We start from the raw sequence: 57,671 nt of genomic DNA on the forward strand, positions 1-57,671 counted from the left end.
AAACTTTCCATGGGAACGTCATGGGGGAAGTATGTTCTTGACTTTCTTTTTTATATAAGAACCATATAAAGAGTACAAAGAGCTTTGAAAAAGTATATCATCTATATTCTGCCACTTGCGCTTCTATTTTCATTTTCTTGTGATTCTGAATCGGGGACTCCCCTTCTATTTGAAACCGTTTGGGAACGAGACATTCAGGCTATTGGCACGCACTCCTCTCCAAGGCCTGTTGATTTAAATAATGACGGTATCAGTGATCTCATTTTAGGTGCCGGCGGCTTGGAAATGGAATCAACATCAATAGGAATATTAGCGGTTAACGGCGCAACCGGCGACACTCTCTGGACCCTTCCCGCAAGAGATCAGGTCTTTGGGTCTCCCACTTTTCTGGATATTACCGGCAATGGAAAAGATGATATACTCATCAATGGCAGAGCTGGGATGTTGTTTGCAGTAGAAGGAGAAACCGGTTCAATTCTCTGGGAATTTCTACCTGATGTAACATTTGAGGAGGCAAGAGATCTCGGTATCTACAATTTTTACAATCCACAACTTATCCCGGACCAGGATGGGGACGGAATCGATGACATTTTAATTGCAAATGGCGGAGATTATACGATCCCCCCGTACGAGGAAAATCGACCGGCTGGAAAACTGATGGTAATCAATTCTTCAAATGGCCATATTATCGCTGAAGCAACCGTACCGGACGGCAAGGAAACCTACATGTCTGCCGTAGTAAGCCAGTTGAGTGAGAGTGATACAACACACAGTGTATTTTTCGGTACGGGCGGAGAAACCATCGGAGGTTCATTGTACGTTACCACTCTCAATGATGTACTTAAAGGTGACCTTTCCTCTTCGCTTCAGCTTGCAGTCGGAGAAAGTAAAGGATTTATTGCTCCTCCCGTTTTGGCTGATATAAATGGTGATGGTTATTTAGATATTATTGCAAATGCCGTTGATGGAAGGACCCTTGCAATTAACGGTGAAGACTTCACCCCGATGTGGGATGTAGAAATTGATAATACAGAAAATTACGGCTCTCTTGCAGTCGGAAGATTTACTGACTCTTCCAGGCTTGACATTTTTACAAGTTACACAATTGGTATCTGGCCAAACCTCAGAGACAATCTGCATCTTCTCATTAATGGCAGAACCGGCGAAGTTTTGAGCCGCGATACACTTGGAGTGTTTCAAACCGCTTCTCCCATTGCTGCTGATTTAACAGGAAATGGCTATGAAGACGCAGTATTAAGTGTCAACATTGGGTACGAACAGTTTGACGGGTCGTACCATTATAACCATATGCTCGTAGGGCAGGATTTTAAAATCGGCCATCAGTTCTCAATCGACGAACTTCGCCCCGGCGCAAACCTATCCTCCACTCCCTGGATCGGGGACCTTGACGGAAACGGATATCTTGATATCGTATATGCTGTATCAACTAATGAAAAGAATATATTTGGCGTAAGCAGCCTGAGCCTGATTCGGTTACAGGCAATATCCCAAAGTGACACTGAAACAAAATGGGGCTCCTACATGGGAAGTGATTTTGATGGTATCTTCGATTAAGATTTTACGAGCTTAAAATATTTTCAATCCCTGAATAAATCTGTTGAACTCAGACTAAACAATGTTCATTCCGAAAGCTACTTACAGCTTTTGCCTTTTTAAATTCTCACTTTTGCCGTTATGGCTTAAACTCCACGACCGTCAGGATCACGGTTCCTTCTTCCCGTTCATCTGCAGGGCGGCTCATAAAATAGATATCGTGATAGTCCTCGTCTGACACTGAGTTTATTGGAATGCTAACAACGTCGTTGAAGAATCCCTGAGGTGACCGTTCATTTGGCCTGGCCACGCCTTCACCTAAAACTTCTCCCTCAGGAGAACCCAGACGAATTTCGAAACGGTATCCATAGTCCAGTGCTTCTTGTGACCCTGCTGTGAGTTTAATTTCACTAACACCTTTCAAGTGAATACCATTAAAGCTGAAGGAACCCTGACCATTAGGAGCCAGCAGAAGTTTCATGCCGCCATACTCCATATCATTATAGTTACTGAGATTTCGCGCAGATTCGGCACCCATCCGGCTGTTTCGCAGCGTAACTGTTGCATTGCCGCTTAAAGGCTTCAGCTGTTCAGTTCCTTCATCGGAATAGGTTGCAGATATCATCAGCACCCCATTCTCCCTGACCTCTTCACCAAGTGATGGATCCAGCGCTCCTTCGGCAGGCAGAGATTCAGTTAGTTCTCCATCTTCAGCCAGTGATTTTATCCAGGCTACGATCTTATTCGCATCTTCTTCAGCCAAATCTGAATGTGCAGGCATGGCTACATCTCCCCAAACCCCGGAGCTTCCGCTGATAATGCGATTTTTGAGGTAGCTGAGGGCATCACTCTCTCCCTTATACCGATCGGCTATCGCTTGGTATGAGGGCCCCACTGAGCTGTTCACCTGGTGATGACATGCCCGGCATCCCAATGATGAAACAAGATTTCTGCCGGACATCACATCCGTGAAGATCAAGTGCCCGTCAGGTCCTTCAGTTTCCTCTGAATCTTCGCTTACCATGATATAATCAGCTGATACAAATAAATTATCGGTATCAAGAGTCGTTGAAACGCCTTCTGGTCCTTTATCCCGTACCTCTATGCCGTACTGTACATCCTTGCCGGGGAAGTAGAAGGATCGGTTACCCTCTAAATTAATTTGTACGACGGGAGCAGCGTTACCGGCGTATAGAGAGATGGATTCAGATGTGGCAGAAAGTCCTTCAGGGTCCTGAGCAGTAACTGAAACCGTGTAGTCACCAATTTCTTCAAATGTATATTGTAATTCTGGTTCCGAGGTCTCAATTTCGTCCCCGGTACTGAGTTCCCAGGTATAGGTCATCGCATCACCCTCCAGATCTTCTGCATCAACAGTAAAAACAACCTCAAAAGGAAGTAAACCAGACGTTCTGTCCGTGTTGACAGAGTGAATAATAGGTGCTCGATTTCCGGGGTTAAAATCTATACGTGATAAACCGGAATCAGAGTTTTTGCTAAACCAGCCTTTCCCATATTCCAACAGATAAAGATGACCATCAGGGCCAAGTTCCATATCCATAATAGCATTAAATGGAGTTTGGTCCATAAATGGCTCCATTTTTGAATACTCACCGTCCGGGTGCATCGTCACCACTCTTATCCAGTCCCGCACCCAGTCATAAACAAACAGTTTACCATCATAATATTCAGGCAGACCGCCTCCGCTGGTGTACAGATCCGAGTAATAAACCGGACCGGCCATCGCATTTCTTCCGCCGCTTCTAACAAGCGGAAAGTCGTTGGATGCCGTATAAGGATACCAGATAAAAGCCGGTTTGGCTGGAGGTAACTCTGTAAGGCCGGTATTATTCGGGGAATCATTAACAGGATTTTGCGGATCAAACATATCACCCGGCGTGCCTGTTGCATAATTGTATTCATTGTAAGGAAAATTATTTCCTACAAAAAACGGCCATCCATAGTGTCCCGGCTCTCTTGCCACGTTAATTTCATCATAGCCAAGTGAGCCGCGAACTCCGATACTATCTGCCCGTGCATCCGGGCCAATATCACCCCAAAAAAGATCCCCCGTTTTGGGATCCACTGAGATCCTGTATGGGTTCCGTGTTCCCTGTACGTAAATCTCCGGCCTTGTATTCTCGGTGCCCTCAGGATAGAGATTTCCGTCAGGGATATCATAGCTGCCATCTTCATTTACTTTGATCCGCAGGATTTTGCCTCTCAAATCATTTGTATTACCTGACGTTCTACGGGCATCGTACTGTTCAAATCCGGGCCGGGCATCCAGCGGGGCATATCCGTCAAGCTGATGTGGCTGATCAGGTTGATTAAATGGAGTTGAATTATCACCGGTTGACAGGAATAAAAATCCGTCACTACTGAATGCGAGTGAACCGCCCGTATGGCAGCAGATATGCCGCTGAGAGTAAAGTTCAAGAACCGTAGTTTCCGACTCCATATCGAGCCGGTCATCAACCAGTGTAAACCTGGATAATCGGTTGACAGACGTGTCAGCGGGAGCATAATAGATATAGACATGATTGTTATCCTGAAAGTTTGGGTCTGCGGTCATCCCAACAACCCCCTCCTCAGCATTCACTCTCTCTGCATCTGTTTCGTGATACACATCCAGCATTCCGGCCTGAAAAAGTGAACCGGTGTCGTTTTTGTACAACAAAATTTCGCCTCTTCGCTGAGCAATTAAAACATCGAGATTTGGAAGAATTGCCATTTCTGTAGGCTCATAAAATTCCCCTTCTGAAAGAAACGTTTTGCTAAACCTGTTCTCTTCCGGTACGCTCTCTGTCCTGGCATTCGAATAATTAAGGCTGTTATCACCTATAGCATATTTAATACCCTGATGAAGATGTTTTAGATAAAGATCTTCATCATAGGACTCTGGTGTATGGCCAAGGCCCGTGTAAAAAGCCCTTCCGCCATCATATTCATGAAACCAGGCAATCGGGTGATACCCCATATCCATTCCACCCTGGTAGCTGTCTTCATCAACAGTCATTAATACATTGATCTCATCATACATCTCCTGATAGCTGTACCATTCGTCCGTGCGCTGCCATCTTTCCGGTAAAAATTCAGTAGCGGGATGGTCAGAATTTACGACCTCTAATATACCTTCCTGTACATTTGGATGAGGGTCGTTGATCCCGGGGTGATCGGAAAAATATCCTCCAACCAGCCGGCCGTACCAGCCCCAATCATACTCAGTATCTGCTGCAGAGTGGACCCCAACAAAGCCGCCACCCGCCTGAATAAATCGTTCGAATTCAGTTTCCTGAAGATGGTTCAGCACGTTACCGGTTGTATTTAAAAATACCACCGCTGCGTATTGTTGCAGATTCTCTTCCGTAAATGCACCTGCATCTGTTGTGGTATCAACCGCGAAGCCTTGTTCGCTCCCCATCTTCTGAATGGCGTTAACGCCATCCGGAATTGAATTGTGGTAAAACCCGGCTGTTTTTGAAAAAACCAGGATTCGGGGTTCATTAAAGCTGTTGCAGGATGTAAAGAAAAGTGTTAGAGCAAAAAGAGTGATAAACAAACGCGCAAGAGAGGTACCGAAATGCATAAAAAATCAAAATGTGTTAACGGTTTTTTTCTGACTCTATTGATACGCAATTAATGCCATAGTTCAAAGTCTATTCAATTAAACAAAATATAGCCCGGAGTTGTGATATCCGGAAATTAAAGCGTTGAGATTTTAGGCGTGAAAAGTGAGAAGTGAGATTTTTGAAATGTGAAAAGTGAGAAGGCAATGAGTCATCGCGCACTTGATGCGCGATCTCCCATCTTTGCCATGGATAAAAGCTTGCCAATAGCCTGAGCCATATCCCAATCAACGTTTGGAGATCCCGGCTCGGGGGCCGGGATGACTAAATGGTCAGACGTAAATCTCAAATCTCACGTCTCATGTCTCAAATCTATCCTCCCCCGCACGTTCCTTTCTCATCTTTCGTTTGCGTACATTATTGCATAACTCAAACCCCTGAAATGCCTCCATCAAACGACGAAAAAAAGCGAAGTGTTAAGTCACTTTTAGATACATTAAGAGACATTTTTGCGCTGAGTAAGCCGTACCGCGTCCGATTTTACCTGGCGACTGTTGCTGTTTTGATTGCCTCAGCCATCTGGCTGACCGTACCGCTGGGGCTACGCGAGCTGATCGATGCAGTCTTTGAAGTTGGAAATCGCAGCCTGCTGAACTGGCTGGCTATCGGGCTGTTTGTACTTTTTATTATGCAGTCTCTTTTTTCATTTCTGGGTAATTATCACCTCGAATGGGTGGGTGAGCGTGTGATTACCGATCTTCGAAAAAAGGTTTATGAACATTTGCATCGTTTGGGGTTCCGCTTCTATGAAAATCGCAGACTCGGCGAAATTACTTCACGGCTGACCAACGATGTGGGCTCAATCCGCACTGCTCTCACCGATTCCCTGCCACAACTTTTCACCATTACTTTTTCACTGATTGGTTCGGTCACGCTGATGGTAATCCTGAACTGGCGTCTCAGTCTCGTAATTTTTGTGACGGTTCCTTTGATCACTATCGCCACCCGTTACTTTGGGCAAAAAATCCGGAGTCTGTCGAAAAACATCCAGGATGACCTGGCTGAGTCCACAGCGGTTGCCGAAGATGCACTCGGGGCTGTTCGCCTGGTGAAAGCGTTTGTGCGGGAAGAGTACGAAGTAGAACGTTACTCAACTGCCGTGGAACAACTGTTCGGAACAGCCCGCCGAAAAATGGTGCTTACCCAGCTCTTTTGGTCAGGCGTGGGCATCATGTTTATGAGCACACTGGTGATAATTTTTTGGTATGGAGGGATTGAAGTACTTGCCGGTAGGCTCACGGCCGGTGACCTTGTGGCCTTTATCATTTACGCCCTCAATATTTCCCGATCGGTCAGCCAGACATCACGCCTCTATGCAGCTGTGAATACAGCGGCCGGGGCATCTGAACGTATTTTTGAGCTTCTTGATGAGGTTCCGGAAATCACTGACTCACCCGATGCAAAAGCTATCAGCCATGTGGATGGATCAATCAGGGCAGTGAACATTCAGTTCAGTTATGATGAGGGTCAGCCGGTTCTCAAAGATATTTCCTTTGATGCAGAAGCCGGAGAAACTATTGCTCTTGTAGGGCCAAGTGGAGCCGGAAAAACCACGCTGCTTAACCTGATTCCCCGTTTTTATGACCCGCAGGAAGGCTCCATTCTTCTCGACGGAACCGACATCAGAGAATACAAAGTGAAATCGCTAAGGAGACAGATTTCTATTGTCCCTCAGGAGGTTCACCTGTTTGGAACATCAGTGAAAGAGAATATTCGTTATGGAAAGCTTGAAGCCACAGATGAGCAGGTTGTTGCAGCTGCAAAGGCAGCAAACGCCCACGATTTTATTTCAGCCATGCCGGAAGGATACGACTCTATGATTGGCGAAAAGGGAGTAAAACTCAGTGGCGGCCAGCGCCAGCGCCTGGCTATTGCGCGGGCCATTCTGAAAGATCCGGCGATTCTTCTGCTTGATGAAGCCACATCATCACTCGATTCTGAATCAGAAGCCCAGGTGCAGGATGCCCTCTACCGGCTGATGCAGGACCGAACCACATTTGTAATCGCGCACCGCCTCTCGACCGTACAGCATGCTGATAGAATCCTCGTGCTCGAAGACGGCCGAATTATTGAAACCGGAACGCACGCAGAGCTGATCGATCAAAATGGACTTTACAGCCATCTTTATGCACTGCAGTTTCGGGATCTTGATGAAGAAGGGAAATTGGTTGATTAGTTGATTTGTTATTTGAGAATTGGGGAATAGGTTATTAATTGCCGTTTTTATTTCTGTATAATGGCCCTGAAAATTATCAATCTAATTTGTAACTGTATGTTATACTCAAGAATTCTTCTGCTTCAGATCGCTTTCGTCTGCACAATGTGTTCAGGGCTGATGGCTCAAGCCAACATGACCGAACCTGATCCCCTTCGATTTGAAGAAGAGATTGACTCGTTTGCCGGCTGGGATGCCAAAAATTCGGCGCCGGACGATGCACTTTTGTTTGTCGGAAGTTCCAGTATCCGGTTTTGGGATACGGCCAAGGCCTTTCCGGACTACCCGGTCATCAACCGCGGATTTGGCGGATCGCACCTTTCAGACGTTCTATACTACTACGATCGTGTGATTGGCCGGTTCGATCCTTCGATGATCCTCCTGTACTGTGGTGAAAATGACATCGCCGCCGGCCTTGATCCCGATAAAGTTTTTGATGACTACACTGAGCTGCTCAGCCGTATCGGTCAGCCATTTCCAGACGCAGACGTTGTTTATATCTCCATCAAACCAAGTGGCAGCCGTCAGGCGTTTACCGATCAGTTCGAGGCTTTTAATGAGCGTGTAAAAAAATTCAACGAAACAACAAACCGTCTTCATTATGTTGATCTGGCTTCTTTGCTTATACATGATAACGGCACGCCTGATGACTCACTTTTTGTAGATGACCGTCTTCATCTGAATGAGAATGGATACCGGCTGTGGAATGAGAAGATGCGGGAGTTTTTGGCAGACATTCGATAATACTGATTGTTTCAATGGTTGATTTGAAACAGATGATTGGATTGTAACTTTACAGATGTCTTTTCTAACGCTAAACGAATCAGACATAAACTATCCCGAGTCAGGCGTATCGAGGTGTTAACATTATCCCCATTCAATTTTCTTTAGATGATAATATTAACTATAGAATCATATTCGCATACAATTGAGTGGGCAGTGAAACGATCGCTTGATAAACGATTGTGATAATTCTCAGAATTTAGTACTGTTGTATAAGCATTACAGCTAACAAATTATACTAATATGCATGATACAACTCTTAAGCAAAAAGTGATAGACAGCATTGAAAAGCTACCTGAAGATGCGTCTTTAGATGAGATCATGGAACGCATCTATTTTATTCATAAAATTGAAGTAGGACTGAAACAGTCTGAGCAAGGAGATGTTATTTCTCATGATGAGGTATTTAAAAAAATTGATAGATGGTAAGTCTTCATTGGACACCTCAAGCCGTTGATGATTTAGAATCCATTTTTCAATATATCAGTCACGATTCGCGTCCCACTGCAAAAATTTTTGTTGAGAAATTTTACTATCGTGTTGATCAACTTCGACATTTCCCTCTGAGCGGCCGAGTTATTCCCGAAATTGAACGGAAAGATATCAGAGAGTTAATTTATAAAAACTATCGAATTGTGTATCAGACTGTGAATAAAGATCATATCCACATTCTTACAGTTTTTCACTCAAGCAAGAACTTAGATGATACTAAATTACCCTGATCTGGTGCATACCATGGTCATCGTTATAAAAGATTAAAAGTCATGCAGTTAGATTCATTTCTTAATGTTTATCAAATCTTTTCCGGAAATGAATTTCGACTTGATATTCCTATCTGTTGGACGTCATCACTAACGGATTAATAAAACAACTTTAAAGAAGCTACTAAACCGCAATCTCACCCGACTGAACTTTCCACAGCTGGTTGTAAATACCGTCCCTGTTGACCAGCTCTTCATGAGTCCCCTCTTCAACAAGCTCGCCGCTGTCGAGTACAAAGATTCTATCGGCATGACGGACGGTTGACAGCCGATGGGCAATAATGATTGTGGTGCGGTCTTTCGAGATTTTAAAGAGTGACCGCTGAATTGCCGCCTCAGTTTCGTTATCAACCGCTGATGTGGCCTCGTCAAGAATCAGGATGGGCGGATCCTTGAGTATCGCCCGGGCAATAGAAATGCGCTGTCGCTGACCGCCTGAGAGTTTCTGGCCCCGTTCTCCTACCACGGTATCATATCCATTATCCAGATTTTGGACGAAGTCGTGTGCTTCAGCAAGTTCAGCCGCTTCGGTAATCTCTTCCTCTGAGGCATCAAACGACCCATAGCGAATATTTTCGGCCACGGTTCCATGAAAAAGAAACACATCCTGGCTGACAAGACCCACCGCCCCGACGAGATCTTCAATTTTATACTCGCGCAAATCTCTTCCATCGAGCAGAATCCGCCCATCGGTCACATCATAAAACCGCATGAGCAGTTTAATGAGACTGCTTTTACCTGCGCCGGTCGCTCCAACAATTCCCACAGTTTCTCCACCCGGTATGGTCATATTCAAACTATTCAGTACCTGGTCTCCCGTTCGATAGCGGAAGGAAACGTTTTCAAATTGATATTCTCCCTCCACCTCGTCAACCGGGAGTGGCACCGTACCATCCTCAAGAGATTCATCTTTTCTGAGCAGGCTCATAACCCGTTTCGTACTCGCCATCGCACGCTGGTAAAGATCAAACGTTTCGCCGAGACGGGTGAGCGGCCAGAGCAGACGCTGGGTGACAAATATCAGCACGCTGTAGAGGCCCACTTCCATGTTGCCTTCCAGCGTTTTGAACCCGGCAAAGATCAAAATGCCGATGAATCCGGCAAGGATCAGCATGCGGATCAGCGGTACAAATGCGGCACTCAGCCGAATCACGCTTTGATTCGCTTTTTTGTAGCGGTCAGACAGCTTTGCGATACGCTCATTTTCGAACTCCTGCGTACCGAATGCTTTAATGGTGGTCATGCCGCCAAGGTTATTCACAAGCTGAGAGCTCGTCTCCCCTGCCCTGTCCCTCATCTTATTGTACCGCGGCGCCAATTTCTTTTGAAACCAAACCGATCCCCAGATGATAAACGGCATTGGCACCAGTGCCATCCAGCCGATTTCAGGGGCGGAAAAAATGAATATCGATCCGATGACCACAACGGTTACAATCACCTGGATGATGTCGTTTGCACCCTTATCAAGAAATCGTTCAAGCTGGTTAATGTCATCATTCAAAATAGTGATCAGGTCACCGGTGGAGCGATCCTCAAAAAACGCCAGTTGCTGATCCTGCATAGTGCTGTAGGCATCTTTTCGGAGATTGTCTTGAGTGAACTGGGCAAGATCGCGCCAGTAGATTTCAAACAGGTACTGAAACACAGATTCAAAGACCCAGACAACCACAGTAATGCCCGCCAGCCAGATGAGCTGCATAAAAGGATCGGTCACGCCCAGGCGGCCAATCACGCTCTGCTCACCCTGAACAACAACGTCAACCGCGGCGCCGATCAGCACGGGCGGTGCGAGATCAAACAGTTTATTGAGTACAGAAAAGAGAGTAGCCAGCCGAACTTTCCCCCGGTATGGCTGCATGTAGCTGAGGAGTTGTTTGAGGGGGTGAATGTTGGGTTTGGGGGTAGAATTCATGACTTGAATATTTTTTTTGGTCAGGTCAGCAGATTTAATATTACAGTATCAGAAAGACGATAGCATGAAAATAGAGTCATTACCCGCACCATACAAACTGAGCATGGATATTTGGATTGATAAAAGATGGGATCTGCAAATGCTACTAAATCTCGAATGTTTATTTGAACCAACCCTCGATTGATTTCTTGGCGTTGATTTGTTTCTCGCCTCGGGACTTTTGACTTATCCGCCTAAGACCTAGGACGTTGCCCCAGGCTGAGATATGTGTCCCTTCCAGGGTCTGATTAATTTGCTGATACAAATATTGAGCTCAATGATCTTTTACAGGCCGTAAAAAATCACTGAGATTAAACGTATGGAGAATATGAAACTGTTGCTTGATTCTTTAAAAAAACGCGAGGGGTGTGAGGGTTAATTCCGGTAAAGCCGGGAAAGTACCCGTGTATCAATTTTATTTCCCGGAATGAACCTGGAGATCATTCACCAGATACCGCTGTAAACAACTGAACCCGGTTGTCTGCCGGCTCAAGCGTGCGCAGGTAGTCATATATAGCTTCAAGATCCTGCTCATTCATTCCGCCATACATTTGCCACGGCATCAGGGTTTGAAACTGCCCAGACCCAACTTTTCGGGGCACATATGAACTATCGGCAAACACTTTAAATCGCATGACAAACTGATCTTTGGTCATATTTTTTATACCCGTCTCGTGTGGCGTCAGATTGGATGACCGAACAACTGACCCATCCGGCAGGCGATACTCATTTCCTCCTGCAAAAGGCTGACCCACGAAGGCCCCGTTTTCCATCCGTGTGTGGCAATCGGTGCAAGCTGCGGCCGTCACCATATATTTGCCGTACTCAACTGTATTATCTGGTGAGGGTCTGGGCTGAAACTCAGCTTTAACAGGCATCGTATTTATCAATAGGCTTACCGGGAAATCTGGCTTTGACGATTCCAATTCGTTTTCAATGGGTTCAAGGTTTCTCAAGTAGGCGATCACAGCATAAATATCATCCTCCGCCAGTTTTGAATAGTGCGGATACGGCATCACCGGAAACAAGGCAGATCCATCGCGCGACACACCTGTGGTTATTGCCCTGAAAATCTCCCCGTCGGTCCAGTCTGCCAGGCCAAACGGCGTCAGGTTGCGTGAGACAAAGCGTCCGGGGAATCCCATGTTTTGATCAAATATATCACCGCCACCACCGTGAGTACCGGGAGTGGGCGGGCCGGCAAAGAGTGAAAAATCACGAACCGCATGGCAGTCCATGCAGAGCATTACGTGATTGGCAAGATATTTACCGCGCTCCACCATTTCAGGCGTAGCCTTAACTTTGATATCAGGTGCCGCTTCAGCATTTGGCAGATAGTAACCCACATAGCTGATGAGAAAACCAAGCGTTAATATGATTATACCAAGCAGGTAGATGAGATAACGAAAGCTTTTTTTCATATGTGTAGAGGTTTAGTGTAGTGTATTGTAGTGAGAAAAGCTTAAACGAATTAAAGTGGAAACTGAACAGACTCTCTATAAAACCGGTGTTTCAAAAAACCCAGTGATCTTTATAATGCGTTCATGCTGAGATATTTACGGAAATAACAAATCATTTACAATCATGTTGATAAAAATATATACAGGCTAAATATGACCATTGTTAGATATACATTTTTCCGCACGGATTTAAATAATTATAAAAGGCAATATTATCGTGACCGAGAATTTATAAAAGCAGCCTCTTCCCTGAAGCCATAATCTCCTGCTAGCGGTTACAGATCCTTCCTCTTCACCCTGGAAAAGGCAGAGATCGCGTCAGGATGATCACGATTGCTGGTCTGAGTGTGGCGACGTCTACGACCTGGGGTTTCAGCCGTCGGTGTCCGTGGGGTTTATTTTTGAAGTGGTGTAATTCGCAATCCTAGTGGTGACGTGATTTTGAGCTCTCCACTCTCCACTGCTTGATAAATATAGATATATGATTAGCTACTGTTATTTTACCGGTGGTTTTATTATTTAGATGGGCAGATGTTCTTGGAGGGAGTAAGGAGTTGATTTATTACCTTTTTTCCGTTTCGAATGTTGTATAAATGCATTTATGCTACCTTATCTTAAAAGTTGACAATATGTACGTAATGGCGTACGTTAATGAAAGAGCATTAATTAATCCATATTCCTATGAAAACACTTACAGCTACTCAAGCTCGCAAACAGATATATCGATTGCTCGATGAGGCGTCTGATACACACAAGCCAATACAAATCACCGGAAAGCGATCAAATGCAGTTTTGATCAGTGAAGATGATTGGCGAGCTATTCAAGAAACACTTTATCTGAGCTCTATTCCCGGAATGCAGGAGTCTATCGTTGAAGGAATGAATACTCCTCTTGAGGAAACCGAAGAAGAACTTGACTGGTGAGTAACTACAAACTCGTTTATACCAAACAGGCTAAAAAAGATGCTAAGAAAGCTGCTTCATCAGGGTTAAAATCAAAGATCGAGGACCTACTTGAAGTTATTAAGGAAGATCCTTTTGCAGATTATCCTCCCTACGAAAAATTAGTTGGAAATTTGGAAGGTGCTTATTCGCGAAGAATTAATATCCAGCATCGCTTAGTGTATCAAGTCTACGAAAAAGAGAAAGTTGTTAAAGTAATCAGAATGTGGACTCATTACGATTAGCCGGTATCATAACCATGGCTTCGTGTTGTCCAGTTACAGCTACAGAGTCGAAATAAAAATTAACAGTCTGGCAGTACAAGCCAAGAGCCGTTAGAAGCCTAAATAAATTATGAGTCAAGAAAGGATTCCCATATATCTCGACAGTAATGTAATAATTGATACATATAATGGAATTGATGATGAGTTACTTGGTTTGATCCTTAGAAGTGTTTTTCAGGGACCGTATTGCTACCCCTTTACTTCTGAACAAGTGGATGAAATCGTAACTGAAAATGATGAAAAACTGAGTTCAAATAGACTGAGTTTTCTAAGTACTATTAGTCAAAATATCTACTTTGAAAGTAGCATGAAAAGAATTGGATTTACTACTAGTTCACCGTTTCAAGTGTTTGACACAATTAATGAAGTATCCTTGGATTTTGATTTGGAAAAAAATTTGGGCGACATTTTAACTTATGAAAATGAACTTTTAGCTAGATCAGAGTTTGGCTTATCAACTAATGAGCTAAATAACCTTTCTCCAAATCAGGCTATAGATACAATAAACTCAGCCTTACAAAGCTACGAATATGAGTTGAATGATGGTCAGATTGAACCGCCTAAATCATTAGATGAGATGATGGATTACATCAAAAAAACAATGGAAGAAAGTTTTTCAGGCATTTGGGAGACATTTAATTCGGACCCAGAAACACAATTATTTAATATAAAGGTAGTAAGTATGTTTACAATGATGGATACTTTGGGATTTTGGCCTGATTCAAGATCCATATACAACAAAGGATCAAGATATGCAGATAGCCGGCATGCAGAAAATGGGAAACATTTTAGTATGGTTGTTTCACGTGATAAGAGGTTTTTAAAGAAAACAGAAGCAGCTTACTTATTCTTTGATATAAATACTAAAACGTTAAATACAGATCAATTTAAGCAAAAACTAAAATCCGAAATGGGCACCTAACCATGGCTTCGTGCTGACCAGTTTTGGTTAAGAAGTCGACAACTAACAAACTGGTTGGCAGCACAAGCCAAGAGCCGTTAACTGTCCTAATACACAAGTATTCGTCAAATAACTTCAAGAGTTGTTGATCGTTGATTGATTATGTACATTTTCTTATTCAACCAGATAAATCATGAGCAAAAATTTATTAAATAGAATTACGAGAAAACCGGATATCTGTCACGGTAAACCCACAATCCGAGGATTACGATATCCCGTTGACACCATGCTGGATTTATTAGCTTCGGATATGAGTATTGATGAAATACTGGCTGATTATCCTGATTTGGAGAGAGAAGATCTGTTGGCTTGCCTTGAATATGCTGCTCAATTATCGCGAACGAAAAAGTCGCAAAAAGTTGTCCAGTGAGAGTTCTTGTTGATGCCTATCTCCCAAAGCGTCTATCTGAGTTCTTGTCGGCTCATGAAATTGAGTCAAAACATACCCGGGATTTACCCAAAATGAATGAAACTCCTGACCCTGAAATCATCCGGATTGCAGATGAGGAAAATCGAATTGTGATTTCAAAAGACAGTGATTTTCTCGATAATTATATTTTAGATGGGAGTCCCAAGAAATTGTTAATTGTTTCGACCGGTAATATCAATAACCGGAATCTGATTCAATTGTTTGAGAAAAACCTGGATACATTAAAATCTCTGTTTGAAGAAAATTCAGTAATCGGAATCAACGAAGAAGACATTCACGTACACTACTGAAACCGGCCAGTTAACCGAGTAGACGGCCGTGAGCAATATGCTCACGGTGTGCCTCTCGCTAGAGGTATTGCATTGCAGCACACCATCTCGAAGTATCAGGATGATTTGTTACTTTGATCTGATGATAGAGTCTCAACTTTGTGATGTAGCCCTTTACATAACCTTAGCAGGTGTAAAAATAATCCACGCAGTTAGCATGAACTGTCAATGAACATTCTAAAAGGCTGGCTTGGCGAGAAAAAGACCGCACTCAGGATGTGGATTTTTCTTAACAATAAGACATATAAACGATTTCATAACATCATCCTTCCGTCACCGAACGGAACCACTCAAATTGATCACCTGATCGTCACGCCTTTCGGCATATTCATCATTGAGACCAAGAATAAAAAGGGCTGGATCTTTGGGTCTGCACACCGGTCAACATGGACGCAAAGCATCTATGGGAACAATTACACATTTCAGAATCCTTTGAAGCAGACCTACCGGCAGACAAAAATCTTGGCCGGATTTCTGGACATCGAAGAGTCGGCAATACATTCCGTCGTTTACTTCGCCGGCGATTGTACGTTTAAAACTAAGCTTCCGTCAAACATCATAAAATCGCGCCTGAGTAGATAAATCAAACAGTTCAACAAACAGATTTTTTCATCTGAGAAAGTGGATCAGATCGTTAAGACGCTTGAACATCACGACTCTGAATCCGAACTAACTAAAAGAGATCACATTCGATCGCTGCGTCAGCGCCATCAATCAAAGATTATTTGTCCCAAATGCGGATCGGAACTCGTAGAGAGAACTGCTAAGAAAGGACCCAGAGCAGGACAAACATTTCTGAGCTGTGAGAATTTTCCGCGATGTAGGTTTACCAGAAATGCCTGATGTTGTTGGAGGTAGTGTAAGATTCAGTTTCAAAAACCTCAGTCAACATAAATCTGTAACGGCAGCAGAGTTGCTATCTGATCAAAATCTTTGTCATTATGCAGCAGTTTCACTTCATGTTCAATACACCAGCTTCCGATGAGCATATCTACAGTTTTTCGAATTGTAACGCCTTTCGACCGAAGAAATCGAAAATTAGATGCCGCTTTTATAGCCAGTGACTTCCCTCCCAGATGAACGCAGTCTAAAGGATCAAGAGCTTGTTTAGCTAATCGAAATTCTTTATCAGTATCAAACCCTTGCAGAATTTCAGTGAGGATAATATCTCCTGCAAGAACTGTCTGCTCCGAAAGAATACGGTCAAGGCTGTCAGTCTGCTTATTCTTAATACCGTTGAAATAGTCAATCCACACGCTGGTATCTACTAAAATCATTTCTCATCAGTCCTCATATCCTCTAAATCGCCTTTCCAGTTCAATTTCCCTCGTAAATCTTTGATACTTTCCTGCTTATTACGCTGTACTAACAATTTCAAGCCTTCTTCAACAGCATCTTTTTTTGTTTTCAACTGACTCACTTTCAAGGCTTCATCCATTAAATCGTCATCAATCACTATATTCGTTCTCATAATTATATCAATTAATTTATGTGTATTTAATTGAAATTTATACACACTGTTTGTTAAATCCTAACGTAATGTACACCTAATCGAACAGACGGCTGTGAGCACAAAGCACACGGTGTGCATATTGTCAATTGCACTGCTTTGCAGCACAGGATCAAATGGACGGATCACATAAAAAGTCACTTCCATCCACCCTTCAACCACCATTTTTATCGTCTTAAATGATTTTTTTTGGTTGATAGCAGAGCCTCGATGTGAATGTGAACACGACTCAGTTTGTTTTTTAGTATAATCCCGCATCATCATTTTGAGATCATTCACCCTGGTATTATGTGGAACCTCAACACTCTCGAGTCCAGTAAAAACCGATTCACCTTTCGCCTGATAGAGAACGGTGAGTCGCTCTCACACCGGCAGTTTCTAACGCTCCTATCCGAAAATGAGGAGTTCATCCGCTGGTACAACCGACTGCTGGCGGATTCTGAATTCGATGCATTTTTCTGGGAGAACAAACCTGTGACTGAACAGAATCTGGATAAAGATTATGAATGTACGCTCGTGGAAAGCGGGCTGCTCTCTCGTGTTTCCCCGGATACCGCCACGTTTGACTCCTACTTTGAGGACGACTCAGATGTGGTTCAATTCCCAAATCTCGGCGACGATGCTCAGCTGATTGTCCCCTGCCCCATTACCGATGATTCTGTCTACACTCAAATCGGCAATTTTGTCCGTGAAGCGCCTGACCACCAGGTTCAGAATCTCTGGAAACAGGTTGGCAAAGAGATGCTCAATTCCGTTCAAAAAGAACCCCGATGGCTCAGCACCTCCGGACTTGGTGTCTACTGGCTGCATGTCCGGATTGATTCCGTGCCGAAGTATTATCAGACTGAGGAGTATAAGACGGTTTGAGTAAGTGAGGGGGTGAAAGAGGGATGGAGGGATGGAGTGAGGGAGTGAGGGAGTGATGGGGTGATGGGGTGATGGGGTGATGGGGTGATGAATGTATTGTAATCCATGAAATGTTCTTTGCCTTGGCAGGTTTCACGAAAAGGCTTTATTTAAGATGGTTCCCAGCGCGAGGAGATTTCGCTAACGCGGGGAAAAGATGAGCTCGGCACCGCCATGCCGACCCATTCCGCACTGGCGGGCGGCTCGGCATGGCGCTCTATTTCGTAACGTTTTGCCCGCCGTTCATAACCGGGTGCCCCTGTCACCGGTAGCGAATGAAACGAGCCGAAGGATCTCCTTTTTATTGGCAGGAGTTGCAAAAAGGCTTTGTTTAAGATAGATCCCAGCACAGGGAGATTTCGCTAACGCGGGGAAAAGATGAGCTCGACTTCGTCACCCTTCACATACGTTCAGGCTTCCTGCGCTCGAGATGACAGGTTCTGCTCCCAAGTATGGGCGGCGTATCAAATTCACATATTTGGAAAACTTCGATTTACGCCGCCTTAGCAGCTCATTTCGCACTGACAGGCAACTCGGCATGTTATACTAATTGATAAATTTTTCACTTTTCCCTTTTCCCTTCTCACTTTTCACTTTTTAATCATTTGGTGAATTAAAAATTAATACAGATCATTATGACGTTATTTATCCGGAACCACTGCTGAATCAAAGCGAATGATCCTGTCTGCCGAATTTTTAATCCTATTACTCGCATTTGCGAAATACAACGGCATCGACCCGTCAGAGCTGTCGGTTGCTATTCGTAATGGTGACCATCAGGCATTTAAAACATTTTATGACGAGCACTACGACGGGCTATACCGCTTTATGGTGAGCCGCGGAATGAGCCATGATGAAGCTGAGGATCTGGTTCAAAAAGCGTTCGTCATGATATGGGAGAAGCGCGACGGCATTGACGAAACCAAATCATTGCGCGCTTACCTTTTCCAGATTGCCTACTCCCGGATGCTGAATCATGTTGATTACCACTCAAAGTTTAATGATGACGATCAGCCAGATGACGATTCTGCGACTCATACCCCGGAAACCGATGTAAACTACAGGGAGCTTCTCCGGATTGTGAAGCAGGCGATCAGGAATATGCCCGAAAAACGCGGTCTTGTGTTTGAATCGTGTTTTATGAATGAGTATACGTATAAGGAAACGGCAGAAGCGATGGATGTGAGCGTTAAAACCGTGGAAAACCATATGACGCTGGCATTTAAGGATCTTCGAGCGTTTCTGTCTGAAAAATATGACGAGGAGATTTTATCAAAATTTATTCCGAAAAATGACTAGGGGTCAGTAGATGACTCAGCTGTATTACAAGTAAACAATCACATTTTTTGATACCGCATTTTGAACAGATTTACTTACATATTGGCTATTTCGGGTTTGCTCATCCTGAGTGCGTGCTCTATTGATGGATTTGAAAACACCTCTGCTCCTATAACAGACGAAGAAACGCAACTTGCCGGGCAGATTATCGGAGAATCTATATCTGAAAACCAGCGTGGAATGCTTTCAACTTTCTCAGAAGCATTTGCCGTGCCCACATCATTCGGCCTTATCACTGGCCCTTCGCTGTTATCAGCAGGGAGTTTCAGAAATCAGGAGAACTACAGCCATTCGTATGATGCAGAGTCCGGCGAACACCAGGTCAGCTACACGGTTCGTCGCGAAACGCCGCTTTTGAATTCAGAAACGAATGTTTCCCTCACCTATATTTTCTACGACAATGACGAAAACTTCATTGAATTTCCCGATCAGAATTCTAACCGGATTGAAGCAGTAGATTTCAATTCAGAGCAGAGCGGTTCCATCACAACCGCTTCTAAGAATTCGGTATTCAGCCGAACAGACCGCATCATTATGTCCGGCCTCACAGATAACTCTGAAACGCTAACGCTTGATGGGTTTCACTCCGGCGAGGGTGTTTTTTCAAGCACAATGAATTCCGGCGACCAGATTCAGCGCGAGTATATCCTGGACATGAACTACCTGGATGTTCGCATCGATAAGTCCGTAGTGCTGGCCAACCGAAATTTCAGAAACGGGGTAAACGGAGCCTTGAGCTATGAATCCACAGTGCGTGACATGGATAGTCAATCCGGTAACACCAAGATTGTGAACGGCACGATTGAGCTGAACGGCGACGGTACGGCCCTTCTTAATTTTCGTGAGCAAATTGAACCGATTCGGCTTCGGCTGGATGACGGTAAAGTCTTTGATGAAGATGAATTTGAAGGCAGAATCATAGAATTGAATCTTGACGAACGGATCTTCACCATTGCCAACGGCCAGCGAATACAAATTGATAACCAGACAGAAATAGACGACGGGGAGTATCAAACCCTGGAAGATGTTGCAGCAGCCATCAGCAATAATCGCCGTATTATTGCTGAAGGGGACTATTTTCACCCCTATGAAAATGTGAACCTTTGGATAGCTACGACGGTAGAGTTTGAGGAAGAATCTAATGAATTTGAAGACCTCGTAGTCTCCGTCAATGAAGCAGATAACTCATTCACCCTTTCTAATGGGGATCAGCTGTTCATTACGAATGACAGCGACATCGAGTTTAATGACGGCCTAAGTTCTCTTCAGGACGTAGCCAATGCAGTAGAGAGTGGCCTGCCGGTTTTAGCTGACGGAGACTTTACGATAGATCCCGGTTCCGGAAACAGGCTTATTGCTGAAGTCGATTTCAAAATGGAGTTTGAAGAATTCGAAGCGATTGTAACCGCAGCTGACAGTGTTGCTAATTCTTTTTCATTAGATAATGGCAGAGATGTGATGTTAACGCCGGAAACCGTGATTGAAGGTGACTTCAGCACAATTTCTGATGTTCAGATAGCTATTGAAAATGGGCTGTCGATTGAGGCTGACGGCGAATATTATCTGGGGGCATCAGGTGAAACCTGGATTGCCGTTCAGGTCAGTTTTGATGAGGATGATAGCGATGGTAATAGTGATGATGATGATAACGGAGATGGCGATGACGATGGTGAGGAGGATTAATTATGAATAGATCAAAGATTTCACGGAATAATGAGAACGACCCCGATAAACAATTATCAGAAGCTTATGGCAATATTCTCGAAAACCGACAAGAATCGTCCGAAATTAATGATCCACTCTATAAAGCTTTACTAAATGCTCGGGATGCAGATCAAAATGAAAAACGAGACATTCCCGTGCGGGGTAAAGAGTCTTCCTGGGACGCCATCATAGATACGATCGGGGACAACGATTCCGCGAGTCAAAACGACAATAAGGCAACGATTATACCCATTCGGTCTCGCAAGACATGGCTGAAAGCAGCTGCTGCAATTATCCTGATTGCGTTCTCGTCTTTACTGCTTATACAGCAATTCAGTGAGCCCGGACCGGTCCAAATGGCTGAAGCCGGATCAACCGTTCAAACTGTAGAACTGGCGGATGGAAGCACCGTGACACTTCGCCCTAATTCATCACTTTACAAACTTCCGGCTGATGAGGGTCGGCGCGCTTACGCACTTTCGGGTGAAGCCCTCTTCGATGTGGTTTCTCTGCCTGATAAACCCTTTTCCGTGGAAGCGGGCTCCGGCCGGGTAATTGTCACCGGCACACGGTTTAACATCGCCGAACGCAATCAAACCGCGAAAGTATTTCTGCTGGAAGGAAGCGTACGATTTGAGACCAAAGACGGAGCCGAGTCGGTCAGCCTTGAGCCGGGACAAGCTTCAGAAATTGACCAGGATATGCAGTTGCGACAGCCGTTTACCTTCGAAGCAGACCTCATAACGAGCTGGACACAAAATCGCCTCACGTTCAGAGACCGACAGGCCGGGTCAATTTTTGATGAACTGGAGTATCACTTCGGTATTCAAATAAACGCTCCGGAATCAGTTGAAAATGAATCACTTGGAGGAACTATCCAGCTCGACAGTGCGGAACAAAGCCTTAGCGATCTTGGTACTGTACTCGGCGGCTCGTTTGTACAGACCGATGATAACGTGTACGAATTCAGACAAGACGCCAACTAACAGACATCAAAACGACTATAGGAAAAACCTCCATTTTGAGATCACTATTTTGCAGCTTTGTGACTGTTCTTTTTCTTGTATTTGTACCGGTGGTGGCGTACGCTAATTTCACGTTCAGTGATACGCCCCTGAAATCTGCATTTGAAGAGATTCAGGAGGAAACCGACTACTTTTTCCTGTTTCGTGAATCGCTGGTGGCAGGTATTTCTGTGACATTTGAGAGCACTGAAGAAGCGATATTTGATGATCTCAAATCGTTGCTCCGCGACTATGATCTCGCGGTTTCGGTTGATCATGGCCGACAGCAGGTACTTATTACAAAACAAATCTCCAGAGACTTCGAGCCGGCTGTTGCCAGGCTGACAGGGCAGGTTGTGGATGCCTCCACCGGTGAGCGCCTGCCACACGCCACGATAATCTGGAAAAGTAACGGAGAGATTACAGGAGTTGCGGCCAACCAAGCCGGACGGTTTGACGTTACCCGGGAGTTTAAATCCGGAGAAATCACACTCACTGCCTCTTTTATTGGCTACGATAGCCGTGATGTCACCCTGGATATGTCAAATACCCGAAGGTTTGATGATCTGACTGTCCGGCTTACACCGCAGGCTGTTCAGGCAAATGAAATCATTATTTCGGGATTCTATGGATTTAATCCAGCCGATACGCTCCTGAGCGGCATGATTGATGCAGGACGATTCAGCCCGCTCGGTGAATCAAATTCAATTCGCGCACTTCATGCTCATCCCGCCGTAACAAATGGCACAGCTTTAAACGACGGAATGAATATTCGCGGCAGTACGCCCGATGGTTTTCTTGTACTGCTCGACGGCATGAGCATTTTTAACCAGAGTCACATTTACGGACTCCTCGACAGTTTTAATGCAGATGCGGTTCAATCGTCCGGTTTCTATTATGGCGTTACGCCTGCAAATATTGATACCCCCACCGGCGGCAGCCTGAACCTGATTACCCGCACCGGGTCGAGAAGTTCGTATCGCGGTACGGCTGGAATCAGCAATACCAGCGTAAACGGAACGCTTGAGGGGCCGCTTGGCAACCGAAGCAGCTGGCTGATCTCGGCTCGCACATCGTATCTTAATTTGGTGAACTGGTTAAATAATTCAGACTTAATTCAATGGGGACTCGACATCAACCGGCCCCGGCGGGTGGCGGGTGATGAAGCCGATTTCACAGATCTTGTGCTGCGTCCCGGCGACTCATCAGCGCGCTTTGTAGACCTTCACACAAAAGTATATACCGAAACGGCGTCTGCAGGACGATTTATCCTTAGCGGGTATTTTGGCGGCAACGATATATCACAGAAAGCGGATCGAAGGACGAGGCTCGCAGGGTCCGGTCGTGAGTTTACGTTTGAAGAGGTCACCACCTCCAACACATGGGGAAATGCACTGCTAAGCATTAGATATGAAAACGAATGGAGCGACCGCTTGTACAGCACCTCATTTGCTGGCGTGAGCGCTTACGAGACGGATTTCGAAAAAGATGATTTTGTCTATTCCCGAATCACAAACTCATCAACTAACGAGGATATTGCAGTATTTACCTACCCATTTCAAAACCGCAGCGTGATGAACGAGTTCAAACTTAAACAAGAACTGGAATGGAAACGCCTCGGTCTTTCGGTGATTGGTGGAGGGTCACTACGTTATTACATCGGTGAATATAGTGAAGCGTCGTTCGATCGTCCCTCCTACACATCCACTACAAATGCCATTCTTGCTGATGGATATCTCCAAACAAGCTGGCAGCCGTTCAGCGGACTTGAGCTGGACGCCGGAAGCCGGATGTACTATTACAGCCCGGATGCCAAATTCCGGTTTGCTCCACGATTACGAGCATCATATTCGCTATTTGATGCAGTTACTCTTACCGCCGGGTATTCCGTTACTTATCAATTCCTCCACAAAGTATCCATTCAAAACAGCACGTCAGCCGACGTTTGGATTCTTTCAACCGAAGATCAGGCGCCTGCTTCGGCTCGGCAGCTCACGGCCGGTATTCAGTTTGCACCTGATCCGCTGTTTTACCTTCGCGCAGACATCTACCGGAAAGAGTACGAAAACGTGCGCTTTCATGAGCTGAACACCCAAACGCTGTCCAACACCTTTTCAGGCACGCCCTGGTTTTATCAAAATGATGGCGATGCGCAGGGACTCGAACTGATTTTACGCAACCGGCTGAGCCGCTTTACTCTGTCTCAGACCTACACCTGGTCGGAGATATCTTACACGAATCCCTTTTTGCTTGATGGAGAATCGTTTTACGCCGACTGGGATCGCACACACTCGTACAATGCCGTACTCGAGACGCAACTTTCAAAAGGCCTTCAGCTATACCTCTCGTGGGTATCGATGAGCGGAGCTCCCAATGCGCTTGCTACATTTGGCAGCGACAACCGGCAGCGGCTTGATGCATACCATCGGTTGGATGCAACCCTCTCCTACGGCCATCGGTTTGCGGATGAATCGTCGCTTGATGTAAGTTTCTCCGTTTTTAACCTGCTCGACCGCGAAAACGTATGGTACCGCACTTACGATTTAAACTTTGACGAAACCCGGACCATCCCCCGCCTGGCCCAGGTACCTGTTGATGTCCTGGATCTTGGGTTTCAGCCATCATTTAAAGTGCAGTACTCGTTTTAGTCATAAGGTGTTGCGATTGCTTTATTTATGTATTTCTGCCCATACACTATTACTCTCATTTAAGTGCAGTCTCGGGATCCTTCCTATCAAGATTTAATAGCAGAAAAGATGAAGATTTTGTTATTCAGATATTTTATCTAACCACGGTATAATGAGTGACTTGAGTCTGTAAATCTGCTTAGAAAGTCACACCTTTTTCATTATAAGAGTCAAAGAAAAGAGAATTTTTATTGTTAACCCAAACTACATTTCCTCAATAATAAGCCCCAAAAATAGCCTTTTCGGAGAGATTCAGAATTAGATTAGGTACGGCCTCTATTTTATAAGAGACCGTACCTATATAATGTGCTCTATTGTTACTTATTTGACTTCAAAAACCTCAGCGAGTCTCGGTATCAATGCATTTTGAGTAGCCCACAATGCACCATCATTGCCAAAGGTTATTGCGGTAAGAATTGGAATGCCTTTAGCCACCTCTGTGCATGATTTTACACTCAGATCACAGGAATTAATTGTCCCTCCAAGATCCTCTGGATTTAATATCTCTACTGCAAACCAACTCTGTTCATCAAGTTCAGCAACATGCAGATTCCCTTCAGAATCAAATGCGAGATCTATAATTGAGGTGAATCCACCGTCGAAAACTTTCTCACATTTCGGACTCGATCCACACATTGCTCCCGAGGCATCAGGCGCTATTTTCCAAATATTTGAAGCACCAGTCGGTGCAGGAAATCCTTTCAGTTCACCTACGTAATAGTAGCCGTCAGGCCCTATTGCTACACTGGTCGGTACCGCTTGTGCAGGTATCATATCTGGAAGAGTACATAACCCGTCTTCCGGTTCAGGAAGACAGTTTAACAGATTCTTAATATTTGCTGTGGAAACCAGCTCATTGGGAAATACGGCGACCACTTCAATGTTTCCCTGATTATCAATCCTTAGCAGATCGTTTCCGCCGGCATCCACTACAAGGGCAGCATCTCCTCCAAGCGATTGAACATCAAAGGGATTGGAGTCTATCAGCTCTGCACCGTCCGGATTGAATGTCTCTTCAAATGCAAAAAGATCGGCAATCACTCTGTTTTTGCCTTTTGTAGCTCTGTACAGTGCCTGGCCGGTATCATCGCCAGGAGCTTCTGTCAGTCCTTTTATGGCCCACAGTGAGCCACGTCCGATTGGACTTATACCTGAAATTCCCGGTAGCGGGATGTCGGTGAATCCATCTTTCGTTGCGATACCGGCACCCGCATCGGCAACAAGAATGTCTCCATTTGGTGCCGTTGCCAAACCAAAGAGCGGACTTGTAAACCCTCCCCCGTTATTCTGTCCCGGATTTGGACGTTTTTTATTGAGACTTGTTAATTTGCCGGACGTGTTACTTCCAAGAATAGAGTGAGGGCTAATCTCATTTGAAGAGATCAGCTCATCATTAGAGGATGCTGTTTCCGGTGTTGTAATGCTTTGATCACTGCACGCCGTAATTGATAATAAGAAGCAGGCGGCAAATAGTAACCAAGCTCCCTTGTTTTTTAGATAACCACAACTATAAACAGTTTTCTGCAAATTTAACGGTTTCATATATCTCCTTGTTTATTTGATTTTTAGATGTATTGCTCTCTAAGCATGCTCTCTGATATTTATTTTGCCAGAGTTTTTACTCACTGTATATAATGGCATATTGAATAAATAACATATTCCTTCACCCACTGCAAATTGTTGCAGAGCAATACATTATTACGTTAATGTTTAAATAGAAACAATATCATAAAAAATCAATTCAGACACATTTGTTAATTAATTTTTGAACACTTTCAGATACTTAGAAATGAATATATCCATATAGATTAGCAGCCTAATAATGTGCTGTTGAAGGTACTATACTGTTAATGAGATTGATGAGAATTTTCCATCCCTCTCCCGGCCTCTCCCTATCCGCCGGCTGGCGGAAAAAACACTCCACAGGGAAAGGGGCTTTAGCAAAATGTTTTAATTCAGCACTATTATGTCTGCCATTGATGTGATCTTGCCAGCTCGGCTCAGCGAGGCGAGGTACGTAGAGCGGCGTCGCTGACCCGCTACCTCTAAGCTTTGAATAAATCCTGATTCCTTTGTAAAGACCCATCACTATTCACTCAGTGGTAGAAAAACACACTAAATCCGTTGAAAACAACTTTCCCTCTCGGCTCAGCGAGCCAAGGTACGTAGAGCGGCGTCGCTGACCCGCTTCCTCTGAGCTTTGAATAAATCCTGATTCCTTTGTAAAGAATTGTCACTATTCACTCAGTGGTAGAAAAACATACTAAATCCGCTGAAGACAAATTTCCCTCTCGGCTCAGCGAGCCGAGGTACGTAGAGCGACGTCGATGACCCGCTACCTCTAAGCTTTGAATAAATCCTGATTCCTGTGTAAAGACCCGATACTATTCACTCAGTGGTAGAAAAAACTAAATCCGTTGAAGACAAATTTCCCTCTCGGCTCAGCGAGCCGAGGTACGTAAAAAACCCACCGGCTACCAACCGGCGGGTTTTCATTACTATTGCTTTGGGGTATTGGACAATTTTTTAGTCATCTTCATCATCATCGTCGTCATCTTCATCATCATCCTCTTCCTCGAAACCTTCAAATGAGTTTTCAATGTTCTCATTTATTTGCTCGAAGTTGTTGCTGACATTTGGATCAAGATCATTTCCGCTTGGGTCCTTGAACCAGCTGTTGATGTCGATGTTTATAACAAGATCTGTACTTTCAGATTCAGACACATCGAGCGGCGGATTCAGCTCCATTTCAATTTCAAAATCTTCCCATGATTTAAAGGTAAATTCCTCTCCCTGGTAAAGTCCTTTTACCACAACCGAATAGGTTCTGTCACCGTCTCGGAAATCGGGATCACTCAAGGTAGCGGTATCTTCCTCGTCATCCGGTCGCTCCACTTCAAGTTCAAACTCATCGTAGAGTCCCGGCAGGATATTCTGTGCAGAAATATTTATAGGTGAGCCATCAAGCGGAAGATTCACAATGAAACCCTCCTCTTCAAAATCCAGAGAGTCATCTGAAACACTCTCAAGTTCCATTTCATCGATATAGAGTTTTACTTCCTGAATTTCATAGCTCATTAGCTTCTGTGATGCCATTAACTGTCCAGCGGTAGATGTTGAACCGGTATTTATTTGCATCTGAACCTGAACTTCGGATCGCCCGGAATCTGATTCGGGATTTATGATATTACAACCCAAAGCTGCGAAGGATGCGAATAAAATGATCACTAACTGCGTTACTAATGGATTTTTCATGAGTTTGGCTGTTGATTATTGAAATTCCGTTTGTGGTAGTAATACAGATGAGATGAAGGTGTCCCCCTAACGGGTTTCTATTTTTTTTGATACGTATATCGAAGCTCCTGCTTCGATTGCTTTGTTTCTTCTTATACATCAATTCTGAGCCACAGGGCCTGATTTCATACGGCGGACCAATGTTTAATTATCAGTCTTTTTCTGACTTTCGGGCCTGTCGAACAGGGACGTTCGACTTACGTAAATCGAAGCTCCTGCTTCGATTATTCGAAAACGGGCAATTAACAGGTTACGAATTGAATTTTTGCTGAAGCCCGTGACCCTATGGATTTCGTATCAATCCCAATCCGTTTCCAGCCATGTCGAACGGGGACGTACGACCTACGTTATCTTAAATATGATTTGTATTCACATTACTGTATTAGTATACTCATACAGTAGAACAAATAAATATATATCTCAGATAAATGACAGTAATCACATAAACTTATAACGAACAGATGATATCCATAAAAAACCTTTCGTTTGCTTTCAAAAAGAATAAACCACTCTTTAAAGACCTTTCTCTCCAGATGGAGACCAGTAAAATTTACGGGCTGTTCGGATTGAATGGCGCAGGTAAAACCACGCTTCTAAATCATATAACGGGTATGCTTTTTCCGGCAGAAGGCGAGTGTACTGTTAATGGAGTTACAGCACGTGAACGGTCGCCACAAATGCTGAGTGATCTTTTCCTGATTCCCGAGCAGTTCGACCTGCCTTCTATGACCGGCACACAATACACAGAGATTCACGCCCCTTTTTATCCGACATTTGATGAGGCCCTGTTTGAGTCTGTGATTGATGAATTCAAGGTTGATATCACATCCAAGCTTCAGGAACTCTCATACGGTCAGCGCAAAAAATTCCTTATTGCGTTCGCCCTGGCTACGAATACCCGCGTGCTTCTAATGGACGAACCCACAAACGGCCTCGACATCCCGGCAAAAAGTCAGTTTCGCCGGATTGTGGCATCACTTGATTACTCAAACCGGTGCATCGTCATTTCAACTCACCAGGTTCGGGATCTCGGTGCGATGATCGACCAGGTTTCGGTTATCAAAAACGGGGAAATCGTCTTCAATCACGGCCTTGATGCCATTCAGAAGAACTTGTCCTTCAAAAAAATACCGGCCGATTCTGAAACTGACTACATCTACGGAGAGGAGGCTCTGGGTAGCGTTCATGCTGTATTCAGAGCCGGAGCTGTCAATGAGCACGCATCCGAAGAATTGGATATGGAGCTACTGTTTAACGCTATCATCAGCCAAACCAACAATATTCAAGAAGAATTTAAAACTGTATCAGTATGAAATCATTACCGATGACAAACGGCTTTTCATTCGAACGATTCAAATGGGTTACTTATCGATTGCTTGTAATCAACAAAAAAGAGTATGCCTTTGGAATTGGAGGCACACTTATCGGACTATACGCTTTTTGGATTCTGATGGGAGTTTTTGGGTCGCAACAAACGCTGCAGGAAAATAGTACGATCGTTCTTGCATTCGGCACCGTGATTTACCAGATCGGTGGCTACGTACTCACCGCTTCGATCTTCAGCGAACTTCAGTCGCCCGGGTCTGCTGCGCAATTTCTCACCCTGCCTGCCAAAACCGGAGAAAAGTTGTTTTCCGGCTGGGTGATCTCTTACGTTCTTTACACACTCGTTGCATTTCTGGGACTTTCATTACTAATTTTAGTCATGTCGCTCACAGGCAATCTATTGTTTGACGGAGAGTTTCAGAACTTATACGATTTGACCAAGATCTACCTGAATAATGTTGTACTTGTCTACCTTGTCTTTAACAGCATATTTTTACTTGGGGCAGCCTACTTCAAAGGGAAAAACTTCTTAAAAACTGCCTTCTCAATTTTTCTCTTTTTTGTGTTCATGGGTATACTCATGATTATTCTATCAAATATTATTTCAAATTTTGCCGGTCCGGTAATGTTTAGCTGGTCAGTTTATCCATTCGCATCTTTTGAAAGTAGCGGCATATTTAAAAAACTGTTCCTTCAATTACTATATGTTCTGCCGCTCACGTTACTATTTCTAACCTTCAGCTACTTTCGTCTCAAAAACAGACAGGTGGCGTAATGGATTTCTCAGAAAACAGGCCTATTTATCTCCAGATTGTCGACCATTTTTGCAGTCAGATTCTGAACAGAAAATGGACGCCTGACGAACGGATTCCATCTGTTCGGGATGTTGCTGTCCAGCTTGAAGTAAACCCCAATACGGCCATACGGGCGTTTCATTATCTTCAGGAAAAAGACGTCCTCTATAACCAGCGCGGCGTTGGTTACTTTGTGGCTGATGACGCCTATGACAAGGTTATTGATCTGAAACGCGAGGAGTTTATCGAATATAAGCTGCCGGTGCTGTTTAGAGATATGAAGCAGCTTGGATTTACATGTGGTGAACTGGAGGACTTGTATGAAGAGCATTATGGGGAATGATTATAAGCAGGAAGTACAAATTAATAGTTATAAGATAAGAGTTTAACTAACAGCAACAGGCTTCTAAAAAAGCATGTTGAATAGTTTTTCCTGTCCTTTTTATTCAATGAATGCATTATACTGACCATCCCTATCAAATCTACTCTGGAGAGGAGAAATGGATTTGAAGACTGCTGTACGCAGATTATCAAACCGAGAGGTTTGTTGGAAAGGTCGAGAGGTATGCTATGGCTTCAGCTTCTATAAATGCCTGCGAAACACACCCCTGATTTTCGAAAGACTTGCTTCGCACGCTTTCTCAATTCTGTCCCCTCTTGCCATAGTTAGGGATCCCTCCGGGGCAAGATGGGATTTATACGTATCCCTTACGACTCATTGCTTACTTATGCCCCCGAATAACCAATTCACAAATCAACAAAAAACTAATCAACTAATCAATCTATGGCGCCCGGTTCGGATAGTCCGTAATGATTCCGTCCACGCCTAGCTCGAGCAGGCGGATCATCTCATCCCTGTCATTTACGGTCCATGGAATTAGTTTCATGCCTAACCGATCTGTTTTATCGACCAGGAGCGGTGTTACAAGATCATAACTCGGGCTCCAGATATCAGGGGTAAACCCAAGAATTTCCGTCATTAACTCTACCGACTGAGATTCGTCGTAAACCAGCATGGCGAGTGTGACGTCAGGATCAAGCTGACGCATTGCAATTAGAGTTAATGGATCAAACGACTGTACTATGGTGCGATCTAATATATCAAGATCTACCAACTGGTCGTAAAGAAGCTGCGCAAACTCATTTGGCAGCGGACTGTATACGCCGTACCAGTCGGGCTGGCTTTTGGTTTCAATATTGTATCTCACAGGTGGATAATTCTGTTCATAAACATACGTCTCAACAGCCAAAATAGCTTCTGCAAGTAGTGGCTTAGTCACATCCATTGCCTGCTGATCCGGAAAATTAGAGTTACCCCGTCGCCCCACATCATAGAGCTGAGTCTCTTCAAAGGTCATTTCAAAAATGTTAAGGCTTCGTTCTACCTCTTGAGTAACGGGGCTGCCATCAGCTCTTGATGTGATGGTATGATTAAACCAGGGCTCATGTGACACGACTACCTGGCGGTCGCTTGTAACAACGACATCAAGTTCCACTGTATCTACACCTTCTTCCACAGCTCGTAAAAATCCTGGTATTGTGTTTTCGGGGAGAAGTCCGCGCGCTCCGCGATGCCCCTGGAGATCGTACTCAAAGGAAGGTTCGTCCAATGAGCAAGCTGAACCTAATACAATTAACAGACAGAGAAGTGTAAGTCTTTTCATATGATCATATTTCACGGAAATGTAGTGAAAACAGTGGTAAATTCATTTACGCATACTGCGTTCCCCAAAAGTTTAACATTTCCTTTAAAATGAGAATTTTACTTTTTTTTATTACCCTGTTCCCGCTTCTTCTGGCTCAATCTCACCTTATCGCCTTTCAGGACAACGATATCACAACATTTATTTTGGTTCGCCATGCTGAAAAGACAAGCGACAGCCGTGATCCTGGGCTGTCACCTGATGGGATTGAACGTGCGGAGTTGCTGGCGCATATGCTTAGTGAAACAGACATTGATGCTGTATACTCTACAAACTTACAGAGAACAACCAGCACCATTCAGCAAATAGCCGATATGAATGAGCTCGAAATACAGTTTTATGATTATGAAAATCCTGAAGAGACAGCTGCCTCTTGGATTGACCAACATCGTGGAGACGTTGTCTTGATATCAGGCCATTCAAATACAACCCCCGAATTTACAAATGCACTGCTGGGCCGGCCTTACTTCCAAAAAATGTTTGATGAATCTGATTATGGTAACCTGCTGATTGTTACAATAACTGATTCAGATTCACCGCAGCTTTTACACCTCAGATATTAAACAGAAACTCATCAAATCTGCAATTTAAAGCATACATTGAGTTAAGTATTTCCACTCAAGGACACTATCTTTAGGCCATTCAATTTTAAATCGAAGATCTACACAAAGAAAAGCGCATGAACTCAGAAAAGCTTCGTGAACTGCAATCCCCTCTAAAATCTAAGTACAAGGAAAATCCGGAAGAAGCAATTGTTACGCTTTCATCAATCGGAAAAATTGGTGACGGAGTCACGTGTAAAGTTGATACCGGTAAAGCAATGGTCGAAGCGGGACTACACCCGGCCACTGGTGGCGACGGCATGGCGGCATGCTCAGGTGACATGCTCCTTGATGCACTGGTTGCCTGCGCCGGTGTAACCCTCAATGCCGTAGCAACTGCTATCGAAGTCGACCTTGGCAGCAACACCGAAATCCGCGCAGAAGGCGATCTTGATTTCCGCGGCACGCTTGGCGTTGACAAAGAAGCGCCTGTTGGGTTTAAAGAGATCCGGCTTACATTTCATCTCGATACTAATGCCAGCGAAGAACAGATTGCATCTCTCATCAAATTAACCGAGCGCTACTGCGTGGTGTTTCAGACGCTGAATACTAAGCCTGGGTTAGTTACGAAGCATGAGGTTGTGGGCTAAGCGACCTGCAAGAGTGACGAACGACAGTGAGTCTCCTGGCAGAGTCGCCACCATTTCCTTCAACTGATCCATCACAAATTTCTACCCCCCCTAACACCGCAACTCTTCCAGGACCTGACGGACTCTTGAAGGTTGATGAATAGCGACCTGCAAGAGTGGCGAGCGACAGCGAGTCTCCTGGCAGAGTCGCCTCGTTTTGCAGCGTCCCCAGGCCAGAAAAATTTTGAAATTGTAAATAAGGTTTCTGCACACTACTTTTCATCAACAAGAAAAAATAAAAGAGAGAGAAAAAAAATGGAACCACTTGAAGAGGGGAACTTTTATCACATATATAACAGAGGAGCTGGCAAAGCTTCAATATTCTTTACTGCCCACGATCATCACTTATTCATTAACAAATATTTCTATTATCTACATGTCTCTTCCGAATCATTTGCGTGGTGTTTACTCAAAAACCATTTCCATTTACTCCTGCGGGTAAGAACGATTGAGGAGCAGATTCAGACATTTAATGACGTAAAATCGAATTTTCCTGAAAATTCTTTTTATGGTGATCATTACAACTCACCAAAACCCTACAAAGTTTCTCAGCAGCTTAGCCACCTCTTTAATAGCTACACAAAAAATATTAATCTAAAAACCAACAGAAGCGGAACATTGATTGAGGGTTCATTCAAGAGAAAGAAAATAATGGATGAGGTTCATTTTCTTCACATTGTATGTTATATCCATCGCAACCCAATTCATCATAGGATTACAGATAATTATTCAGAATATCCATATTCATCATATCAACACATACTTTCAAACAATCATCCTTTTACTGAAACAGGTGAGTTGCTGAATAGATTTGGTGGGGTCAAAAATTATATAGAAGCCCACCATGAGTTCAAGCTTATGTTGGGCGATGAGTTTTATTTGGAGTAAGCCTTTAGCTTAAATCTATATACAGGTGTTGCTCAACTAATCAGCTCCAACACCTCAACTCTTCCAGGACCTAACGGACTCTTGAAGGTTGCTGGCTCAGCGACCTGCAAGAGTGGCGAGCGATAGCGAGTCTCCTGGCAGAGTCGCCACCATTTCTTCAAAAAAACAATCAATCAATAGTTCCTACCCCGACACCGCAACTCTTCCGGACCTTGCGGACTCTTGAAGGTTGCTGAATAGCGACCTGCAAGAGTGGCGAACGACAGTGAGTCTCCTGGCAGAGTCGCCACCATTTCCTTCAATCGGTCAATCGCACACGTTCCCTAACTTAACACCGCAACTCTTCCAGGACCTGACGGACTCTTGAAAGTTGCTTATTTACTCGCTTTCATCTTATCAAATTCACCGATACTGCTCTTAACCATTTCATAGCGATCTTCAGAGATTCCGACGACAATGGCGGGTATCACAAAGAGTGTAAGTATGGTGGCAAACGTCAGTCCGCCGATGACTGATCGCGCAAGCGGACTCCATGTTGCGGAACCGGCGCCAATTTCTAATGCCAACGGTATCATGGAAAAAATTGTGGTTAAAGCGGTAAGCAATATCGGCCGCATTCTGCGCTTACATGCCTGCAGGAACGCAACAAGATATGCGCGCTCCGTACTTGCTGTTTTCCCGGTATAGAAATGAATGTAATCCACGAGCACAATACCGTTGTTTACCACAATTCCAACCAGGATCACAATTCCAATGTAGGCCGGAACACTTAGCGGTGTCCCTGTGATAAACAGAAAGACGAGCGATCCGAAAAACGCAAGCGGCACTGTCATCATGATAATAAACGGGTCTCTGAGGTTTTCAAAGAGGGAAGCCATCACCATATAGGTGAGCAGCAGAGAAAAAAGAAATGCAAACATCATTTCAGTCTGGCTCTGGTCAATATCAGACGTGGAGCCTGTAAAATCGTACCTGAATCCATCAGGCAGCACGATTTCTTCGGTAAGTATCGACTGTATGTTCTCCTTGTATTCATTTGCGTTTCCCCTCACATTAACCGTCAGATCAATATACACTTCACGATCTCTTCTTGAAATCCGGCTCAGCCCCTGGTGAAGCTGAAAGTCACCCACTGCTAAAATCGGGATTCGAACATCATCTGTTTGAAGAACATCGAGAGCAAACAGGTCTTCTCTATTTTGAAACCGGTCTCGGTCATTTCGAACCTGGATGGGAATCTCCCGGCCTTCCTCTCTGAAAAATCCTGCCCTTGATCCGCGGGCCTGCGTTCCAAAAGCGTTTGCCACCTCACCAGCTGAAACACCTATGCGGCTAATTCGCTGACGGTCTAATACGTAGTGCAACTCCGGTGTCGGGCGGTTTCGGTTTGTGGTTACTGATGTGACGTTTTCCTCTTCTGTAAGCCGGTCTTCTATTCGGACGGAGTATTCCTGCAATGTTTCGACATCCGGCCCGATTAGCGTAAGACGTATGCCGCTTCCGCCCCAGCCCCGGCCGGTGGGTATGCCGCCCCCCCCGCTCGCTTCTACCTCAAGATCAACCTCAGGTGAATCGAGCATTTCCTGGGTCAGAGCTACCATATCCTGAGTCGTACGGGTTCGTTCCGATTGGTCCGTCAACAGAACTTTCATTTCACCAAGATTCGACTCACGGCTCCAGCGCTGCCGGCCAATACTCGTGATTACTGTCTGAACCTCTTCCAGTTCCAGAAGCCGGTCTGTATACTCTCTTAGTTCAGTAGCCGTATTATAGAGTTCATTCCCGGCGGGAAACGTGACTCTGACTCTATATTCACCGCTGTCATTTTCGGGGAAAAATTCGGATGGAATGGCCGTAAACAAATATACTGATCCTAAAATGATACCCACAACAAATACCAATACCGTCCATTTTTTATCCAGGATCCAGATCAGTATTCTGCCGTAGTTTTGTTCCAGGGCATTAATTGCCTTAAACATCATGCTTTTCCGATTGAACTCTTCACGCTTCAGAATGAGTGAGGCAAGCACCGGTATCAGTATAATGGACGCAATAAATGAACTCGTGATAGCAATGGAAATCGTAAGAGCGAGATCACGTGTCACTGTTCCCGTAACCCCGCTTACAGCGAGGATCGGTACAAAAACAGCCAGGGTTGTCAATGTCGATCCCAAAAGTGCACCGGTCACTTCATTTGTGCCCTCAAGAGCCGCCTGCATTCTTTTCTGGCCGCTTTCAAGCTTGTTGGCGATGCTTTCCGATACCACAATAGAGTTATCAACAAGCAATCCAATGGCAAGTGCAAGGCCGGTTATGGAAATTATGTTGAGGCTGATATCCAAAAAATACATTGCAGCAAACGTGGCGGTCAGCGATACGGGAATACTCATAGCAACAACAAACGCGATTCGCCATCCTCCCATAAACAGCAGCAAAATCAAGATAACCACGACGAGTGCGATGAGTGCCGACTGCGACAAGTTAGAAACCGAATCCTGGATAAACTCGCCTTCATTACTCAATACCTGCATATTTACCCCGCCCGGAAGACTGCTTCGAAAGCTTTCCATCTGATCCAGAACTGCCTTGGCAACATCAAGCGTATTGGCATCCGACTGCTTCTGGATTTCAATCTTTACGCTGTTTTGACCGTTTACCTCTTCAAGAGATTCAATATCGGCGTACGTATTCTCTACAGTAGCTACATCAGAAACACGGATGGGCACCCCGCTCTCACTTATTTTGATAACGGTTGAGCGTATTTCATCAATCGATTTATAAATGGCTTCTGCACGGATGCTATAACTCACCCGGTCAGACACCAGCGAGCCGATAGGCCGGTTGACATTATTGCTTTGAATTGCACTGACTACTTCATTAGGTAGTACGCGGCTGCGGGCAAGTGCATCAGGATCAAGCGTCACAAAAAAGTTTCGCTCAAGCCCACCTTGTGTATCGGCCGCGGCAACACCCGGAATTCGCTCAAGCCTGGGTTCAACAAAATCAATCGAAAGCTGGCGCAGTTCGTCGAGGCCCATTGACCGAGATTCAATACTGAGCTCAATAATGGGGGACCTGTCCGGATCAAACTGAAAAATGACGGGCTCATTGGCCTCTGCCGGCAGCTGCTGCCTGATGCGGTCCATTGCCTCCCGGATTTTCATTTCCGACTGCTGAATATTGCTGTTAGGATCCATCCTGAGAATAATAAACGCTCCTCCCTGCCGCACATTTGACTCGAGTGACTCGATCCCCTCCACGCCCATAATCGCACCTTCGATAGGTTCCACTACCAGGCGGGACATATCCTCCGGGTTTACATTCTGATAGTTCACCGATACCGCCAGCACTGGGATGTTGAATGCAGGCATCAGCGTCACTTTAAGGTTGGCAAGTGCGAACAGTCCGAACCCAATCACAATCAGTGACATCATGAACACCGTGACCGGGCGTTTCAGAATTTTTTCGGTAAGCGTGATTTTTTTCATAGCGATGGGGTTACGAATCTTGGTTTTTCAGGGGATCTTCTTTGTGGACAGCGTTGAATCCGAATCCTTCAACCCAGCTGTTAACGATATAATACATGCATGGAACCGCAAAAAGCATCAAAAAGGTACTCATAGTCAGCCCGCCAATAACGGTTCGGGCCATCGGGCTCCACGTTTCAGACCCTGCTCCGATCTGCAGCGCCAGCGGAACCATCGCCAGGATTGTAGTGAGTGCGGTCATCAGGATTGGCCGCAATCTGCGTGTTGCCCCATTTGCAATTGCATCCAGCCGCTCATGCCCGCGAGCCTGGAGTATTTTAATGTAGTCAATCATTACGATCCCGTTGTTCACCACAATACCGGTCAGAAGAACCAGGCCAACCATGGCTGTAACGCTCACCGGGGTTGATGTAATCCATAACATCAGCAGTACTCCTGTAAGCGCAAGCGGAATAGTGACGATAATAATCAGCGGTTCCACAAGGCTTTCAAACTGAGAAGCCATTACCATATAGGTAAGAATACCGGCAATCAGGAATGCGATGAGCAGATACTGGAATGATTCTCTTTGATCCTCCGCCGAGCCGGCCACTTCGTACCTGTATCCTTCAGGCCAGTTAATCTCGTCGAGTACGCTGCGAGCCCGCTCAGTTGCGGTTTGAAGATCAAGCCCGGCAAGGTCAGCTTCTATTTCAAGCATCCGTTCCTGGTTGATGCGAAGTATGCTCGACGGACCGGTAAACCGTTCAATACGCGCCAGGTTATCCAGCGGCATCCATGTGCCGGCGGCCGTCTGAATCTGTATTTCTTCCAGTTCATCAGAAGCCGACCTGTCCCTGGGGCTTAGCTGTACCAGCACCTCAAATTCTACTCCCTGATCTACGAATGTTGTTGCCACATCGCCCCGGACAGCATTACTGACGGCCGTTGCTACCTGGGAGGTATTCAGGCCTGCCCGCGAGATACGCTCGCGATCCATCTCAATCCTGAGCTCCGGGCGTCCCTGATCGGCAGTACTGAAAACGCTTGCAATCCCCTCCGTTTCACGCAGGCCATTCGTGGCATAAGAAGCCAATTTCTGCCTAACATCAGGATCATACCCGTAAATTTGAACAATCAAACCGGTTTCGCCATCGGGGCTCAGCGGATCTTCTCTTACTTCTTTAATATTGGCCCCGGGAATAGCCTGCATAGATTCAAGAAGCGATGAGGTAATTTCAAACTGCCCTCGCTCCCGCTCATCCACCGGTACCAGCTCCACGCGAACAACACCCTGATTTCCACCTGGATTATCGGCACCTTCAATCCCGGTTTTGTCGCCGTAGTCTGATACAATCAGGCGGGCTTCAGGAACCTCATTTCTGATCACATTTTCCATCTGGACGATCGTTCGCTGAAGCTCAAATAAATTAACACCCGGCTCACGCTGAACCTCCAAAACAATTTTATTCTCATCTACTTCGGGAAAGAACTCGCCGCCAAGTAACATGTAGATGGGCAACGAGGCTATCAGCAGAATAAAAGATGAAACGACCACCAGCCCGCTTTTTTCGAGTGATTTACTCACTGCCTTGTTGTAGGATTTTTCCAGCCGGTCGAGCTGACGTGTTAAAAAAGGCTCCACATGATTTGAGAATAGATGTGAAACTTTTTCATTCAGCCATCCAAAAATGAAAATCAATGGATAAAGCGGAATGACAACCAAATAGACCGGTATTGACAGAAATATATTTCTAACGGATCGACGGCTCCAATCGACCAGTTTTTTAAAGGTTGATCGGTCATCCGGTTCTTCAAGATCTTTCTGAAACAGTTTGGAGCTCATTACCGGTATGATGGTAAGAGCCACCAGTACCGATACAATCAATGCAAACGATATCGTTAGGGCGAGATCTCTGAATAGCAACCCTGCAATTCCGGGTACGAAAAGCACCGGAAGAAAGACCACAAGTGTTGTAAGCGTACTGACGATAATAGGCGTAGATACTTCCTGGGCACCATTTACAGACGAGCTCGGCCCGTCAGCGCCATCTTCCTTAAACCTGAAAATATTTTCCAACACGACTACTGCATTATCCACCACCAACCCCACGGCAAGAGTTAATCCTGACAGCGATATTATATTCAGGCTGACATCAGCCCAGCTCATAATACTGAACGTGGTGATAATTGATACCGGGATGGAAATGGCTACAATCAGAGACGACCGGCCACTGCGAAGAAACACCAGCAGCATCAGCATCACGAGAACGATGGCCTGGATTGCTGTAATGACCAGATTGCTGATGGACATCTCAATAAAGTCGGCGCGGTTGGTAAGAATATTGAGTTCTACGCCAGCCGGCAAAATCGTTCTCAGGTCGTCAAGTGAGGCCGTCACACCGCCCGCTGCCGTCACAATATTGCTATCGCTCTGTTTGTATACATTGATAATCACGCCGTCATTTCCCTGGACACGAACATTTCCAATCGGCTGTGATATGCCGTCTTCAACGGTTGCTATATCTTTGAGATACACGGGATTTCCATCTTTCACGGCCGCAATACTGTTTCGTATCTCTTCCACATTTGTAAATTCGCCGATCGTCCGCAAGGAATACGATGTTTCCCCTTCAGACAGTTCACCGGCCGGCACCTGTACATTTTCTTGACGAAGTCGACTTGCAACCGCTCCAATATCAATATCGTACATCCGCATCTGTGCATTGCTGAGCTGTACGTTAATTTGCCGGGTCAAACCACCTGCAGTTGCAGCTGAGGCAACACCGGGAATTCGTTCAAGCCGCTGTTCAAGCTGCTGCGTTGAAACCGTTCGAAGCTCCCGCGGACTTCTTGTATCTGATGTTAGCGTAAGGACAATGATCGGTTCATCATTAGGATCATAAGAAAACACGACGGGCTGTTCGGCATCCTGGGGCAAGCCTCTGCGAATTTGATCGAGACGTTTCCGCACTTCCGTTTCTGCAAAAAAGAGATCGGTTCCCCAGCTGAAATTCAGCCTCACGACCGAGGACCCCTGGCTGGAAATAGAGCGGACACGTTCAATACCCGAAATACTACCCACTGATTCTTCAATCGGCCGTGTGATCAGCGTCTCCATATCTTCCGGGGCTACACCTTCGTAAGTTGTGTATACTGTAATGGTTGGAAAGGACACATCGGGATAGAGATTCAGCCTCAGATTAGACAGGCCAAACAGCCCAAATCCGATCAGGATAAGGCTGATCATCAAAGATGTGACCGGGCGGTTAACTGCAATTTTTGAGAGATTCTTCATTGTATTAGTTGCTACCGGTTGATTCTGCACCTGAGTTACTGCCGCTTCCCTGTCCGGATTCTGCTCCGGCATTATCACCACTGCCTGCTCCCTCAGCCGGCTCCATCACATCAATTGTGCCGCCGCGACCGGGTGATGGTGATTCCTGGCCGGCAACACGAATTCGCGCTCCATCCTGAAGGCCCGACTGCCCGGTAACAATGATGTTTTGCCCTTCCTCAAGCCCTTCCAGAATTTCAACACGCTCTCCTTGTTCAAGGCCGAGTGTTAAGTTCTGTCGCACGGCAATTGTATCACCCTGGGCAACAAAAACTGAGTAGTTTCTGCGAAGCTCAACTGTATTTGTCTCAGGCTCTATGTACGTTTCTACGTTTTCAATCATTGCCGTTCTCGGGATCACAACCGTATTCTCTCTTGTTTCTAGCGTAATCCGGGATTCGGCAAGTACGCCTTGTCTTACTCGGGGTGTCACATCAACAAGACTCACAACAACTTCGCCGAGACCCGTTTCAGCATTAAGCTGAGGGCTGATTCGTGAAACCACGCCTCTTGCAATGGATTCACGAGTGTTACTCATTTGCAGATCTACGGGCAAACCAACAGAAACGGCATCCCAATCGTCCATTGGCAGAAACAGACGGGTTTCATATCCCACGAGATTAGCAATTGTAAAGGCAACGGTACCGGTTGTGGCAACGTCCCCCTCATCGATTTCACGGCTTAAAATAACACCGTTTACCGGGCTTCTGAGCACTGTATTTTCAAGATCTTCACGGGTGTTGGTCAGTGAAGCCTCAGACGCTTCCAACTGTGCGCGTGCCGTATTATAGGTAGCACGTGCCTGATCAAATTCAAGATTACTGATGGCGCCGGACTCAAAGAGCTGCTGCTGGCGGTTGTACTGAATGCTGTCTCGCACGAAGGCTACCCGGCTTTGCCTCATTTGTGCCTGTGCCTGCTCGTATGCATCGCGAAAGGGAAGTTCATAAATTTTAGCTAACCGCTCTCCTGCACTAACCGTATCGCCCAAGTCAGCGTAAATTTCAGTCACTCGATTGCTGACCTGTGGGTTGAGGTCAACAACTGCCTGTGATCTGATGGTGCCAAATGATCGGATTTGATCTGATATTGACGACTCCTGAACGTTCAGTACCTCCACGCTGGTTGCCTGGCCTCCTCTCTGACCGAATCCGCGGCCGTTATTTTCTTCTTCTGTGTCGAAACCGCAGCCGGTCATTATAGTAGCTGTGATGAATGCTATGGCACTAAGTATTGCTATTTTTTTCAATGGATTGATAATGCGTTGCTGTGAATGAGTATGTGATTAAAAATGTAGGGACTTCTATCGTGTGATCAACACCATTGTTACATCATTTAATTTCTGATTACCCAATTTTGCAGGTTTTTTATAAGCTTTTACAAGATAGGGGCTCACGGAAGCTTCATAAATTTTTACCCCTGTTGCAATTCATTTGAGAGTAGCTACCGCGCAGGGTTCAGGGTTCAGGGCACCTACATACAGGACCTCTAAGCGTGCGAACGGAGTGAGCTCCTTGAAGCGTCCGGTGTTGGTGATTCGTTTATTCGTTTATTCGTTTATTCGTTTATTCGTTTATTCGTTTAAAAGTTGGTTCAAAATTGTCAAAGTCCAAATTAATGTAGCGATACTTAAGATTTTCGATTGTTCATTTGTAAACTTACCAATTTCGCCCCAATCGAACTCCCATCCCAAGAGGGGACAGAAGCAGCCGCGTACAGCGGACCTTCAGGGGTGGGTCCGTGTGGTGCGAGGCTATGGACTCATATCTCACACATTAAATCTAATATCTCAATAAAATTGGAGATCCCGGATCGAGTCCGGGATGACTTCTAATTTAGGCCCGCGGCTCAGGACTCAGGACTCAGGACTCAGGACTAAAAACCCGCAACTCTGCCAGGAGCTCTCTGCGTTCGCACTCTTGCAGGTTGCTCAAATCTCAAACCCATAACGCACCACTCGCCGTATTCCTGTCTCCTCATCCGTCTCACGCGTATACATCTTGCCGTTTTTAATTGTCACAATCGGCTCACCCCGGGGCCATTCAAATTTAGTTATTAGCTCGCCGGTCTCTTCAAGAACCCACCATTCAAATACAGATAAATCATCAACAATAGTCGCAATCCAAAGTCGGCCCTCAACATCTACAAGCATGTTATCCATTGCCGGCCAGGTATCGGGTACCTCATTTTGACTGACTAAATCAGCAAGAAAAGATGTACCCTGAGAATTGATTGCATCCTCCTTAGTCATCTCCAAATGATTAAACGGATGGTAAAAAGCACTTAAGTAATCCCCTTCAGAGTTGTACTTTTTGATCAATAATTGATCTGACAGCGCTGAGTAGATATATCCATCCTCGGATACAGTGACTATAGGTTTTGTAAATATCTGAGGCCTCGGTGATGCCCGGGAATAAGGCCCTTGAAATTGAAAGTCCTCCGGCGCTTTCCCTGTAATTTCATACATTGGTACAGGCTCCGTGATTGGTTTGATAAGTCTACCATCATCTCCCATCGTGTAAAAGAAAATCAGTCTGTCATCTTTGAGTTCACCAGCTTTATCCGCAAAAGTCCTTATAAATCTGGTCATTCTAATCAAGAATCTCTTCTCATTAATAATTAAGGTTTGATTCATTTGTGCATCAGCAAGTTCATCAAAACTACCTTTATTTGTTGGATTTAAGTTGATTGTGTGTATCAACTCGAAATCGTCAGTAGTATGGAGATTCGCCCTTGCTTTCATCCCATCCATTAAGAATAGTTGATCAGATTTTATAACCGGAAAGGGGCCAAATGTATACTCACCAGGCCCATTTCCGCTTCTGCCAATTGATGCAAGATATGATCCATCAGATTCAAATATATTGAGCGTGTTTTGTTGATGATCGTTGATGTAAACTCTCCCTGAACGATCAACATCAAATCCACCCAGTCCGCCAAACGTTAGTTCAGGAGTGTCGCCGAATGAGCGTTCGCGCTCGAACCGTATATCAGCTTTCGCTTCCATACCGGATGGATAAATGGTAAGATTTTCAATTTCATCCAGGCCTGCCGGTAAATCTATGGGCCTTTCGGACGTGCTTTCGGTACAAGATGTAAGGATTATGGTTATGACTAACATGCTGCAACAGGTTACAATGAAACAGGGTTTTCTCATGTTTTCCTCTTCTGTTTTTTAGTGTTGACTTAGTGTATCCGAACGGCTTGATTTGGTTTTTTCAATACTCTTAAAGAGTAAGATTGTTGGTTCAGGGTGCAAGGCGCAAGGTTCAGGGCTCCGAACCCAGGACCTCCAAGCGTGAGAACGGAGTGAGCTCCTTGAAGCGTCCGGTTCATGGTACATATCTCACATTTCGACATCTCAAATCTCAAAAAATTGGGAGATCCCGGATCATCTGCAGAATTCCTAAGGAAATGTCCAGGTTGGCATGTTGTCCAAATCTGCGACACTTGCTCATTTCTCAATACTCATGACTCAATACTCCCGACTCACTACTCATGACTCTTAAAAACCCGCAACTCTTCAAGGAGCTCTCTCCGTTCGCACGCTTGCAGGTTGCTCATGACTCACGACTCAATACTCAAATCTCCATCTACCTTCTCCCACACACCCATCAACAAAATAATCAACATGAGACTAACGCCCAGGCCCCAAATTACGACAGTGGCCAGGTCATTCCAGAACTCATTCGTACCGATGACAACCAGCGGAATTAGTCCGCCGATGGTGGTCAGGGATGTGATAATGACGGCGCGCATTTTATTGCGGTAGACCTGTACCCAGCTTCTGAGGCCGTGGATACCGCGCGACCGGCAGCGCTGTTTTTCGTGGATCAGCAAAATAGAGTTGTTCACCACCACACCCACAGTGAGCAGTGTTCCGGCTATGGCGCCCTGGTCAAAGTTGATGTCGTGGTAGAGCGCACCGGCCATCACCCCGAGAAAGCTGAGGGGAATGGCAAGCAGGACCACAAGCGGATCGCCCCAGCTCTCGAGTAGTGCGGACACGATCATCCACACGCTCAGAATGGTCAAAAACAGGAGCAGCAGATAGTTCTGGACCTGTTCATCCTGCCCCCAGGTGAAAAATCCGCCGCCAAATTCAATAGATGCGCCAACCGGTACGGGTACTTCATCAAGAACCGACTCGATATAGTTTGTAGCCAGGCGCGGCGGCCCCAGGAAGTCGACCGAAACGGTCCGCTGGTAGGATTGATCCTCGCGTATGATCTGGGACAGTGTCTTCTCGCGGGTGAGGTCAGCGATGTCCTCCATGGTAAAAAAGGTGCCGTCACTTCGGCGCGATCGGTTCAGAAAATCTTCTTCATAATTGGTTTGAACCTGGCCCAGCCCCATCAGGTAGAACCGCTCGCCGTTCATATCCACCCGGCTCCGAATGTTGGTAGGGTTGGCATCAAGCTGGATGGCATCCAAAACCGCCCGGCGATCGAGCTCTTTGAGCGAGAGCTTTTCATCATCCAGGCTCAGCACATACTGAAACATATCGCTGCTTCTCCACCCGGCATTGTGAATATCTACCTCCTGAACGCGCGGATTCCGCTTCATACGGGCGGCGATATCTTCGGCCAGCAGCAGCAGTTCATCATAAGAGAACCCGCGCAGACTAATTCTACGGCCCGATGAGCTCCCGCCAAACCCGGTACTGAATCCATCACCAAGCCCTCCTACCGAAATTCCTGAGTTACCAATTTTAGTGGCCAAGAAGATGGCTTCCCCATAGAAATTGTATGGTTCCGTTTCGAACAGATACTCATCCTTGATGTAAAACCGTAACTGGGCACCTGAGTACTCTGAGACCGTGGTTTCATAATAATCGAACGCATGGGCATAAGGAAGTACAGTCTGCTCAAAACTCCGGGCCATCTTGTTGATCTCCTCCATCGGCGTGCCCTGCGGCGTTCGGATGCTCACGTAAATACTCTGCTGCTCGCCACGTCCCCACGGCGTGCCAAAGTAAGTTTCGTTGAAAAACTTGTAGGTAAGCCCGCCAATCAAGGGATCAATATCGCTGCGGTTATCGAAATATGCCTGGGTGAATTCAGGCCACGAGATATCTTCCCAGTCCGGCTCCTCGATGGCAAAGAGCGGAATTCCAAATGCAGCGATCAGAATTATATACAACACGTGTCTAGCGCGATTGCGATAGTAAAAGAGGCGAACCAGCATACGATTCAGGGCCCGGCTGAGACGTTTCTTGAGCTTTTTTTCAGATTTCATCTGGTCAGACGGCACCAGCCAGATGAGTGAATAGGGAATCCACGTAAGGGCCACGATGACGGAAGAGACGAGTGTGAACGTAAGTGCAACGGCCAGCGGAACAAGGAAAAGCTGCAGCTCTTCCATCGCAAAAAAGAGAGGGATGAAAATACCAACGGTAGTAAGCGTGCTTCCAAACACCGGTACAAATGTGTTCGGCAGCTCTTGCTTGATGTAGTCAAGACGGTCGCTTCGGTTTGATGGGAGCTTAGGGTTGATCTGTTCAAACACAACCACGGCGTTGTCGATAATCATCCCGAGCGCTACAGTGAGGCCGGCGAGCGTGAGTACGTTAAGAGTAAAGTTCATGAAGAAGAGCACGCCCACGCTCATCATGATAGAGAAAACCACGCTTCCGAGAATCACAAATGGTGCCCGCAGACGGCGAATAAACAGAAGCAGAATCACAAAGACTGAGAGAAGGCTGAAAAACGACTGGTACTGCAGGTCGCCAAACTGGCGGCGAAGATCTTCGGTGGAGTCGCGCTCAAGCTGAAGCCTCACATCGCCGGGAAGCAGGTTTTGGATTGCCTCCATTTCGGTGCGGATTTGCTCGCCGAGACGAATAGCGTCGGACCCGCTTTCACGTACAAAGGTCATGCTGAGAGCGGGATTTCCGTTCAGTCGCTTCAGGCTTTTGACCGGGTAATCCTCGATGGTAACATCCGCCAGCTCATCGAGCCGAACCTGACGATTGCTTTCGGGAAGACCAATACGCATCGCTCGAATATCCTCAACTGACTCAAAGGAGGGTGGAATCAGCATGCTCACCCGCGAGCCGCTTCGCTCAATAAAGCCGCTTGACTGCCAGTTCAGTTTCTGGCTGATCTCCGTCAGAATCACGTTCGACTCCAAACGGTATCGTTCCAGGCTGTTGGAATTGAAGCGGACGGTGAGCGCCGGGTCTTCAGCTCCCTGAATTTCGATATCCGCCAGACCGGGAAACCCAAGCAGGCGGAGGCGAATTTGCTCTTCCGCTATCCTGTAAAGCTCTCGTTTGCTGCGATCCCCGCTGATGGAGTACCCCATGAACGTCTCCTGCTCCTGCAGCTCCTGGGGGATCGACCGGTTAATGCTTGGCCGACGGACCTGTGGCGGCATCTCGTCGGTGAGGCCGTAAAGATATTCCTGAAGCTCGAGAATCCGGTACTCCACCGGCGTCTCTTTTTCAAACGTAATTGTGACCCGAGACCGCCCCTCGGTCGACACGGAACGAATTCGATCCACGTTCCGAAGCCGTGTTGCCACCGACTCTACGCGCCGCGTCACCTCCTGCTCCATCACCTCCGGGCTGGTCGTGCCCCAGCTGTAGCTCACCGTCACCGACGGCAGCCGCAGATCGGGCGCCATCTCAAGCGGAATATTCATCCACGCCACAATCCCCACAATGGCAATGGCCATGTAGCTAAGGGAGATGAGATATTTTCGGCGGAAGATTTCTTTCATAAAACAAGTGAAAGGTGAAAAGGGAAAAGTGAGAAGTTATCTGGAGGATAGCATTGTTGATAGCATGGCAAATATTTCGTTTGCTTACTGTTTACTTTTTGGGGACTGGATACTACTCCCCCTTAAAAAAGGGGGACTGAGGGGGATGTTCATCTGTCGCTCAAATTAAACCCTGTATCCATGATCGGTTTCATAAATAATTAGTTAAATATTCGAATTATTGTTTATAAATCAGAGCTAAACTACATAAACACCCCTCTGTGTCTCCCCTTGTTAGGGGAGAGTTATAATTCATCTCGATAATACCCTTTAGATTCTTCTAAATTTCGTATCCATCCTTCGATTGCCATCAATACATTACCCATATCTTTCTTTACTTCTAAATCATCAAATCTGAGTACAGTGAGACCAATTGATTCCAGCCAATCTTGTCGAAGCATATCGTTCTCAAAGATTTTTTCATCATGTGAATCACCATCAATTTCGATCACGAGCCTCAGCTTATTAGAAAAGAAGTCAACAATATACTCTCCAATTGGCTTTTGCCTTAAAAATCTATATCCCAGCATTTTACTGTTTTTCAACTCTTCCCATAGTAAAATCTCAGAAAGTGTTGAGTTGTTTCTCAACTTTCTGGCTAATGGGATTAGTTTTGGGTTATAATAGATTTTCATTATTCGTGAATTATAATCCCCCCTTAAAAAAGGGGGACTGATGGGGATGTTCATCCGTCGCTTAATTCAAGCCAGCATTTACATAGTTGGTTTTATCATTTAAAATTCTTTATTCGAAAACATATTTCTGATTCGATGCTAAACTCACAAAACACCCCTCTCAGTCTCCCCTTAGTAGGGGAGAGTTCTTGTCACTGCAAAATTCATCAATCAATGCCGGATTCCCTAACAATCTCCCCTGCCATCCTTGGCCTCACTTTCTGCAGGTGACTGATTGCAAAATGTCGGTCTACGGCAAGGGTGTCACCGGGGCTGATGTCTTCGCTGTTGAGGATCGCCCAGTCGGAGGTTTCGATTTCGGGTTCAACATAGACCCACTCGACGGTGTCGCCGTTAAGTTTGAAAACCAGGGTCCGGCCGCCGTCGCGTTCGAGGATCGCTGAACGCGGTACACGAGCAATACCTGAATGCGATTCGATCTGGATTCGGCCCTCCACGGTCATGCCCGGACGAAAACTTCGATCACCATTCTCCACTTCAACGACCACTTTTCCTGTTTTAGATTCTGAATCCACCACCGGGCTGATCGCTCTGACAAAACCAGTTTTCCTTGCGCCGGATTGAGACACCAGTTCGGCCGCCATCCCCTCTTCAAGGCGCAGCAATTCCGATTCCAGAACGTCCAGCCGGACCAACACTGTACTGTCGTCAATCAGCCGCCCCACTTCATTTCCGGCCTGAAGGTAGGCGCCAATCGAAATGCGTTCCGGCACGGACAAGTGCCCCGCAAACGGTGCGGTAACCCTTGTGTATGACAAGTCAAGCTGAGCCCTGTTCAGGGCCGTTTCTGCTGCAGCGAGTCCGGTCGTGATACGAACCATCCGGTCACCATCCATCTTGTCGGCATTGCTGACATCATCACTTCCGCCATTTCGGGACTGCCGCTGACCGCTTTCAATATTATAGGCCGCGAGAGCCGACTCATATTCATTTTGTGCCTCCTCAAGCTGGTACTGCCACTCCTGATCATCAAACTGAAGCAGCAGATCTCCCTGCTGAACCCGGGCGCCGTCTTCCAGCGTGGTTGCCTCCACAAACCCGCTGATCCTCGGACGAATGATAATCTCCCGGCTCGCCTCCACCACGCCCTGGCTTTCGATGTAGACATTCAGGTCGCGGTCATCCGCCATCGAAAAAATCACCTCCGGCAAAATTTCCACATCATCACTCACCTCAGGAGTTTCGGGTTCTTCCTCGGATGAGCAGGCGGGGAGTGATAGCACAACGATGGAAAGAATAACAAGGAAACTTCGCTGAAAATTTAGACACATCATTTTATCTTTAATTCTCATGCAGACCGCCTTCACATCAAACACACCCCTAAATCCCCTCTCGAGAGGGGACTTTTTAATCATAGTCTTCAAGTATCTCAAAATCATAACTGGTATGTGTTAAATTTTACTTTTCACTTTTCACCTCTACCATCTCGGAACTACGATCCTTCTCCACCTTCCCAAAAATCACCGGGATTATATATAGCGTCAGAATCGTACTAGTCACCATCCCGCCCATCAGTGCAACGGCCAGTGATTGCCGAAATGCATAGCCTTCACCAAACGGAATGAGCATCGGTACGAGTCCTAATATCGTCGTTACACTCGTCATAACCACGGGACGAAATCGGTGTTTGCCCGCCATTTCAATCGCTTTCTGCAGGTTTCCTGTATCAGCGAGGTAGCGGCGCATAAAATCTACTTTCAGGATGGAGTCATTCACGGCAATCCCGGTTAAAATCAATATTCCCATAAACGACATCGCGTTCAGGCTGCTTCCGGTGAGGTAAATGGCCAGCAGCGACCCAACCCACGCAAACGGAACGGCCACGATGATGATCATCGGGTATTTGAGATTTTCAAACTGGATGGCGAGGATGATATAGATCAACAAGATGCTGAGAGCCAGCAGCAGTCCCATGTCGGTCATCAGATTTTGGACCATCAGTGCGTTACCGGCAATCTGAACTTCCACGCCGGTCTGTCTCATAAAATTGTTGACCGTCTCCTCGGTCTGAGACCTGTTCCACCACCAATCGCTCAACTCCCAGTCTGCCACATAACTCAATACCGGGGTCTGATCTATGCGCTCAAGCTGCTCCGGCTCTTTGGCCCTGCTAATTTCAGCGAGGTAGCTCAGCGGTATTTCACGGTTTGCGAGCCGAAGCGAAATTTCTTCCGGATTGTAGATTTGCTGCTGATCGCCCAGCAACCGGATACCAATTCGTTCATCCTGACGGTTCCAGTCCGTCACAAAACTTCCGCGTGTGACTGATTCAAGATAGCGAACCACCTCCTGTTCACTGATACCAAGCTGCAGCATCCGGTCAGACCGGAATCTTATGTTCCAGGTATCAACCTCCTGCTCGTACTGTTTTTGGAGTGATACATCGAGGCCGGCATTTGTCAATGCATCCTGAAGTTCGGCTGAATAAAGTTCATTGATGTCACGGTCCATGCCAATTAACCGGAAAAGAATTGGCGGCTGATCGGCACCGATGAGCGCACTCCAGCTCTGATTGTCAGATACAGGGTACACGCTCCATCCCGCGAAATCCGCGCTAAATGCATCTATCTCAGCTTCCACCCGGTCGGCCTCATTATAACCCGACACCGGAATAACCACCCTAAATTTATTGAGACCTTCCCGCGCAAGGTTGGCGAGGTTTGTTTGATCGGTAAAACCGCCCGACATCTGAATATTGCCCTGCCCCAGGTTGGCCCGCTGAAGCCGCTGTCTCAGCGCATTGGCCGCCTCCTGCGTGGATGGCAGCGATGTATTACCGGGGAGCTGTACACGATAGCTCACCGCCGTTGGCTCATCTTCCGGGAGCATCGTTTTGGACACCATCAAAAATGAAAACACCGAGCCCACAACGAGGAATCCAGCCAGAAGAAGTATCCAAATCGGCCGTTTCAGTACCGATTGCAGACTTATCTCATATCGCTCCAGCAAGTTGTCGAAAAACTTTCGCGTATTAAGCTGACCACTTTCATCCGGCGAATCTTTGGCTTTTTTCTTGCGCCGTTCAAGAATCTGTACCACCAGAACCGGTAAAATGATCAGCGCCACAAAGAGGGATGCCAGCAGGCTTATGGAGAGCGTATAGGCCTGATCCTGAAAAAAGGCTCCTTCGAATCCACCAAGGAAAATGAGCGGCAGGAATACAGAGATGGTTGTGAATGTTGATGCCGTCACCGCAAGGGCAATCTCTTTGGTCCCAACTGCCGCAGCCCGTTTCACCGATGGCGCGGCCGGCATATGTCGGTTGATGTTTTCGAGCACCACAATTGCGTTATCGAGCAGCAGGCCGATACCGAGCGTGAGTCCGCTCAGCGATACGATATTGAGCTGAATGCCGGAACCGTACATCACAAAAAAGGTAAGAAAGATAGAAACCGGAATGGCCACACCTATTGTAAACGGTGTTCGGATATCATTCAAAAACAGGAAGAGCACGATAAAAGCCAGCACGCCCCCAATTAAAAGCGTCTGAAGCAGGTTACTGATCGCCTTTCGGATAAAGGTGGCGTCCTCGCGGATCACTTCAATGGCAATATTGGGATGTAGTTCGCGCATCTCATCAAGCAGTGGAGTCAGCGTATCGAACACTTCTACCGTGTTGCTTCCAAACTCTTTCTTAACCAGGAGATTAAGAACCCGTTCACCACCGAGCATCGCAAATGATGAGGGATCGGTCTCACCAAGTTCAATCTGTGCGACATCACTGAGAAGCAGCACCTTGCCATCTCCCAGCTTTTTGAGGGGAACCGTATCGAGATCCTGTAGTTCATCAATCCGGCTCTGTATTTTCATGGAGTAGCGGTACCATCCATCGCGAAGCTCACCGCTTGTGGCAAAGAGGTTGGCCTGCTGAATAAGACTCTGAATTTCACCCAATGTCAGATCAAACCGGTCGATTTCACGGGGTAGATAGCGGATCTGAACTTCGGGCTCCACCGCCCCCACCGGCACAACCTGCGCAATGCCCTCGGCCTGCTCGAGGCGCCGCGAAAGCACCTGCTCGGCCCAGCGTTTGAGCGATAGCCGGGTGTCAAATTCGTTATTTGGACGATCTTTTGAGGTGATGGCGAGCACGGCTATAGGTTCATCAGCCGTGGTATTGAAGATGAGCTGCGGACGGTCAGCCTGTTCCGGCAGCGAATATTGTGCTTGGTCCAGTTTTTCCCGGACATTCAAAAACGCGAGGTCCATGTTATGACCCCATTGAAAATTGAGGTAGATCACGCTCTGCCCCTGGCGCGCAAATCCCTGCACCTGGTCAATTCCGGGAATGGTGCTTAAAACAGCCTCCAGGCGCTCATTGAGGCGGGTTTCCACTTCACGTGGCGAGGCACCCTGCCAGTCCGTCCGGACTACAAGATTGGGAGAGTCCACATCCGGCAGCAGATCTACTGAGAGTTCACTAAGTGCCAGGCTGCCAAAAATAAAAGCCGCAAGAATCAGGATAATTGCGGTTATTGGGCGATTTAATAGCACAAGATCAGGGTCAGCCAGTTAGGGTTGCACGATAAATTTAAAAACTGATGAACTTACTATGTTCAATGTATCTTGATGAAGATGAACGAATCATTACTACGATTATAGTTTACTATTTTATTACGTGCAACTATTTATTTAAAAAATGATATTGGCTTAGACGTGCATTCGAACTACGTAAATCGAAGCTGCCGCTTCGATTGCTTTGAGACGGGCAATTCATTCCTGAAGTAAAGATTCTTTTGATATCCAATGAAAACGGTCTTAGGCTTTTGCAGGGAAGCTACTATTGCAAAAGTCGAGAGGCCCCAAAGCTCGATTAGATAACGACTTTTTTACTCACAAATTCAGTAATCAGACTGTGTATTCTATTAAATCCAACTGATCAATAAAACAAAAATCTTTTCGGTTTTTCGTTAATAAAGGGATGTCGAGAATAAGTGCCGTAGAAGCAATTAACATTCCGGAATCAGAACCCCTTGACTTAATCGATAGTGTTTAAACAGGTCAACAGCTTTTTCTGAACCGGTTTTGCTCAATTGAATAATTTCAAAATTGAACAAGAATTTTTGAAGGGACTTAAAATCGGCCTTGTTTTCACATCCAACCATTAGTTCAAGTTGAGTTATTACACTTATTGCAAGTGTATACTCAAGCTCCAGATTTTTCAAGAGTTCTTTCGTTTTTTCAATTCCCCGACTGTAATCAATAAGAACACCCGTGTCGATAAATAATAATCTGTCAGGCATGTTTATGGAATAGACTACTGGGATTTACGAACCTTTCTGACCCACTCAGTACTATCCTCCATATCCTCCCGGTCTTTCCACATACCAAAAAAAGAACTCTCTAAATTACTTTTCTTCGATGATTTTTTCCCACCCTCTACATATCGCTCATAAAGAAAATCCACAAAATCCCGGGCTTGCTGTTTAGCATCAGGAGGTAACTTTTCAATCTTTTCCGAAACCTTTGACTCATTCATAGTATTAATTTTTGACTGCAATCTAATAAATCAAAAATTAGAAAAAATTATTCAGATTCTTTGAGCCAAAATTAATCTTCATCTTGAGTGTCCCCCGGCTACAATCCATTACCATGCCTCTCGAACGGGGACATTTGACCTACTTTACCAACAGCATTTTCCTCGTCTCAGTGAAACCTTCGGCCTGCATGCGATAAATATAGATGCCGCTTGAAAGATGTCCGGCCTGAAAAGCGGCAGTATGCTGGCCGGATTGAATGCGTTCGTTCACCAGCAGAGCAACCCGCTGTCCAAGCATGTTGAATATTTCGATTCTCACATCGGATGCTCTCGGCAGCGAATAGCTTATCACCGTGGTTGGGTTGAACGGATTGGGATAGTTTTGATTCAGCTCAACCGTTTTGGGAATACTGGTTTCATCTTTATTCGATACGCTTGTATTTTGAGTGATATCGAAATAGTTCACGCTAAAGAGCCATCCATCAGGATCTGAATCAGAATCAGCCTCTATCCGCAGGATATGATCTCCCTCTTCGAGATAAACATCTTCCACCGGGATCGGCGTCCAGTTCTGCCAGCCACCTGTATTGGTCACATCCCTCCTGCAGCCGATGTCTTCATTATCAACCAGGAGTTTAAAATTCCCAAAGCCCGGTACCGTAGCTATGTATGGTGTGATATCAAACTCGCCTGCAGTTTCAACATTAAATGTATACTCAATCCACTCGCCGGCGGTAATCCAATACACATCGTAGCCGCCACCGGCTGATGCTTCAATGTCAACGCCCTCATCAATCCGAAATAACTGACCGATATTCTGCTCCTCCCTGTCGTGGTAAGCAACGCCTTCGCCACCCTTATCATAATATTCGGCCTCAATTCGTCCCGGCACTTGTACAGGTTCATCAAAATAGGGCGTTCCGCTTCCGAGCGCTGTAATTTTTACGCTATCCTGCGCCGAAATATCCAGGTTATTTGTTACCGTCAGGTATACCCAATATGTGCCCGGCTCCTCAAATGTATAAGTTGTATCGGTCTGAATGCTTGATGCTTCTCCTGCGATATCCCAGCTAAAGTCAAGCGAGCCACCTGCCCCATCGAAGCTCTGATTCCCCTCGAGATTGACGGTCAGCGGTGCCTTTCCGGATGTTTTATCGGCAATCAAAATTGCGACAGGTTCGTCCTGGTTGCCTGTCGACGGTCCCTCCGACACCAGCTCCCATGCCGGGACCGTCAGGGTATATCCATCAGAAAACACAACATCCATTTGCATGGAGCCGGGATTGAAGGCTGCATACGTTTTTTCACCTGCATCATTCCTGAAGACAGAATAGGTAGGAATATTCGCGTAGGTTGATGTATCCCTTACGCCCATTTTTTTCATGTTCTGAAGCCAGTGGAGTGTATGGGCTCTCGACTCTCCATCAAACGGTTCATAGTTGATGTCGGCAAAGTACAGCGATAGCGCCCGATCGGGGTCTGCCAGTGACAGGTATTCCCAAAGCACATCCTTCCATATCTCCGGCTGTCCACCGCGTTCCTGTACAATCTCGTCGTAATTTTCGATCACATAATCAGGGTGGCGGCCAAGATAGAGCGATCCGCTGTTCATGGGTAAGAAATTGATTCCGTGAATAAATTCAGGTGCACTGCCGAACCATGTGCTGTGCGCTCCTTTGCTTCCCCACACAATTCCCAGGGCAACATGCGGATACGATTCAGGATACACTTGGTTTTTCACATCCATCCAGTACTGCTCAATGGCTGTACGTTCATTTGAGTGCAGAAAAATACCCAAATCACGAATATCGGCCTGATCTGTCATCGAGCCCCATAGAAAAACAGCCGAGGCAAAATTCATCGATTCCGAGCTCGACTCCTGGTTGTTTCCGTCCCCGAACGCACCATGACCCGACGCCCATGAATGGCCTGCATATGCATCATGAGATCTCAAAAACGGAACCATCTCATCAGATCGGTCCCAGTTATTGCTATCTTTGATGAGCATGTTGATCATGCCGCCCCAGTTTTCCTGGCTGGCCCATTCGGGATCAAACTGCGCGATGATTGCGGCACTTCGAATGGCATAGCTCGAGTGAAAGTGGTGATCATTTATCTCTCTGTCCGCACCGAATCCAGACGGATAGCCCGTGAGCACATCCCACTCGTCATTGTACGAATACTCCTGTTCTCCACCAGCAGTCAACCAATCTTCAAGCCTGTTTTTCAATTTATCTAAAAAGTAATCGCGCTCCTGATCAGCCCCAAGCTGATCAGCAATGTTTACCAGCTGTGCAAACCGCCCCATCGCCTTACCGTTTTGGTAAGTCGGGCCGGGCCTCAGGTCTTCCTGCGCAACCTGCTGTACCTTATTCAGCAGATCGGCGTGGTTATAGTTGCCCTCATCCGGCAAAGACGGCAGGATCCCTGAAAACATCAGACCGGTTGAAAAGTGGTTACCCTGCAGTAGCTTCATCACACCTCTTGGGGATTGATACGTGTAATCTGTTACCGGCTGCTCAGCATACAGCCACTGGTGGCGATAGAGGGCGGTCAGTGTTTCGTTGACATTGCCATTCACGTCCTCCATCAGTTCAGTTTGATAGGTATAGCCGGTCGTGAGCTTCGAGGAATTTTCATTGTAGTCCCAGCTTACAAGACTGTTGGTCACAAAGGCGTATGCATGTGATCTGAAGAGTTCGAGCGTCTGAGGTGAATTATCAGGAAGCAGAGCCACGGACATATAATCTTTGCCATCAAGATTGGATTGAAGCGATCCGCTTTGCGTCCACTCAGATCCGTCAGGAGCAAAAATTCCGTAGTGTTTTCCGTCGATGGTAATCCCCAACACTTCTTCTTGCTGATACCAAACATTCAGAGAACCGTTGGGCGTAATTTCAGCATACCCCCCATCAATCCTGAAGTAGATAAATGGAAGGCCGTGCCCCAGTGTTGCCTCCATCGATCGGCCGCTTCCATCCCATTCAGCCGTCACGGTCCAGTCGCCATAGCTGTTGGTTAGCGTTTCCGGCACATTCAGTCCATCAACGCCAACGGTTAGCTGATGTGAAAACGGGTAGAGGTAGTCAGAACCGGCAAAGACATGATCGGTAGTATATCCTATTTGAAGTCCTGTATTTGTTGCTTTTGCGTTGATGGGATGAGCAAACAGCACACTCGAGTAAGGGTCCCCAAAAAAAGGGAAAATCAGGCTGCTCCAGAAATCATTGGTCTGAATAGGTTGGTCGAAATCAGCTGAAATTTTCGGAGATGCAGAGCTTCCATCAGACCGCTGAGGCCCTACTACACCCGGAGGCAATGATAAGCTATAGCTGCCCTGGCCCACTGATACTGACTGTGCCTTCAACTTGCCAGGCATATAAATACAATTGAAAAACCCAACAATGACCAGCACTATTAATGGTAATTGTAAGTTGGGAATTAGGTTAAAGTGGCAATCGGTACGGTAGTTCATAGAAAGTTTTCTACTTGTGAATGGTAGCTTTAACGACCGCACAATAGTTAAAATATGCAAGGAACCATATTTTCGGTATGTTACTCCCGAACGTGTTGCTAAGTCTATCAACCACCAATGTTTATTTTTTTATCCGATGACGCCCCGACAATTGATCTGCTTTTTTATCACGATTCTCATAGCTGCATCTACCGCATCGGCCCAGGTTCTCCAGCGCTACGAGTTCGAATCGCAGCATATGGGAACTACTTTTCAAATTATCTTATATGCCGAAAATAATTCTCTTGCAGAAGCAGCATCTGATAACGCCTTTAAAACTGTTGAAGAACTGAATTCAATTTTAAGCGACTACCTGCCCAGCAGCGAATTGAGCCAGCTATCCCAAACGGCTGGATCAGGCAACGCAGTCAAGGTTAGCCCGCCTCTTTTTGATCTTTTGATGCAGTCGAAACGGATCTCCGAAGAAACCAACGGTTGGTTTGATATTACCATCGGACCCTACACGCACATCTGGCGAGGCTTAAATCGTATGTCGGAGCCGGAACTTCCGTCAGATAAAGAACTTTCCGAGGCGGCATCGCATGTAGGCTATAAAAAGATTGTGCTTGATGAGGCTCGCCGAACAGCTGAACTCAAGACTAAAGGAATGCGTCTCGATCCCGGCGGTATTGGAAAAGGATTTGCTTCAGACAGGGCACTTAAAACGCTTCAGGAGTCCGGCATCACTCAAGCTTTAATAAATGCCGGTGGCGACATCTCAGCTGGTGATCCG

Annotated in this window: 43 protein-coding genes (1 of these 43 running past the window's edge); 24 read left to right on the plus strand and 19 right to left on the minus strand. The window is 45.9% G+C overall.

Annotated features, from left to right (window positions below):
* Positions 1–84 precede the first annotated feature (84 nt).
* Complete coding sequence (locus AABW11_RS15940; RefSeq protein WP_340106124.1) at positions 85–1,575, plus strand: FG-GAP repeat domain-containing protein; 1,491 nt, start codon at positions 85–87, stop codon at positions 1,573–1,575.
* 118 nt (positions 1,576–1,693) lie between these two features.
* Here AABW11_RS15940 and AABW11_RS15945 read toward each other — a convergent pair whose 3' ends face one another.
* On the minus strand, positions 1,694–5,143 hold the full coding sequence (locus AABW11_RS15945; RefSeq protein ID WP_340106125.1) for a ThuA domain-containing protein: 3,450 nt from the start codon (positions 5,141–5,143) through the stop codon (positions 1,694–1,696).
* 422 nt (positions 5,144–5,565) lie between these two features.
* Here AABW11_RS15945 and AABW11_RS15950 point away from each other — a divergent pair, with 422 nt between their 5' ends.
* The 4 genes from AABW11_RS15950 (at position 5,566) to AABW11_RS20185 (ending at position 8,903) form a co-directional block, all read left to right on the plus strand.
* Entirely contained in the window at positions 5,566–7,359 is a 1,794-nt protein-coding gene (locus tag AABW11_RS15950) for an ABC transporter ATP-binding protein (protein WP_340106126.1), read from the plus strand.
* Positions 7,360–7,455: 96 nt separating this feature from the next.
* Positions 7,456–8,142: a GDSL-type esterase/lipase family protein gene (locus tag AABW11_RS15955; RefSeq protein ID WP_340106127.1), complete on the plus strand. Its 687-nt coding sequence runs from the start codon at positions 7,456–7,458 to the stop codon at positions 8,140–8,142.
* Between the two features lie 282 nt (positions 8,143–8,424).
* Positions 8,425–8,610, plus strand: coding sequence for a hypothetical protein (locus tag AABW11_RS15960; protein ID WP_340106128.1), 186 nt, complete (start codon positions 8,425–8,427; stop codon positions 8,608–8,610).
* A complete protein-coding gene (locus AABW11_RS20185) occupies positions 8,604–8,903 on the plus strand; it encodes a type II toxin-antitoxin system RelE/ParE family toxin (RefSeq protein WP_445263788.1) in 300 nt (99 codons plus the stop codon). The genes AABW11_RS15960 and AABW11_RS20185 overlap by 7 nt, the downstream gene beginning before the upstream one ends.
* Before the next feature lie 163 nt (positions 8,904–9,066).
* Here AABW11_RS20185 and AABW11_RS15965 read toward each other — a convergent pair whose 3' ends face one another.
* Positions 9,067–10,854, minus strand: coding sequence for an ABC transporter ATP-binding protein (locus AABW11_RS15965; RefSeq protein WP_340106129.1), 1,788 nt, complete (start codon positions 10,852–10,854; stop codon positions 9,067–9,069).
* Positions 10,855–11,333: 479 nt separating this feature from the next.
* The gene (locus tag AABW11_RS15970; RefSeq protein WP_340106130.1) at positions 11,334–12,314 is read right to left on the minus strand and encodes a c-type cytochrome; all 981 of its coding nucleotides are present in this window, start codon (positions 12,312–12,314) and stop codon (positions 11,334–11,336) included.
* A gap of 720 nt (positions 12,315–13,034) precedes the next feature.
* Between AABW11_RS15970 and AABW11_RS15975 the strand changes: the two genes are divergently transcribed.
* The 7 genes from AABW11_RS15975 (at position 13,035) to AABW11_RS20190 (ending at position 16,142) form a co-directional block, all read left to right on the plus strand.
* A complete protein-coding gene (locus AABW11_RS15975) occupies positions 13,035–13,277 on the plus strand; it encodes a type II toxin-antitoxin system Phd/YefM family antitoxin (RefSeq protein ID WP_340106131.1) in 243 nt (80 codons plus the stop codon).
* A complete protein-coding gene (locus AABW11_RS15980) occupies positions 13,274–13,540 on the plus strand; it encodes a Txe/YoeB family addiction module toxin (protein ID WP_340106132.1) in 267 nt (88 codons plus the stop codon). The genes AABW11_RS15975 and AABW11_RS15980 overlap by 4 nt, the downstream gene beginning before the upstream one ends.
* Positions 13,541–13,649: 109 nt before the next feature.
* Positions 13,650–14,501 (plus strand): hypothetical protein, encoded by an 852-nt coding sequence (locus tag AABW11_RS15985; RefSeq protein ID WP_340106133.1) that lies wholly within the window; start codon positions 13,650–13,652, stop codon positions 14,499–14,501.
* A gap of 172 nt (positions 14,502–14,673) precedes the next feature.
* Positions 14,674–14,910: a DUF433 domain-containing protein gene (locus AABW11_RS15990; RefSeq protein ID WP_340106134.1), complete on the plus strand. Its 237-nt coding sequence runs from the start codon at positions 14,674–14,676 to the stop codon at positions 14,908–14,910.
* Complete coding sequence (locus AABW11_RS15995; protein ID WP_340106135.1) at positions 14,907–15,260, plus strand: DUF5615 family PIN-like protein; 354 nt, start codon at positions 14,907–14,909, stop codon at positions 15,258–15,260. The genes AABW11_RS15990 and AABW11_RS15995 overlap by 4 nt, the downstream gene beginning before the upstream one ends.
* Before the next feature lie 207 nt (positions 15,261–15,467).
* A complete protein-coding gene (locus AABW11_RS16000; RefSeq protein WP_340106136.1) occupies positions 15,468–15,881 on the plus strand; it encodes a nuclease-related domain-containing protein in 414 nt (137 codons plus the stop codon).
* 39 nt (positions 15,882–15,920) lie between these two features.
* On the plus strand, positions 15,921–16,142 hold the full coding sequence (locus AABW11_RS20190) for a topoisomerase DNA-binding C4 zinc finger domain-containing protein (RefSeq protein ID WP_445263789.1): 222 nt from the start codon (positions 15,921–15,923) through the stop codon (positions 16,140–16,142).
* A gap of 38 nt (positions 16,143–16,180) precedes the next feature.
* Here AABW11_RS20190 and vapC read toward each other — a convergent pair whose 3' ends face one another.
* On the minus strand, positions 16,181–16,576 hold the full coding sequence (gene vapC / locus AABW11_RS16005; protein WP_340106137.1) for a type II toxin-antitoxin system VapC family toxin: 396 nt from the start codon (positions 16,574–16,576) through the stop codon (positions 16,181–16,183).
* Positions 16,573–16,770 carry a type II toxin-antitoxin system VapB family antitoxin gene (locus tag AABW11_RS16010; RefSeq protein ID WP_340106138.1) on the minus strand — a complete coding sequence of 66 codons (198 nt, stop codon included), beginning with the start codon at positions 16,768–16,770 and terminating at the stop codon, positions 16,573–16,575. The genes vapC and AABW11_RS16010 overlap by 4 nt, the downstream gene beginning before the upstream one ends.
* A gap of 327 nt (positions 16,771–17,097) precedes the next feature.
* Here AABW11_RS16010 and AABW11_RS16015 point away from each other — a divergent pair, with 327 nt between their 5' ends.
* The 5 genes from AABW11_RS16015 to AABW11_RS16035 all read left to right on the plus strand — a co-directional run bounded on the left by AABW11_RS16015 (position 17,098) and on the right by AABW11_RS16035 (position 24,409).
* Entirely contained in the window at positions 17,098–17,676 is a 579-nt protein-coding gene (locus AABW11_RS16015) for a DUF6940 family protein (protein WP_340106139.1), read from the plus strand.
* Between the two features lie 714 nt (positions 17,677–18,390).
* On the plus strand, positions 18,391–19,014 hold the full coding sequence (locus AABW11_RS16020; protein WP_340106140.1) for an RNA polymerase sigma factor: 624 nt from the start codon (positions 18,391–18,393) through the stop codon (positions 19,012–19,014).
* Positions 19,015–19,095: 81 nt separating this feature from the next.
* The gene (locus AABW11_RS16025; RefSeq protein ID WP_340106141.1) at positions 19,096–20,736 is read left to right on the plus strand and encodes a DUF5666 domain-containing protein; all 1,641 of its coding nucleotides are present in this window, start codon (positions 19,096–19,098) and stop codon (positions 20,734–20,736) included.
* A 2-nt stretch (positions 20,737–20,738) separates the two neighbouring features.
* Positions 20,739–21,743, plus strand: coding sequence for a FecR family protein (locus AABW11_RS16030; protein ID WP_340106142.1), 1,005 nt, complete (start codon positions 20,739–20,741; stop codon positions 21,741–21,743).
* Between the two features lie 35 nt (positions 21,744–21,778).
* Positions 21,779–24,409, plus strand: a complete 2,631-nt coding sequence (locus AABW11_RS16035) for a TonB-dependent receptor (protein WP_340106143.1) — start codon at positions 21,779–21,781, stop codon at positions 24,407–24,409.
* A 360-nt stretch (positions 24,410–24,769) separates the two neighbouring features.
* On the opposite strand, the gene AABW11_RS16040 is transcribed toward AABW11_RS16035, so the two are convergent.
* Complete coding sequence (locus tag AABW11_RS16040) at positions 24,770–25,990, minus strand: ScyD/ScyE family protein (RefSeq protein ID WP_340106144.1); 1,221 nt, start codon at positions 25,988–25,990, stop codon at positions 24,770–24,772.
* Positions 25,991–26,974: 984 nt separating this feature from the next.
* Positions 26,975–27,703 (minus strand): hypothetical protein, encoded by a 729-nt coding sequence (locus AABW11_RS16045; RefSeq protein ID WP_340106145.1) that lies wholly within the window; start codon positions 27,701–27,703, stop codon positions 26,975–26,977.
* 500 nt (positions 27,704–28,203) lie between these two features.
* Between AABW11_RS16045 and AABW11_RS16050 the strand changes: the two genes are divergently transcribed.
* Genes AABW11_RS16050 through AABW11_RS16060 form a run of 3 tightly spaced genes read left to right on the plus strand, consistent with a single transcriptional unit; the run spans position 28,204 to position 30,205 of the window.
* A complete protein-coding gene (locus AABW11_RS16050) occupies positions 28,204–29,055 on the plus strand; it encodes an ABC transporter ATP-binding protein (RefSeq protein WP_340106146.1) in 852 nt (283 codons plus the stop codon).
* Positions 29,052–29,843, plus strand: a complete 792-nt coding sequence (locus tag AABW11_RS16055) for a hypothetical protein (RefSeq protein WP_340106147.1) — start codon at positions 29,052–29,054, stop codon at positions 29,841–29,843. The genes AABW11_RS16050 and AABW11_RS16055 overlap by 4 nt, the downstream gene beginning before the upstream one ends.
* Positions 29,843–30,205, plus strand: coding sequence for a GntR family transcriptional regulator (locus AABW11_RS16060; protein WP_340106148.1), 363 nt, complete (start codon positions 29,843–29,845; stop codon positions 30,203–30,205). The genes AABW11_RS16055 and AABW11_RS16060 overlap by 1 nt, the downstream gene beginning before the upstream one ends.
* A gap of 439 nt (positions 30,206–30,644) precedes the next feature.
* Here AABW11_RS16060 and AABW11_RS16065 read toward each other — a convergent pair whose 3' ends face one another.
* Positions 30,645–31,526 (minus strand): glycerophosphodiester phosphodiesterase family protein, encoded by an 882-nt coding sequence (locus tag AABW11_RS16065; protein ID WP_340106149.1) that lies wholly within the window; start codon positions 31,524–31,526, stop codon positions 30,645–30,647.
* Between the two features lie 89 nt (positions 31,527–31,615).
* Here AABW11_RS16065 and AABW11_RS16070 point away from each other — a divergent pair, with 89 nt between their 5' ends.
* The 3 genes from AABW11_RS16070 (at position 31,616) to AABW11_RS16080 (ending at position 33,684) form a co-directional block, all read left to right on the plus strand.
* A complete protein-coding gene (locus AABW11_RS16070) occupies positions 31,616–32,128 on the plus strand; it encodes a phosphoglycerate mutase family protein (protein ID WP_340106150.1) in 513 nt (170 codons plus the stop codon).
* 116 nt (positions 32,129–32,244) lie between these two features.
* Positions 32,245–32,757: an OsmC family protein gene (locus AABW11_RS16075; protein ID WP_340106151.1), complete on the plus strand. Its 513-nt coding sequence runs from the start codon at positions 32,245–32,247 to the stop codon at positions 32,755–32,757.
* A 135-nt stretch (positions 32,758–32,892) separates the two neighbouring features.
* Positions 32,893–33,684: a hypothetical protein gene (locus AABW11_RS16080; protein WP_340106152.1), complete on the plus strand. Its 792-nt coding sequence runs from the start codon at positions 32,893–32,895 to the stop codon at positions 33,682–33,684.
* A gap of 374 nt (positions 33,685–34,058) precedes the next feature.
* On the opposite strand, the gene AABW11_RS16085 is transcribed toward AABW11_RS16080, so the two are convergent.
* The 11 genes from AABW11_RS16085 to AABW11_RS16135 all read right to left on the minus strand — a co-directional run bounded on the left by AABW11_RS16085 (position 34,059) and on the right by AABW11_RS16135 (position 56,803).
* On the minus strand, positions 34,059–37,172 hold the full coding sequence (locus AABW11_RS16085) for an efflux RND transporter permease subunit (RefSeq protein WP_340106153.1): 3,114 nt from the start codon (positions 37,170–37,172) through the stop codon (positions 34,059–34,061).
* Between the two features lie 10 nt (positions 37,173–37,182).
* Complete coding sequence (locus AABW11_RS16090; protein WP_340106155.1) at positions 37,183–40,449, minus strand: efflux RND transporter permease subunit; 3,267 nt, start codon at positions 40,447–40,449, stop codon at positions 37,183–37,185.
* 4 nt (positions 40,450–40,453) lie between these two features.
* Positions 40,454–41,737, minus strand: coding sequence for an efflux RND transporter periplasmic adaptor subunit (locus tag AABW11_RS16095; protein WP_340106157.1), 1,284 nt, complete (start codon positions 41,735–41,737; stop codon positions 40,454–40,456).
* Between the two features lie 681 nt (positions 41,738–42,418).
* Positions 42,419–43,645 carry a 6-bladed beta-propeller gene (locus AABW11_RS16100; protein WP_340106158.1) on the minus strand — a complete coding sequence of 409 codons (1,227 nt, stop codon included), beginning with the start codon at positions 43,643–43,645 and terminating at the stop codon, positions 42,419–42,421.
* Between the two features lie 410 nt (positions 43,646–44,055).
* Entirely contained in the window at positions 44,056–47,211 is a 3,156-nt protein-coding gene (locus AABW11_RS16105) for an efflux RND transporter permease subunit (RefSeq protein WP_340106159.1), read from the minus strand.
* Positions 47,212–47,495: 284 nt separating this feature from the next.
* Positions 47,496–47,885, minus strand: coding sequence for an endonuclease domain-containing protein (locus tag AABW11_RS16110; protein ID WP_445263791.1), 390 nt, complete (start codon positions 47,883–47,885; stop codon positions 47,496–47,498).
* Between the two features lie 206 nt (positions 47,886–48,091).
* The gene (locus AABW11_RS16115; protein ID WP_340106161.1) at positions 48,092–49,300 is read right to left on the minus strand and encodes an efflux RND transporter periplasmic adaptor subunit; all 1,209 of its coding nucleotides are present in this window, start codon (positions 49,298–49,300) and stop codon (positions 48,092–48,094) included.
* 43 nt (positions 49,301–49,343) lie between these two features.
* The gene (locus AABW11_RS16120; protein ID WP_340106162.1) at positions 49,344–52,439 is read right to left on the minus strand and encodes an efflux RND transporter permease subunit; all 3,096 of its coding nucleotides are present in this window, start codon (positions 52,437–52,439) and stop codon (positions 49,344–49,346) included.
* A gap of 455 nt (positions 52,440–52,894) precedes the next feature.
* Positions 52,895–53,188, minus strand: coding sequence for a PIN domain-containing protein (locus AABW11_RS16125; RefSeq protein WP_340106163.1), 294 nt, complete (start codon positions 53,186–53,188; stop codon positions 52,895–52,897).
* A 14-nt stretch (positions 53,189–53,202) separates the two neighbouring features.
* On the minus strand, positions 53,203–53,424 hold the full coding sequence (locus AABW11_RS16130; RefSeq protein ID WP_340106164.1) for a DUF2281 domain-containing protein: 222 nt from the start codon (positions 53,422–53,424) through the stop codon (positions 53,203–53,205).
* 139 nt (positions 53,425–53,563) lie between these two features.
* A complete protein-coding gene (locus AABW11_RS16135; protein ID WP_340106165.1) occupies positions 53,564–56,803 on the minus strand; it encodes a glycosyl hydrolase in 3,240 nt (1,079 codons plus the stop codon).
* A gap of 232 nt (positions 56,804–57,035) precedes the next feature.
* Between AABW11_RS16135 and AABW11_RS16140 the strand changes: the two genes are divergently transcribed.
* Positions 57,036–57,671, plus strand: the 5' portion of a protein-coding gene (locus AABW11_RS16140) for an FAD:protein FMN transferase (protein ID WP_340106166.1). Its footprint extends 390 nt past the window's final position; 636 of the gene's 1,026 nt are visible here — the first part of the coding sequence; it begins with the start codon at positions 57,036–57,038; the stop codon falls past the right edge of the window.

The sequence above is a fragment of the Rhodohalobacter sp. 8-1 genome, from assembly GCF_038150125.1.
Classification (GTDB): domain Bacteria; phylum Bacteroidota; class Rhodothermia; order Balneolales; family Balneolaceae; genus SW132.

What these genes read in the sequence shown, in the direction of transcription:
- AABW11_RS16110 (WP_445263791.1), bottom strand. Translation starts at nt 47,885, where the DNA reads ATGAAAATCTATTATAACCCAAAACTAATCCCATTAGCCAGAAAGTTG.
- AABW11_RS15985 (WP_340106133.1), top strand. Translation starts at nt 13,650, where the DNA reads ATGAGTCAAGAAAGGATTCCCATATATCTCGACAGTAATGTAATAATT.
- AABW11_RS16135 (WP_340106165.1), bottom strand. Translation starts at nt 56,803, where the DNA reads ATGCCTGGCAAGTTGAAGGCACAGTCAGTATCAGTGGGCCAGGGCAGC.
- AABW11_RS16070 (WP_340106150.1), top strand. Translation starts at nt 31,616, where the DNA reads ATGAGAATTTTACTTTTTTTTATTACCCTGTTCCCGCTTCTTCTGGCT.
- AABW11_RS16115 (WP_340106161.1), bottom strand. Translation starts at nt 49,300, where the DNA reads ATGATTAAAAAGTCCCCTCTCGAGAGGGGATTTAGGGGTGTGTTTGAT.
- AABW11_RS16045 (WP_340106145.1), bottom strand. Translation starts at nt 27,703, where the DNA reads ATGAAAAATCCATTAGTAACGCAGTTAGTGATCATTTTATTCGCATCC.
- AABW11_RS16125 (WP_340106163.1), bottom strand. Translation starts at nt 53,188, where the DNA reads ATGCCTGACAGATTATTATTTATCGACACGGGTGTTCTTATTGATTAC.
- AABW11_RS15950 (WP_340106126.1), top strand. Translation starts at nt 5,566, where the DNA reads ATGCCTCCATCAAACGACGAAAAAAAGCGAAGTGTTAAGTCACTTTTA.
- AABW11_RS15955 (WP_340106127.1), top strand. Translation starts at nt 7,456, where the DNA reads ATGTTATACTCAAGAATTCTTCTGCTTCAGATCGCTTTCGTCTGCACA.
- AABW11_RS15970 (WP_340106130.1), bottom strand. Translation starts at nt 12,314, where the DNA reads ATGAAAAAAAGCTTTCGTTATCTCATCTACCTGCTTGGTATAATCATA.
- AABW11_RS16030 (WP_340106142.1), top strand. Translation starts at nt 20,739, where the DNA reads ATGAATAGATCAAAGATTTCACGGAATAATGAGAACGACCCCGATAAA.
- AABW11_RS16000 (WP_340106136.1), top strand. Translation starts at nt 15,468, where the DNA reads ATGAACATTCTAAAAGGCTGGCTTGGCGAGAAAAAGACCGCACTCAGG.
- AABW11_RS16010 (WP_340106138.1), bottom strand. Translation starts at nt 16,770, where the DNA reads ATGAGAACGAATATAGTGATTGATGACGATTTAATGGATGAAGCCTTG.
- AABW11_RS16020 (WP_340106140.1), top strand. Translation starts at nt 18,391, where the DNA reads ATGATCCTGTCTGCCGAATTTTTAATCCTATTACTCGCATTTGCGAAA.
- AABW11_RS16090 (WP_340106155.1), bottom strand. Translation starts at nt 40,449, where the DNA reads ATGAAGAATCTCTCAAAAATTGCAGTTAACCGCCCGGTCACATCTTTG.
- AABW11_RS20185 (WP_445263788.1), top strand. Translation starts at nt 8,604, where the DNA reads ATGGTAAGTCTTCATTGGACACCTCAAGCCGTTGATGATTTAGAATCC.
- AABW11_RS15965 (WP_340106129.1), bottom strand. Translation starts at nt 10,854, where the DNA reads ATGAATTCTACCCCCAAACCCAACATTCACCCCCTCAAACAACTCCTC.
- AABW11_RS15960 (WP_340106128.1), top strand. Translation starts at nt 8,425, where the DNA reads ATGCATGATACAACTCTTAAGCAAAAAGTGATAGACAGCATTGAAAAG.
- AABW11_RS15945 (WP_340106125.1), bottom strand. Translation starts at nt 5,143, where the DNA reads ATGCATTTCGGTACCTCTCTTGCGCGTTTGTTTATCACTCTTTTTGCT.
- AABW11_RS15990 (WP_340106134.1), top strand. Translation starts at nt 14,674, where the DNA reads ATGAGCAAAAATTTATTAAATAGAATTACGAGAAAACCGGATATCTGT.
- vapC (WP_340106137.1), bottom strand. Translation starts at nt 16,576, where the DNA reads ATGATTTTAGTAGATACCAGCGTGTGGATTGACTATTTCAACGGTATT.
- AABW11_RS16085 (WP_340106153.1), bottom strand. Translation starts at nt 37,172, where the DNA reads ATGAAAAAAATCACGCTTACCGAAAAAATTCTGAAACGCCCGGTCACG.
- AABW11_RS16075 (WP_340106151.1), top strand. Translation starts at nt 32,245, where the DNA reads ATGAACTCAGAAAAGCTTCGTGAACTGCAATCCCCTCTAAAATCTAAG.
- AABW11_RS16060 (WP_340106148.1), top strand. Translation starts at nt 29,843, where the DNA reads ATGGATTTCTCAGAAAACAGGCCTATTTATCTCCAGATTGTCGACCAT.
- AABW11_RS16065 (WP_340106149.1), bottom strand. Translation starts at nt 31,526, where the DNA reads ATGAAAAGACTTACACTTCTCTGTCTGTTAATTGTATTAGGTTCAGCT.
- AABW11_RS15975 (WP_340106131.1), top strand. Translation starts at nt 13,035, where the DNA reads ATGAAAACACTTACAGCTACTCAAGCTCGCAAACAGATATATCGATTG.
- AABW11_RS16130 (WP_340106164.1), bottom strand. Translation starts at nt 53,424, where the DNA reads ATGAATGAGTCAAAGGTTTCGGAAAAGATTGAAAAGTTACCTCCTGAT.
- AABW11_RS16055 (WP_340106147.1), top strand. Translation starts at nt 29,052, where the DNA reads ATGAAATCATTACCGATGACAAACGGCTTTTCATTCGAACGATTCAAA.
- AABW11_RS16105 (WP_340106159.1), bottom strand. Translation starts at nt 47,211, where the DNA reads ATGAAAGAAATCTTCCGCCGAAAATATCTCATCTCCCTTAGCTACATG.
- AABW11_RS16050 (WP_340106146.1), top strand. Translation starts at nt 28,204, where the DNA reads ATGATATCCATAAAAAACCTTTCGTTTGCTTTCAAAAAGAATAAACCA.
- AABW11_RS16040 (WP_340106144.1), bottom strand. Translation starts at nt 25,990, where the DNA reads ATGAAACCGTTAAATTTGCAGAAAACTGTTTATAGTTGTGGTTATCTA.
- AABW11_RS16100 (WP_340106158.1), bottom strand. Translation starts at nt 43,645, where the DNA reads ATGAGAAAACCCTGTTTCATTGTAACCTGTTGCAGCATGTTAGTCATA.
- AABW11_RS16080 (WP_340106152.1), top strand. Translation starts at nt 32,893, where the DNA reads ATGAATAGCGACCTGCAAGAGTGGCGAGCGACAGCGAGTCTCCTGGCA.
- AABW11_RS16015 (WP_340106139.1), top strand. Translation starts at nt 17,098, where the DNA reads ATGTGGAACCTCAACACTCTCGAGTCCAGTAAAAACCGATTCACCTTT.